Raw genomic sequence first — 56,884 nt, forward strand, 5'->3', positions numbered from 1 at the left:
CGTACAACGAGACCACCGCCTGGCACCACCGCGCACACGTCGCTGCTTGACCAACCAACCCATGGGATGTCTGACCGCTCGGCCGGGCGGAGGCGTACGGTCGCCGTGCGAGGATCGGGGCACGTCGAGCCTGGAGGGCCGTTGCACGAGCGCGTCGCCGACAGCGGCCCCGGTACGGACGACCGCACCGACGCCCTCGACGCGCTCCCGGACAGCGGCCTGCACCGCGCCTGGCTCGTCGCGGGGGTGACGTTCGGCGTCCTCGTGGCGGCCGCCGCGTTCCGGTCCTCGACCGGCGTCCTCATCGAGCCCATCGAGGCGACCTTCGGCTGGTCCCGCGCGCTGACGTCCGGTGCGGTGGCGCTGAACCTCGCGGTGTTCGGGCTGGTCGCGCCGTTCGCCGCGGCCGCCATGGAGCGCTTCGGGCTCCGCCGGGTCGCGGTCGTCGCGCTGCTCGCGATCGCCGCCGGGACGTCCCTCACCCTCGTCATGACCCGGCCCTGGCACCTCGTCGTGCTCTGGGGGCTCGTCGTCGGCGGGGCGACCGGCTCGCTCGCCTCCGTCGTCGGGCCGATCGTCGCGAACCGCTGGTTCGTCCGGAACCGCGGACTCGTCACGGGGATCTTCGCCGCCGGGTCGGCGACGGGCCAGCTCGTGTTCCTCCCGACGATCGCCCGGCTGACGACCTCGCAGGGGTGGCGGTCGGCGAGCCTCGTCGTCGCCGTCCTCGCACTGCTGCTCGTCCCGTTCGTGCTCCTCGTCGTCCGCGACCGCCCCGCCGACATCGGGCTGCTGCCGCTCGGTGCCGAGGGCCCCGACGACCCGCGGATCTCCCGCCCGGCGGCGTCGACGGCAGGTGCCGTCCGGACGGCGCTGCAGAACCTCGCACTGGCCGCCCGGGTCCGCGAGTTCTGGGTGCTCGCCGGCACCTTCTTCGTCTGCGGCTGGTCGACGAACGGCCTCATCGGCACCCACTTCGTCGCGGCCGCGCACGACCACGGGATGCCCGCGACGACCGCCGCCGGGTTGCTGGCGCTCATCGGCGGGTTCGACCTCGTCGGGACCGTCGCGTCCGGCTGGCTCAGCGACCGGGTCGACCCCCGGTACCTGCTCCTGGCCTACTACGGCCTGCGCGGGATAGCCCTGCTCACCGTGCCCGCCGTGCTCGGCCCCGCCGTCGCGCCCCCGCTGCTGTTCTTCGTGGTGTTCTACGGCCTCGACTGGATCGCGACCGTCCCGCCGACGGTGGCCCTGTGCCGCGAGGCCTTCGGGCTCGAGCGCTCCGGCGTCGTCTTCGGCTGGGTGTTCGCGAGCCACATGGTCGGGGCCGCGGTGGCCGCGCAGTTCGCGGGCGTGGTCCGCGAGGTGACCGGCTCGTACTCGACCGCGTGGTGGACGGCCGGGGTGCTCTGCCTCGTCGCTGCCGCCGCCTGCCTCGCCGCCCGGCGCACGCCGGCCGCGGTGCAGCCCGCCGGGGCCGGCTGAGCGCCGTGGTGCGCAGGATCGTCCTCGCGCGGCACGGCGAGAGCGTCGCGAACGTCGAGCACCGCTTCGCCAACCGCGCGCTGGGGCCGCCGCTGACCGCGACCGGGCTCGACCAGGCCGACGCGCTCGCCCGCAGCCTGGCGGACCAGGGGATCGGGCTCGTCGTGACGAGCCCGCTGCTGCGCGCCCGGGGGACCGCCCGGGTCGTCGCGCACGCCCTCGACGTGCCGCTCGAGGTCGCGGAAGCGCTGCGCGAGTACGACGTCGGCGCCTTCGAGGGCACGACGGACGCCGCCCACTGGGCCGCCTACGAACGCACCGAGGCGGCCTGGGACGCCGGCGAGTGGACGGCGCGGACCGGCGACGGAGAGAGCCTCGCGGAGATCGAGGAGCGGCTCACCGGCTGGTTCGCGGAGGTGCGCGCCCGACCCGGGCCCGAGGTCGTGCTCGCCGTGTCCCACGGCGGCGTCCTGCGCCGGCTGCTGCCACGCGTCGTCCGGTCGCAGGACGCCGACCTGGTCCGCGGGCTGACCCTCCCGACGACCGGGTACGTCGTCCTCGCGCTCCCCGACGACCCGTCCTCGGCGGCGGCCGTCGTCCACGTGTGACGGTCAGCCGGCCGGGCCCGCCGCGCCGGGCGCCGCCGTCCGCACGGGGAGCATCTCGGAGACGAGGACCTTCGTGGCGGTCATCGGGTCGAGCGACGTCTCCATCGCCAGCGCCGCGTCGTCCACCCGGAAGACGTGGGACACCATGTCCTGGAACGGGATCGCGGCCCGGTGCCGGGCGAGGAGGGCGAGCGTCCCGGCGTACGCCTGCAGGTCCTCGCCGCCCACGCCCATGACGGTCAGGCTGCGGCCGCAGACGACTGCGGGGTTGAACGCCTCCGGCCCCATGTCGACGAACGCGCCGACCTCGAGGATCGTGCCGGCGTCCCGGACGAGCGTCGCCGACAGCTCGAACGAGCCGCGGAACCCGGTCGCGTCGACGACGACGTCGGCGCCCTCGCCGTCGGTGAGGTCGAGGACCTCGGCGCGCACCGCCGGGTCGGCGCCCTGCACGTCGGGGCCCACGAGGACCGTCGCGGCCCCGACGTGCCGGCGCGCGAGGGCCAGCCGCAGCGGTGACCGGTCGACGGCGACGACCTGCCCGGCACCCATGAGCGCCGCCTTGACGAGGTGCGCCATCCCGAGCGACCCGACCCCGACGACGGCGACCGTGTCGCCGGGGCGGAAGCCGCCCGGGCGGCGCGCGGCCGCGACCCGTTCGAGGGAGTGCGTGACCGCGAAGATCTCGGTGAGGACGGCGACCTCGGACGGCAGCTCCGCAGGGACCTTGAAGACCGCCGTCCCGGGCCGCAGGTAGAGCAGCTCGGCCCAGCCGCCGAACAGGTGCGGCGCGTGCTCGCACGTGAGCGAGTTGCCGTAGTTCTCCAGGTTGCGGCACAGGACGTACGCCCACGCGCGGCGGCAGCTGCGGCACGACCCGCACGCCCGGTTCGGCGCCGGCACGACCCGGTCGCCCACCTCGACGGCGCTGCCGTCGTGGGCGCGTGCGCCGCCCGGGCCGACGGCCTCGACGATCCCGAGGTTCTCGTGGCCCTGGATGATCGGGAACGGCGTGGTGCGCTCCATGGGCGTCCCGGCGTACTGCACGGTCTCGCCGCGGTAGGTGTGCTTGTCCGTGCCGCAGATGCCCGACGCGACCATCCGCAGGAGCACGGCGCCCGGTTCGAGCTCCGCCGGCACGGGGTAGTCCCGGACCTCGATCCGCCCCGGGGCCAGCAGCGTCGACGCACGCACGGTCGCCATGGGGTGCCTCCCTTCGCCGGTGCGCCGCACGGTACACGCGGGCGCCGCACCGGCCGCCGCCCGCTGACAACCCTGGCCGAACCGACTTGTCCTACCGGGACGAATCGCACATCACATCACGGTGTCTACCGTGACCCGATGCAGATTCGTGGTCAGGAGATCCTGCTTCCCACCTCCGCCGTCTCGGCGTTCCCGCGCCCGCACTGGTTGCAGGGCCGCGTCCTCGGCAGCCTCGCCGAGCCCGTCTACCGCAGCCACAACCTGCGGGTCGCCTACGAGGACGCGAGCAAGATCTGCGCCCGGGAGCAGGAGCTCGCCGGGCTCGACGTGCTCTGCGACGGCGCGCAGTACTACGAGTGGGAGGCCCCCGGTTTCCAGCTCGAGCCGATCTTCCACTTCATCCCCGAGAACCTCGGCGGCTTCGCGCCGTACGGCCCGCCCGGGGACGGCGTGAAGTATGCGCCGTTCTACAAGGCGACGGTCACGGGGCCGGTCGAGTGGAAGCGGCCGGTCTTCGAGGCCGTCGTCAACGCGATGAAGGGCGCGACGGACAAGCCCTTCAAGGTCGCGTTCCTCGGCCCGGCGCAGCAGAGCATCATCTGCGACGACCAGCACTACGGCGACGGCGTCGCGTTCGCGAAGGACCTCGCCCGCGCGATGAACGCCGAGCTGAGGTACCTGCAGTCCATGGGCTGCGAGGCGGTCCAGCTCATCGACGTGCTCGCGCCGTACACCCAGGACATGTGGCAGATCGAGTGCCAGGAGATCATGTTCGAGGGCATCGACATGCTGAAGTTCTGGCACGTCTGCTACGGCAGCGTCGACGGTCAGCGCGACGTGTTCGAGGCGAAGACGCGGGAGATGATCCCGCTCTTCGAGGCGTCCCCGGTGGACGTCGTCCACCTGGAGTCGACGAGCGCCGAGTTCGGTGACCTCACGGCGTACAAGGACTTCCCGACGGACAAGGTGCTCGGCCTCGGCGTCGTCGACGCGAAGAACTACATGGTCGACCCGGTCGACGTCATCGCCGACCGGATCCGGCGCCGGCTCGAGGTCGTGCCGCCCGAGCGGCTGCTCGTCGCGCCCGACTGCGGCCTGGGCTACTTCAGCCGCACGACCGCCTACGCGAAGCTGCGGAACATGGGCGAGGCCGTCGAGATCGTGAGGGCCGAGCTGTGATCAGCAGCGGCGACAGCTGAGCGCCGTCAGTCCGTGCGCCCGGACGGCGCCGGCCCGCCCACCGGGCCGGTCGGCGTCGTCCGCAGCGCGGTGAGCGTCTGCCACGCCCGGGTGGCGAGCTGCAGGTTGAAGCACGTCTCGGGGTCGGACAGGTCGTGGCCGGTGATCTGCCGGATCCGCTGGAGCCGGTACTTCAGCGTGTTCCGGTGCACGATGAGCGCTGCCGCCGTCGCCTCGTAGTTGCCGCCGCGGTCGAGGTAGTGGGTCAGGGTCCGCACGAGGTCGGCGCTGCGCTGGGTGTCGTAGGCGAGCAGCGGCCCGATCCACCGCTCGACGAAGCGCTCGACCTCGTCGAGGCTCTCGTTGCCGATGAGCAGCCGGTAGACGCCGAGGTCGTCGAAGCGGACGGCCCGGTCGTCCCACTCCGCGGTCTGCAGCAGGTGCATCGCGAGCCGGGCCTGCCGGTAGGAGCGCGGGAAGTCCGCGACCGCCGAGCACTGCTCGCCGACGGTGATCCGGGCGGTCCCGCCGCCGAGGTCGCGGATCACCGCCTGCCGCAGGCTCTCCCAGTCCGCCTCGTGGTCGGCGAGCAGGACGACCTGGGCACCGCGCGCGACGAGCAGGGTGCCGGCGGGCTCCTCGCGCGCCGCGTGGCGGACGGCCTGGAAGAGCGCGTCGTTGTCCTTCGAGCGGCCGTGGCCCTCGACGACGACGACCCGGTGCGGCCGCTGCAGGTCGTAGCCGAGCGCGGTGGCCCGGGCCAGGGCGCTCTCCTCGTCGGTGCCGGTGAGCAGCTCGTCGACGAGGTCGCGCCGGATCCGCAGCTCGCTCTCGGCGAGGCTGCGCACCCGGGCCAGCTCCATCGCGAGGATCGTCGCCCCGTGCTCGAGCGCCATCACCTCGTGCTCGCCCGCGCTGCCGCCCGGGTCGACGAGGCAGATGACGCCGAGGACGTCGCCCTGCGGGTGGGCCAGGGCGACGAGCGTGCCGCCCTCGCGGATCGGCCGGCCGGCCGCCTGCGCCCGCCGCAGCAGGGCCTCCCGGCGCGGGGCCGGGTCCTTCGGGTAGGGGTCGGGCTGGTTCGGGCCGGCCCAGGCGCGCAGGTTGCCGTAGCGGTCCTCGATGGCCACGGGCAGGCCGGTCAGCTCGTGGACGGCGCGCGCGATGCCGTCGCGGCCCTCGTCGGAGACCGCGACCGCGGTGAGCCGCGCGTGGATCTCCATGCTCCGCTGGAGCGCCTCGACGGTGCCGCGCAGCCGCTCGTTGACCGTGGCGAGCTCGTCCGCCGTCGCGAGCTCCTGGGCGTGGAGCTGCCGGTTGGCGAGCGCCGAGCCGGTCTGCTGGGCGAGCGCCCGCAGCAGGAACTGCTCCTCGGAGTTGGGCTCGGCGTCCGCGGCGACCACGAGGAACCCGTAGTCGCGCAGCGGGCCGCCCAGCGGGTACGCCCAGGCCCAGACGACGTCCTGCAGCGTCACCGCGCCGCCCATCGCGCCGACACCGGTGAGCTGCTCGCCGAGCCCGACGGTCGCGGTCGACCGGGTCGCCCCGCCCGCCTGCTCGATGCCGACGACGCGGCACCGGGCGAGCGAGGGGACGGCGGTCATCGCGAGGTCGAGGATCTGCCGCTCACCCGTGCTCTCGGTCATGAGCTGGCCGAGGACGAGCAGGCTGCGCATCGTCGAGAGCAGCCCCCGCCCGAGCTGGTGGGGGATCTCCAGCTCGGGGGCGCTCATGCGACCGCGAACTCTTCGGGCTCGACGTACCAGGGGTTCTCCAGGAGCTGCCCCGACATGAGCACCTTCGGGTGGGTGCGGAGCAGCTCCATGAGGACCTGGCCGTCGGTGAACCGTTCGAGGTCGTACAGGCAGAGGATCACCTGTGGGTACCTCGGCAGGAACCGGTTGAGCCGCGCCTCGTAGCGCACGAGGTCCTCGACGCCGGGCAGGTCGCGCAGCGCCCACGTCATCTCGCCGACGGCCCGGACGAACGTGTACCCGGAGCGGCGCACCGCGCTGCCGACGCCGGCCTCCCAGAAGTCGAGCATCCGGTCGAGGCAGAACGTGCCGTCCGGGATGTACGCGGCGTCCGAGGTGAGCAGGTCGAGCTGGCCCGAGCTCAGCGACGCCTCGACGTCCGCCTCGAGCGAGAGCGGCTTGGTGACCTGCTCGACGTCCGGGTCGTCCATGACGCAGATGACCTTGTCGCCCGCGAGGATCCCCTCACGCAGGTACGGCAGGAGGACCTCGTCGCGCTGCGCCGGGCCGCGGTAGAACGCGCAGATGTGGTCGCCCGGCGCCATCGCCATGCCCGGCCGACCCATCGTGATCGGGGTCGTCGTCATCGACGGGCCCCCGGTGTCATCGCCCATACCGTTCGAAGTGTCGCGCGAAGAGGGACTCGGCGTCCACGGTCTTGGGCGCGATCACCCGGGACACCCACGTCAGGTTGACGAAGTGCCGGGCGTTGACGTTCTCGGTGGTGATCGTGCCGCCCCACGTCCCGCAGGACAGGCTGAGCGTGAACGGCAGGCCGTTGCGGGGGCTGCCGGCGCCCTCGTTGAGGTTCTGGTTGACGAGGACCCGGGCGGTCTTGGTGCCGAACGCGAGGGCGTCGACGTGGCCGTCGTCCGCCGTGTGGATCCCGCAGGTGTGGCCGAGCCCCTGGTAGCCGGTGATCGCGTTGACCTGCGCGACGGCGTTCTCGATGCCGCCGGAGTAGCGGTAGAGCGCCAGGACGACGGAGAGCTTCTCGCCGCTGAACGGGTGCTCGTGCCCCACGCCGTCCTCGAGGACGACGAGGAAGGACGTCGGCTCGGGGACCTCGATGCCGGCCAGCCCGGCGATGACGCCGGCCGACTTGGCGATGACCGTCGGGCTCGGGATCTCCCCGCCGTCGGGCCACATGACGGCCTGCAGGCGTGCCTTCTCCTCGGCCGTGCAGACGTACCCGCCGAGGCCCTGGAGACGTTCGAGCAGGTCGTCGTAGATGTCGTCGTGGGCGACGACGGAGTTGTCGGCGAGGCAGCTCGTGGCGTAGTCGAACGTCTTGGCGACGGCGATCGCGGACGCGGCGTCCGCGACGTCCGCGGTCTCGTCGACGACGTGGACGGCGTTGCCGACGCCGACGCCGAACGCCGGGGTGCCCGACGAGTACGCGGCCTTGACCATGCCGGCGCCGCCGGTCGCGACGATGAGGTCCGCGGCCTTCATGAGCTCCTGGGTGTGGGCGATCTTCGCCTCGGGGAGCACCTGGACGAGGTCGGCCGGGGCGCCGACCTGCTCGCAGGCCTCCCGCATGTAGCCGACGACGGCGTCGGTGGTCCGCTTGCTCCGCGGGTGGGCCGCGAAGACGATCGCGTTCCGGCCGGCGAGGGCGCACAGCGCCTTGACCGGCGGGGTGGCGTCCGGGCCGGTCGTCGGGACGAGCCCGGCGACGACCCCGACCGGCTTGGCGATCTTGACCAGCCCGCGGGCCGGGTCCTCCTCGACGACGCCGACGGTCTTCGTGGCCCGCAGGTCGGACAGGACGCCGAGCACCCGGCGCTGGATCTTCGTCACCTTGTCGGCGTAATTGCCGAAACCGGCCTCGTCGACCGCGAGCCGGGCGAGCTCCTCGGAGCGGTCCTTGCGGGCCACGGCGTACGCCACGGCGGTCGTGAGCTCCTCGACCTTGTCCGCGTCCCAGTTCTCCACGACCGCCTGGGCTGCTCGCGCCCTGGCCACGACCTCTGCAACGTCCACGTGCCGGCCTCCCGCGTCGTCGTCCTCGTGACGGGCGCCGACGTCGGCACCCCGCATCCCGTCCCGGTGCACCGCGGCACGCCGAGAGGCTCGGCGGGCGTCCGCGGCGGCGATGGCGGGACGTGTCCGTGAGAGTACGTGCGGGCGGCGGGGCCAGCGTCGGCCCCGCAGGACGAACATCCGCGTCAGCCTGGTCCTGGCGAGCCGAGGCGTGATCGGGACGACGTGCTCAGACCGTGATCTTCCAGTCGACGGCGACCGCACCCGCGGCGGACGCGAGCACGGGGTTGAGATCGAGCCCCGCGATGGCCGGCCGGGTGACGAGGAGGTCCCCGGCCCGGACGACGACGGCCGCCAGCGCGTCGAGGTCGACCGCCGCCGTCCCGCGGCCACCGGTGAGCAGCGCGGCGCCGCGCAGCCCGAGGAGCAGGTCGCGGGCCTCGGCGTGGGTGAGCGGCGCCAGGGCGAAGGCCACGTCGTCGAGCACCTCGACCCAGATCCCGCCGAGGCCCACCATGACGACGGGGCCGAACGAGGGGTCGCGCAGCGCGCCGACCGCGACCTCGACGCCGGCCAGCTGCGGGCTCACGAGGACGGCGTCCGTGCCGGTGAGCAGGTCGGCCGCCGCGGCGCGGACGGCCGCGGCGTCGGCGAGCCCGAGCCGGACCCCGCCGGTGTCGCTGCGGTGCGCCGACCGTGCGACCTTGACGACGGCGGGGAAGCGTCCGGCAGCCGCTGCGGCGTCCGCGGCCTCGCCCGCGGTCGTGCACAGGGCGGCCCGGACGACGTCGATGCCGCTGCCGCGGAGCAGGTCCGCGACGGCGACCGGGTCCGTCGGGTCGGGCGGCGCCGGATCGGCGNCCGGGCGGCGACCCGGGTGCGGGCCCGTGCGGCCGCCCGGGCCCTGCCGATCGCCCGGGCGGTCCGGGCCGGCCAGTCGAGCACGGGGACGCCCGCCGCCTGGAGCAGGTCGGCGTGCGGGCGGGCCGAGCGGGGGGCGACCCAGCAGACGTAGACCGGCACGTCCACGCCCTCCGCGCGCAGCCGTTCGACCGCCGCCCGGACTCCCTCGACGCAGCCCGGGTCGGTCGCCGAGCGCTGCAGGAGCACCGGGACGACGGCGTCCACCTCCCCGGACCGGGCGAGCAGGTCGACGAGCGCGGGGTAGACGGTCGCGAAGAGCGACCAGGCCGGCGTGACGTCGACCGGGTTCGCCGGGCTCGCGTACGGCGGGAGCAGGGCCCGGACCTGCTCCTGGAGCGCGGGGCTCAGCTCGGGCACGACGAGCCCCTCGTCGGCGAGCAGGTCCGCGAGCTCGACGCCGGTGCCGCCGCTGTTCGTCACCACCGCGACCCGGTCGCCGCGGGGCAGCGGCTGGCCGTCGACGGCACGGGCCACGTCGAGGAGCTCCTGGCCGCTCGACACCTCGACCACCCCGGCCTGCCGGAACGCGCCGCGCCAGACCGCCTCCCGGGAGGCGAGCGCCGCGGTGTGCGAGGCCGCGGCCCGGGCCCCGGCATCCGACCGGCCGGTCTTGAGGACGACGACGGGCTTGTCCGCGGTGACGGCCCGGGCCCGCTCGACGAAGGCACGGCCGTCGGGCAGCGACTCCAGGAGGAAGCACAGGGTCCGGGTCGCCGGGTCCCCGGCGAGGGCGTCGAGCAGCTCGGTGACGCTCACGTCGCTCGTATTGCCGGGTGCGCAGATCTTCGCGAACCGGACGTGGTCGTCGTGGGCGAGGTCGTAGATCGCCATCCCGTAGGCGCCGGACTGGCTGACGAACGAGATCCCGCCGCCGCCCGCGGGCAGGCCGGACGCGATCGAGGCGTTGAGCGGGAGGTCGCAGTTCTGGACGCCGAAGCAGTTCGGCCCGACGACGCGGACCCGGTGCCCGCCGTCCGTGCCGCCCGCCGCCGCGGCGACGAGCGCGGCCTGGAGCGCGGCGCCGTCCGGCCCGGTCTCGGCGAAGCCGCCCGAGAGCACGACCATCGCCGTGACCCCGGCGGCCGCCGCGTCGGCGGCGACGGCGGGCACCGCAGCCGCCGGGACGGCGACGACCGCGAGGTCGACCGGGCCGTCGAGGTCCCGCAGCGACTGCCCGGAGCGGACGGCGACGACCTCATCGGGGAACGACGCGAGGTTGCGGCCCAGCAGGGCGCCGAGGGTGCCCGGCCGGTCCGAGGCCCCGACGAGGGCGACCCTGCGCGGCGCGAACAGTGCGTCGAGCAGCGGCACACCCGGTGCGGCGTCCGGCACGGTCAGGCCGCCGGCCCGAAGTGCCGCGCCAGGTCCGAGGGCCCGAACTCGAGCCGCCGGACGCCGAGCGGGTCGACGTCCCGGACGGCGGCGAGCTCGGCGGGGGTGGGCTCCGGGACGGTCCCGACGTCGTCCGCGACCGCCAGCGCGAACCCGGTGGCCTTCTCGACCTGGGCGACGGTGACGTCGGGGAAGGTCGCGAGGAGCCGGGCCCGGCCGTCGGCGGTGTAGTCGAGCACGCCGAGCTCGGTGACGAGCCACTGCGGGCCGCCGCCGGTGTGCCCGAGCTCGGCGCGGGTGCCGGCCGGCGTGACGTGCCCGAGGTCGGTGAGGAAGTCGACGGTCTCGACGAGGGTGCGGCCGCTGCCGTGCCGGGTCGTCCACACGGTGAGCGCCCCGATCGTCGCGGAGATGTTCGCGCCGCCGCCCCCGCCGCCGAGCTTGATCTTCGGATGCGGCATGCCGCCGATCGCGGTGACGTTCGTGTTGCCGTAGGCGTCGATCTGGCCGCCGGACAGGAACATCCGGTCGACGGCGCCCCGGCACGCGGCGTCGAAGAACTCCTCGAACCGCATCCGGTAGACCGCGTCGCGGTGCAGGGCGAGGTCGTTGCTCGTCGGCGGCACGAACGCCGGCTCGGGGTTCACCGCGTAGGTCGCGCCCTCGACGAGCAGCGAGCCGGGCGCGTGCGTGCGTCGGGCGACGTGCATGGCGACCTGCGCGCAGGGGCTGGCGAAGCCGTGGAAGACGACCTCGCCGTCCGCGACCGTCCGGGCCAGCGCGACGACGAACCACTCGTCGAGGGTCCAGCCGTCCGTCGACCGGACGGCACCGGCCCGTCCGTCGGTCTGCGCGCTCATCGGAAGAGCTCCTGCCACTGCTCGTCGGACGCCGACCACGCCGTGAGCCGTTCGGCCCCCGTGAGGTCGCGATAGGTCTGCTCCTCGACCCGGACGTACCGGTCGAGGTACGCCTCGAACGCGTCGCCGCCGGCGCTCGCGGCCTTGACGTACTCCGCGAGGTGCGTGCGGTCGTACGCGTAGCCGGGGTAGCAGGACGTCGGGTGCGCGCCGAACGGGGCCTCGACGACCGCCGTGACGACGTGCGCCGGGACGGTGACCCCGGCCGCGGCCACCTCCGCGGTGCTGACGAGCCGGTCGACGCTCGCGACGACGACCCGGGACGCGTGCGCGAACCGCTCGTCGAGGACGTACGGCTGGTCGAGGTGCAGGTTGCCCGCGGCGTCGCCGATCGGCGCGTGGAGCAGGGCGACGTCCGGGGCCAGGGCCGGGACGGCGGCGAGCAGCTGGCCGGTGAAGGGGCACGTGACCGTGCCCCACTCGGGGTGCAGCGTCGGCAGGTCGGTGCCGAGCAGCCCGCGGACCGGCAGGAACGGGACGCCCATCTCGGCCGCCCGCAGCTGGGTCAGCATCGTGACGCACGAGCTCTCGCGGACGACGAGGCTGCCGCTCTCCGCACCGCGCCGGAAGGCAGGGGCCAGCCCGAGGTCCTGCTCGAACCCGACGTAGCTCTCCTCGCAGACGGCCACGGCGCCGGCACCGACGAGCAGGTCGACGTCGATGCTGTGCGCGGAGCCGACGACCCGCAGCCCGGTCGTGCCCTGCCGGACGAGGGCCCGGACGAGGGCCATCGGCAGCCGCGCGGCGAGCCCGCCGCCGAGGGCCAGCGTGGCGCCGTCCCGGACGTGCGCGACGGCCTCCTCGAGCGTCGTCCGCTTGTCGGCGGCGAGGTGGAAGCCCGTCACGGCAGACCCGCCCGGGCGGCCGGCCGGGTCACTGGGCCGTCATCCCGCCGTCGGCCGCGACGACCGAGCCGGTCATGAAGGCGGCCTCGTCGCTCGCGAGGAAGAGCGCGACGTTCGCGATGTCGGTGACGTCGCCGAGCCGGCCGATGGGGTACTTGACGAGCGTGCGCTGGAGGCCGAGCTCCATGTCGCCGTCGCCGCGCGCTGTGAGCATCGGCTCCATGAGGGGGGTGTAGACGGTGCCGGGGCAGATGACGTTGACCCGCACGCCGCGGGACGCGAGGTCGACGGCCATCGAGCGGGTGAGCGCGACGACGGCGCCCTTCGCCGCGCAGTACGCGGCGAAGTTCATGACGCCGACGAGGGCCGCGACCGAGCCCTGGTTGATGATCGAGGAGCCCTTCCCCATGTGCCGCAGCGCGGCCTTCGAGACGAGGAAGGTGCCCTTGGCGTTGACGTTGAAGGACCGGTCCCAGTCGTCCTCCTCGGCGACGGCGACGGAGCCGCGCGAGTCCACGCCGGCGTTGTTGTAGACCACGTGCAGGCCGCCGAAGTGCGCGACGACGGCGTCGACGGCGGCGTCGACCTCGGCGGCCTTCGCGACGTCCGCGGTGACCGCGAGGGCGCGCCCGCCCTCGGCCTCGACGAGCTTGACGGTGCCGGTCGCGGCCTCGCCGTCACGGTCGAGGACGCCGACGGCGGCGCCCTCGGCGGCGAAGCGCAGGGCCGAGGCCCGGCCGATGCCGGAGCCGCCGCCGGTGATGATGGCGACCTTGCCGGCGAGCCGGCCGGTCGGCGTGCTGCCGGTCGTGGGGGAGTCGTTGGTGGTCACAGCGCTGTGTACCCTCCGTCGATGACCAGCGCGGAGCCGGTCATGTAGCCGATGCGGTCAGATGCGAGCAGGGACACCAGGTCGGCGACGTCGTCGGCGTCGGCGACCCGGCCGAGCGGGATCCGCGACTCGACGGCGTCCCGGAGCTCCGGGACGTCGAGCCGCCACTTGGTCATCCCCGTCAGCGCCATCCCCGGGCAGACCGCGTTGCTGCGGATCCCGTGGGCGGCGTAGTCGACGGCGATGGACCTCGCGAGCATGAGCGCCGCGCCCTTGGAGGTCGTGTAGGCGCTGCGGCCGGGGAAGGCGACCTGCCCGGCGACGGAGGCGATCGTGATGACGTGCCCACCGCCCTGCTCGACCATGACCGGCAGCACGCTGCGGGCGAACAGGTACGGGCCGCGGACGTTCGTCGCGATCACCCGGTCCCACTCCGCCACCGGCGTCGCGTGCAGCACGGTGGCGGTCTGGTCACCGGCGATCCCCGCGTTGTTGACGAGGACGTCGACCCGGCCGTACGCGGCCACGACCTCGGCGACGAAGGCCTCGACGGCGGGGGCGTCGGCGACGTCCACGGCGCGGGCGAGGCCACCGGGCCCGGCGACCGCGGCCGCGCCGTCCGCCGTGAGGTCGCACACCGCGAGGGTGAACCCGTCGGCGAGCAGTCGTGCGCACGTCGCGCGACCGATGCCCGACGCCCCGCCGGTGACGATCGCGACCCGTTGCGGTGCAACGGCTTCCGGGACGTCGGGGGTGCCGGTGCTCATACCGCCTCCAGGGTGCGCTCGGCGGCCTGCGCCGCGACGAGCAGCGGGTCGTAGACGGGGGAGAAGGGCGGGGCGTAGGACAGGTCGAGCCGGGCCAGGTCCTGGACCGTGAAGCCCGCGTGGAGCGCGGTCGCGACGACGTCGACCCGCTTGGCCGCACCCTCGCGGCCGACGAGCTGGGCCCCGAGGAGCCGGCCGCCGTCGCCGTGGACGAGGCGCACGTGGAGCTCCTCGGAGCCGGGGTAGTACTTGGCCCTCGACCGGTGGACGACGTCGGTGGCGTGCGCGGTGAACCCGGCCGCCAGGGCCTCGTCGAGGGTGAGCCCGGTGCGGGCCACCTCGAGGTCGAACACCTTGACGACGGCGGTGCCGACGATGCCGCCGAACGTCGCGTCACCGCCGGCCGCGACCGTGCCGGCGACCCGCCCGGTCTTGTTCGCGGTCGTCCCGAGCGGCACGAACGCGGGCCGCCCGGTGACGAGGTGCAGCGGGGCGACGCAGTCCCCGGCGGCCCACACACCGTCCAGGCTCGTCCGCATCCGGTCGTCGACGAGCAGGGCGCCGGCCGGCCCGGTGCGGGCGCCCGCCGCGGAGAGCACCGTCGTCGCGGGCCGGACGCCCACCGACAGCACGGCGAGGTCCGGCACGGGGTCGCAGGCGTCGGCGGCGTCGGTGCCCAGGCGCAGGTCGACGTGCTCGCGGACGTGCGCCTCGACGTGCGCGGCCATCTCGGCGTCGAGGTTGGGCAGCACCCGGTCGAGCCGCTCGACGACGGTCACCGGGCAGCCGCGCTCGGCGAGGGCCTCGGCCATCTCGAGCCCGATGTACCCGGCGCCGACGACGAGCGCGCGACCGATCCGGCCGGCGTCGAGCAGGCTGCGCAGGGCGATGGCGTCCTCGAGGGTGCGGATGGTGAACACCCGCCCCGCCTCGACCCCCGGCAGCGTCACCGCGGCCGGCGCGGCGCCGGCCGTGACGACGAGCGCGGAGAAGGAGATCCGGTGCGTGCGCCCCTCGTGCCGGTAGGTCACCCAGCCGCCGGGGGCGTCGACCTCGACGGCCCGGGAGTGGAACCTGACGTCGATGCCGCGCGCCGTCGCGAAGTGGTTCGCGGGGTAGGCGAGGAGGTCGTCGGCCTTCGGCACGATGCCCGCGAGGTAGTAGGGGATGCCGCACAGCCCGTACGCGACGTGACCGGTCGCCTCGAGGACGACGACGTCGAGCGTGGGGTCCGTGCGCCGGGCGGCGGAGGCCGCCGACATGCCTGCGGCCCCGCCACCGATGACCACCAGGCGCCTGGACATGACCGCCACGCTAGGTGCGTCGTCCGGGGCGGGCCATGTCCTCCACCACCTAAGGTCCCTGCCGTCTTTGGCGTTCGGGGACAGGGCTTTCCGGCGCGCAAAGTGACTGCGGCGGGCGTCCCGGGGGACGCCCGCCGCAGCGGGTGGGGCCTTCGGTGGTGCGGTGCCGGTCAGCCGCAGCCGCACCCGCATCCCGACCCGCCGGGGCGGGTCGTGAACGGGTCGGTCGCCTCGACCGACGCCGGGCCCGCCCGGCGGCTCCCGCACGCCGAGCAGACCCAGACCGCCGGGACCCGGGCCCCCGCCATGACGAGGGACCGGAACGTGTGCCCGCAGTCCGGGCAGACGAGCTCCCAGACGGGCACGACGGTCAGCCGCGCAGCTTCTTGCGCGCCATCTCGGTGCCCGCCGCGAGGGCGTGCAGCTTGTCGACGGCGATGTACCGCTGGAGCAGGATGAGGCCGCAGTCGGTGGTCACGCCGAGCTTGTCCGGGTCGATGTACTCGGCCAGGCGCATGATGCGGTCGCAGACCTCCTCGGCGGTCTCGGTGATCGTCGACTTCACGTCGATGACCCCGGCCCAGAAGTTCACGTTGTCCGGCAGCGGGTGGTTCTTGATGACGTCGAGCCCGGAGAGGTCGTCGGAGCGGCGACCGCAGTTCTCCAGGTTGAGGACGTCGAACTTCGCCTCGTAGGACTTCGGGATGACGGACGCCGTCGCGGACGGCGCCTCGCCCTTGCGGGCGGTGAGGTCGAAGACCTCGCCGGCCTGGGCCGTCTCGTCGGGGTAGTAGGCCGGCGTGCCGCCCCAGTTGCCCCAGCAGATGTGGACGATGATCTGTGCGTTCTGCACGCCCTGGACGGCGCGGTTGAACGCCTCGATCGCCCAGTCCTCGTAGAAGTACGGCCACGTGAACTCGTCGAGCTGGATGAAGTCCACGCCGAGGGCGTCGACCTCGAGGATGTCCTCGTTCATGGCCGCGGCGAGGTCCATCGCGCGGTCGCGCGGGTTGTCGTAGTAGAGGTCGTTGGTGCACTGGGCGAGCACCTGGACACCCGTGTACTGGACCTTCGTCGCCTTGCCGGTCGCCTTCTTCAGCGCCTTGGCCTGCTCGACCATGATGGCGCCGCGACGCTTGAGCTCGCCGTGCAGCGTGCCGGCGTGGAGGCGGCTGTAGATCGGGAAGCCGAGGTGGCCGCCCTTGAGGTCGTAGCCGAGCCGCTTGAAGTAGTAGTAGACGGCCTGGTCGGCGTAGTTGTCGCCGTGGAGGCGGCCGTCCGTGATGATGTCGAGGCCCGCCGACTCCTGGTCGTGGACGATCGCCTGCATCGCGTCCTGGAACGCCTCACGGATGAACGCGTCCGGCGGCTCCTGGTCGCCGGCCCAGTCCCGCACCGGCCCGGCGTCCCACCACCGGGGGTTCGGGTAGTTCCCGACCATGGAGGTCGGGATGAGGATCTCCTTGTCTCCGACACGCATGTGCTTCTCCTCGGTCTCGGCGACGCTGCCGGCCGTTGGTCTGCGCCCGCCGCACGCTGATGTGCGCCAGGTCACAGCTGATCGTCGGCAGGACCGTAGCCCCGCCGCCGCCGCGGAATCCGCGTGCGTGCAGGACAGAGTCCGCGGAGGAATTCGTCCTGCGGGGCCACATCGTCGCCGCGGGCCGCGGCGCGATACTCCGCAGACCCGCTGCCCGTCGTCGTGCCGAGGAGGCCTCCGTGTCGCAGATCGGTCCGGGCTTCCTCAGCCTCCCGCCCCGTTCGGTGAAGCCGCGCGCGGAAGGGCTCACCCACGTGCTCGACAAGGGTCTGTCCTACGTCGCGCTCGAGTCGCTCCTCCAGACGGCGGGCGACCACATCGACTTCGTCAAGCTCGGCTGGGGGACGGCGTACGTCACCGACGGCGTCAAGGCGAAAGTGGCGCTGTGCAAGGCGAACGGGATCCGGATGTGCCCCGGTGGCACCCTGCTGGAGATCTGCGACCACCAGGGCCGCATCGAGGACTACGTGCGCTGGCTGCAGCGGCTCGGCCTCACCCACGTCGAGGTCTCGAACGGCGCCTTCGGGATGGAGACGACCCGCAAGCGCGAGCTGATCCGCCGGCTCTCGCAGGACTTCACGGTGCTCTCCGAGTGCGGCTCCAAGAACCCGCGCGTCGACGTCGTCGCGGACGACTGGGTCGAGGAGATGACCGGGGACCTCGAGGCCGGCGCCTCGATCCTCATCGCCGAGGCCCGTGAGAGCGGCACGGTCGGGCTCTACACGCCGACCGGCGAGGTCCGCACCGAGCTCGTCGAGGCGATCGTCGGCAACCTCCCGGCGGCGAAGGTCATCTTCGAGGCCCCCCGCAAGGACCAGCAGGCCTGGTTCGTCCGCCGGCTCGGCGCCGTCGCGAACCTCGGCAACATCCCCGCCGACGAGGTCGTCGCGCTGGAGACGCTGCGCCTCGGCCTGCGCTCGGACACCCTCGACCTGCTGCCCGAGGACGGGCCGCACGCCTGCCTGCCCGAGCCGGCCGCAGCACCGACACCGGTGCCGCTCGGGCACCTCGGGACGGCGCACGCGCATCCCTGACCGGCGGCTCAGCCGTCGAGGACCGGTCGCAGGCCGAAGAGCTCGAAGACCGCGCCGTCCTGGAAGACGACGTTGCGGGCGATCCCGTCCGGCCGGACCGTGAGCACCTGGAGCGTGTGCAGCCGCAGCACCCCGTCGGCGTCCGGGCAGTAGGCGACGAGCGCCGGCTGCCCGTTCGCGGTCGCCGGCACCGCGCGCCAGCCCGTCCCGCGGACCCGGAACACGCGCTGCATGAAACGGCCGTAGTCCTCCCGGCCCGCGAACCACAGCGGGACCGGGGGCATCTCCAGCACGACGTCGTCCGTCAGCAGGGCCACGATCGCCGCCACGTCGGCCGCCTCGAACGCCGCGACGAACCGCTCGACGGTCGCTGCGACCGCCGGGTCGTCCGGGGCGCGCATCCCGGCCTCGGCGGGCAGGGCCGCGGCCAGCGTGGCGCGGGCGCGCTGCAGGGCACTGTTCACTCCCGCGACGGTGGTCCCCAGCTGCCCGGCGACCTCGGCGGAGCCGAACTCCAGGACGTCGCGCAGCAGGAGCACGGCGCGCTGGCGTGCCGGGAGCAGCTGCAGGGCGGCCACGAGCGCGAGCCGGACGCTGTCCCGCTGCGCCGCCCGGGCCTGCGGGTCGCTGCCCAGCTCCAGCAGACGGCCAGGGATCGGCTGGAGCCACGGCACCTCGACGTCGGGCGTGAGTGCCACGTCGGGGTCCGTGCCCGCAGGCCCCAGGCCCGACGGCAGCGGTCGGCGTGGCCTGCTCTCCAGCGCGGTGAGGCAGGCGTTCGTCGCGATCCGGTAGAGCCAGGTCCGCACCGACGCCCGTGTCGCGTCGTACCGGCCGCGCGCCGCCCAGGCCCGCATCAGCGTCTCCTGGGCGAGGTCCTCCGCGTCGTGCACGGAGCCGAGCATCCGGTAGCAGTGCACGACGAGCTCGCGGCGGTGCCTGTCCAGCGCCGGTCCGAGGTCCGTCCCGCCGGGAGCATCGACGCCGTCCACCCGCACCCCTCGCTGCCGCGTCCGCGCCGGCCGCGTGACGTCGTCCGACGGTACCGCCGCCCGAGACCGTCTCACGGCCGACCGATGAGTCCGCAGGGCCCCGCCGGTAGGTACGTGCACCAGCATGCGAGCCGGCCGGGCGACCGGTCGGGAGGAGGCACCGTGCACCGCGTCATCGCCATCCACTACGCCACGCTCGACGGCTTCGTCGAGGACCCCGACGGCTCGGCCGGCACACCCGGCGGCGGGTGGCTCTACCGGTACGGGCCCGAGACGCTCGCCGGGGACAAGTTCCGGCTCGGCGGGACCCTCGACACCTGCGCCCTCCTCTTCGGCCGCGTGACCTGGGAGGTGTTCTCGCGCCGCTGGCCGGCCCGGACCGACGACTTCTCCGCGCGGATGAACGCAGCCCGCAAGGTCGTCGTCACCCGGACCCTCACCGACGTGAGCGGATGGCACAACTCGACGGTCCTGGACGGCGACCTCGTCGACGGGGTGCAGCGGCTGCGTGCGGAACGCGACGTCGTCGTCATCGGCAGCGTCGGGATCGTCCACGAGCTCACGGCCCGGGACCTCGTGGACGAGTTCCGCGTCGTCGTCCTGCCGACGGTCCTGGGGACCGGGCGGCGGCTGTTCACCGGACCGGCCGGCGCCGACGACCTCGAGCTGGAGTCGGTCGAGCGCTCCGGGCAGGGCGCGCTCCTGCGCTACCGGCGGCCGGGGCGCTGACCCGGCCGCACCCCGGGGAGGGCCAGGATGTCGCCATGCCCGCACGCGCCCACCTCATCCTCTACGTCGCCGACCAGAGCGCTGCCGTCGCCTTCTGGCAGCGGGTGCTCGGAACCGCTCCGGTGCTCGACGTGCCGGGGATGGCCGAGTTCGCGCTCACCGACCGGACGGTCCTGGGACTCATGCCGGAGGCGGGGATCCGGTCGCTGCTCGGGCCGGGGCTGCCGGACCCGGCGCAGGCACGCGGCGTGCCGCGCGCGGAGGTCTACCTCGTCGTCGACGACGCGCCCGCGCACCACCGGCGGGCCCTCGCGGCCGGGGCGACCGAGCTGTCCCCGGTGTCGCCACGGTCCTGGGGGGCGCACGTCGGCTACAGCCTCTGCCCCGACGGGCACGTCGTCGCGTTCGCCGGGGCGTGAGCGCAGCCGCCCGGCGTCCGGGTCAGGCGGTGAAGAGGGTCGGCGCGCCGCCGGTGACGAGGAAGACCACCGGCCCGGCGACGGCGACGTCGGTCTCGCCGCGCAGCGAGGCGAGCAGCCCGGCCATCGCCTTCGCCGCGAACACCGGGTCGAGGAAGACGCCCTCCGTCCTCGCGACGAGGGACGCCGCCTCGTCGCCGGCGGGCGAGCGGCGACCCTTGGCCGTGCCGAGGAAGCCGTCGAGCACCGTCGGCGGGCCGGGCTGCGCGGGGGTCCCGAGGATCGCCGCCGCGTCGTCGGCGATGCGCCGGACCCGTTCCCGGCACTCCTCGGCGGGCCGGCTCACCGTGACACCGACGACGTCGTAGCCGGGGCGCAGCCAGGCGTGCGCGGCGGCGAGGCCGGCGTGGGTGCCGCAGGAGCCGGTGGCCAGCCACAGCGAACGCGGCCGGGACCCGTTCTCCTGCAGCTGTTCCGCGAGCTCCAGCCCGGCGGCGACGTAGCCGAGGGCGCCGACGCCGGTCGCTCCGCCGCGGTGGACGCCGTACGGCCGGCGGCCCTGCGCGCGCAGGTCGGCGCACACGGCGTCGACGCCCCGGTCGACCGAGGACCGGTCGTCGTCGCCGGTGAAGTGCAGGGTCGCCCCGGCGAGGACGGCGAGGGCGTGGTTGCCGACCGGGCCCTGCGGGGGCGGGGACCCGAAGGTCACGAGGGTCGTGTCGAGGCCGCGGGTGCGGGCGGCCAGCGCCGCGAGCATCGCCCAGTTCGACTGCGGGCCGCCGCCCGTGACGAGGCAGTCCGCGCCCTGCGCGAGGGCGTCGGCGAGCAGGTACTCCAGGCCGCGGACCTTGTTGCCGCCCAGGCCGAGCCCGGTGAGGTCGTCGCGCTTGAGCCAGATCTCGACGCCGAGGGCGTCGGAGAGCCGCGGCGCCGGCTGCAGGGGAGTGGGCAGGGTGCCGAGGCGCACCCGCGGGACGTCGAGCAGGCCCCCGCTCACGCCGTCCCCGCCGGTCCGCCGCCGGCCAGCACGCGGTCGACGAACGCCGTCGCGGCGCCGAGCGCGTTGACCGGGTCGAGGGCGGCGTCGAGCTCGTCGGCGCTGAGGCCGCCGGGCCCGACGATGCCGGCGTCGGTGAGCGCCGTCCGCAGGTCGACGCCGCGCTCGACGCCCTTCATCGTCGCGGCGTAGACCGTCTCGTGGGCGACGTGCTTGCCGACCCGGTCCGCGAGCCGGCGCATGACCGGTTCCGACATCGGGTAGCCGCGCTGGGCATCGAGGTTGGCGCGCATCCTGGCCCCGTCGACCTGGAGCCCTTCGAGGAGCTTCGCGGCGAAGCCGAGCGCGGCGCCGGTGAGCAGGCTGCTCTCCGGCAGCACGAGCCACTCGGCCTTCCAGCCGCGGCCGTCCCGCTCGTGGAGCGCGACCATGCCCTCGAGCGCGGTGCCCGCGTTGGCCCGGACGACCCGGCCGAGCGTGTCGAGGTGCTCGGCGAGCTCGGGGTTGCGCTTGTGGGGCATGGTGATGCTGCCGACCTGGCCGGGCGTGAACGGCTCCGCGACCTCGCCGAGCTCGGGCCGCTGGAGCTCGAAGATCTCGTTGCCGATCTTCGAGAGCGTGCCGGTGACCAGCGCGAGCAGGGTCGCGAACTCGGCGACCCGGTCCCGCGCCGTGATCCACGGCAGCTCGGGGACGCCGAGCCCCAGCCGGGCGGCGAACGCGTCGAGGAGCGGCAGCGCGTCGTCCCCCCAGAACTCCAGGGTCCCGAGCGCGCCGCCGAGCTGCACGACCTCGAGCCGGGGGCGGGCCTGCGCGACGCGCTCGAGGTGCCGCCCCAGCTCGGCGGCCCACACGGCCGCCTTGTACCCGAACGTCACCGGCAGGCCGGGCTGGCCGTGGGTGCGTCCGCTCATCACGGTGCCGCGGTGCCGGCGTGCGAGGTCGAGAGCGGCTGCGCGGCAACGGGTCACGTCCCGCTCGACGACGTCGAGGACGTCGCGCATGACGAGCGCGAACCAGGTGTCGGTGACGTCCTGCACCGTCGCGCCGTAGTAGACCCACTCGGCGGCCTCCGCCGGCAGCAGCTCGCGCAGGCACCGGATGAGACCGAGCGTCGAGTGCCCGGTGGCCCGGGTGCCCGCGGCGACCTGCTCGAGGTCGAGCAGCCCGACGTCCGCGTGCGCCCGGATCGCGGCCGCCGCCTCCGCCGGCACGACGCCGAGCCCGGCCTGCGCCTCGGCGAGCGCCGCGAGGACGTCGAGCCAGCGCTGGGTGCGGCCCTCGTCGTCGAAGAGCGCCCGCAGCTCGGGCGTCGACCACAGGTGCCGGTAGACGACCGAGTCGGGCGGCAGCGCCGTCACCCGGGGGCCTCGATCCGCGCGACCGACGGCGACAGTCCCTGCACCGCCTCGGGGGCGAGCGGGAGGAGCATCGCCCGCAGGCCGTCGCGGATCTCGTCGAGCGTCGTGCCCCACGGGACGACGGCCATGTCGCCGTCGACCTCGAGTCCGCGCTCGATGAGGCAGCACTTCGTGAGCGTCACGCCGTGCTCGGCGGACGGCGTCCGCGCACCGTTGCCGTTCCCGTTGCCGATGCCGTCCGCTCGCCCCGCCTCGACGCGCTTGCGCGGGCACAGGTCCACGCGCGGCGGCTCGTCGCCGTAGAAGTGCCGGTGGAACTGCACCGACCGCTCGCAGCCGATGAGCGTCCAGTCGTGCCGCTCCGGGGGCCGGGTGTCGAGGAACTCCACGGGCGCACCGAGGTCGGTGCCCGAGCCGCGGCACGGCAGCAGGTAGCCCGCTGCCGGGTTCGCCGCCGCCAGGTCGTGGACGTCGACCGCGTCGAGGACCAGCTCGACGGGCGGCAGGTCCTCGTCGTACGCGATGACCTGCTGCGCCTGGAGGAACAGCTTCGGCGGGTGCGGCGGCACGACCTCGGTGACGCGCACCCGGATCGGCGCGGGCTCCCAGAGGAAGTTCACGTGCTGGAACCGGCCGAGGACGACCGTGACCCGCGCCCCCGGGACGGCGGCCGCCGCGAGCGACGTCGCGTTGCCGACGTCCGTCTCCGGTGACTCGACCCACGCCGTCTCGTCGACGCCCGCGAGCACGCGGGCCTCGACGACGGGGGAGAAGAGCGGCTCGACGCTCTCCTTGCGCACGGCGACGAGCACCGTCGCACCGCCGTTGCGCAGCGCGAGGAAGTCCGTGCGGCGGTAGACCTCGCGGCCCTGCAGGTACGCGAGGACCGACCGCTCGTCGAGCGGGACGTCGACCTCCTGCACGGACAGCCCGCGGTACGGGTGCGCCCGGGTGTTCGGGACGGGCAGCGGGATCACGGCGGCCGCCTACAGGTTCCGGAGCTCCGCGCTGCCGGCGCGCAGCCGGGACAGCTGGACGAAGTGCTCCGGGTTGAGGAACAGCTCGTTCATCCAGCCGAGCGCGTCGACGGTGAGGCCCTCGGGCCGGTGGATGAGGTGGTCGAGGTACTGGAAGGCGTCCTTCGCGCCGTACCCGACGTGGTGCGCCCCGACGACCTTGCGGCTGGCACCGTCGACGACGAGCTTCTGGAAGCCCGACAGCTCGGGCTTGCTGAACGCGTAGAGCATCGTGCCCTCGGCGCAGGGCAGCGGCAGGTTCGGGGTGTCGAGGCCCTTGACGGTGGGAGGCATCTGGATGATGACGACGTCGTCGAACCGCTCACGCGCCTCGGCCTCGGTGAGCCCGACCCACGTCACCTCGTAGGTGGTGTGGAGGAAGTCGGGGTACTCGCTGTAGTCGAACTCGAGGTCCTCGCCCATGATGTTCCGGGCCGCGGTGACGCCGCTCTTGCGGGCCTTGAACATCTCCATCGGGCCGTCGATCATGTCGCCGATGGCGTACACCCCGGGCACCCCGGTCTGCATCCGCTTGTTGACGACGACCCGCCCGGTGTCGGAGACCTCGACGCCGAGGATCTCGTCGGCGCCGTTGAGGCTGGGCCGCTCGCCGGTGCCCATGTAGACCATGTCGCACGGCAGGTCGGTCTCGGTGCCGTCGGCGAGCCGCACCGTCACGCTCGTCGCACGGCCGTCGGTGCCGTTGACCCGCACCGGGTGCGCGCCCTCGAGGATCTCCATGCCCCGCTTGCGCATGCCCTCGACGACGTACTGGCGCAGGTCCTCGTCGACGTGGTGCAGGCTCTTGGTCCGCATGAGCTGCGACCGGGAGACGATCGTCGTCTCGCAGCCCGTCGCCTGGAAGAACGAGCCGTACTCCATGGCCACCTTGCTGCCGCCGATGATGACGCAGCGGGTCGGCTCGTAGTCGAGGTCCTCGACGAGCGAGACGAAGTCGTAGACGCCCGCGAGGTCGAGGCCGGGGATGTCCGGCCAGACCGGCCGGGCGCCCATGCCGAGGACGAGGTTCTTCGCCCGGAACGTTCGGCCGGCGGCCGTCACCGTGTTCTTGTCCACGATCGTCGCCCGCGCGTTGAGCACGTACTCGACCTCGAGCTGCTCCTTGGTCTGCCAGTTCATGAACGCGTGGGCGCTGCCACGGCCGGCGAGGAAGAGCTTGACCAGACCGAGGATGCTCGCCCGGGAGGCGTCGAACTTCGGGAAGAACAGCTCGTCGGAGAACCAGCGCATCCGGTCGAGCTCCTCGGCCGCCTCCGAGAAGAGATGGTGCGGCACACAGGCCTGGTGCGGGCACGAACCGCCGAGGAACGGCCACGCGTCGATGATGAGCGGCCGCCCGCCCATGGCCTTCATGTACGCCGCGCCGAACCGGCCACCGGCGCCGCCGCCGATGAACACCGCGTCGTACAGGGGTTCGCTGCCGTCGGGACTGTCGCGCTCGAGGTTGAGGATCGGCTCCGAGTCCGGGTCGCTCAGGCAGGACTCGATGAGGTGGTTCCACTCGGCGAGGTTCGGGTGCTCGTCGCGGATGTCCATGGTGGTCAACCCTTCTCGGGAACTGCGGGGGCGGGGGCGGGCAGGTCGGCCGCTGCGGCGCGGGCGAGGTCGAGCAGGGCGGTCTCGGCGGCGGCGAAGGCCGCCCGGCGGTCGTCGACGGCGGCGACGACGGCGTCCGCGTCGGCCCGGCAGCGGCCGGCCATGGCGCGGACGACGTCCGGGGCGGCACCACCGGGGCCGGTCCGGGTGGCGACCACCGCGGCCGCGTCGAGGACGCCGCCGAGGTCGGTGCCGGCGAGCCCGAGCGGGGCCCCGGTCACGGTCACCGCGGCCGCGTCGAGCATGTCGCCGGTGAGGTCGCGACCCGCGAGGCCCGCAGCAGCCGCGGTGCGGACGGCGGCCCCGACGACCTCGTACGCCGTCCGGTAGTCGAGCCCGCAGGTCGTCATGACGTGCTCGGCGAGGTCGGTCGCCTGGGTGAACGACGCGTCGAGGGCCCGGCGCATCGCCGGGGCGTCGACCTCGACGCCGGCGACGACGCCGGCCATGAGCCGGGTCGCCCGGACGGCGAGCGACAGGGCCCGCGGCACCTCGCCGTACGCGAAGATCATCCCGTCGCTGCGGGCGGACGGCGTCCGGCAGACCGTGAGCAGCCCGGTGAGCCGGCCGATGAGGATGCCGGCCTCGCCGCGGACCATCGACAGGGCGTACGGGTTGCGCTTCTGCGGCATCATGACGCTGCTGCGCGAGTGGCCGTCGGCGAGCTGGAGCCAGCCGTACTCGTTGCTCGCCCAGATCTCCAGGTCCTCCGCGAGCTTGCTCAGCGTCGTCACGAGGCTCGTCGCGGAGGCGAGCGCGGAGACCATCCCGTCGGTCGCCCACATCGCGTCCCGGGTGTGCTCGAGGATCCCGTCGAACCCGAGCAGGTCGCTGACCCGCTGCCGGTCGTACGGCAGCCGGCCGCCGTTGACGCTGCCGACGCCGCCCGCGCTGCGGTTCAGCGCCGCGAGGTCCGCCTGAAGCCGCTCGACGTCCCGCAGAACGGGGTAGGCGAAGGCGAGCAGGTAGTGCCCGAACGTCGACGGCTGGGCGTGCTGGAGGTACGTCTGGTCGGCGAGGTAGGTCTCGGCGTGGGCGTCCGCCTGGTCGGCGACGGCCCGGACGAACCCGGCGGCGGCCGCGACGAGGTCGAGCAGGTCGGTGCGCAGCCGCAGCCGCAGCGCCACCCGGACCGCCTCGCGCCGGGTGCGGGCCACGTGCAGCCAGCCCGCGTCGTCCCCGATCCGGGCCGCGAACACCCGCTCCCGGCAGTTGTACGTCTCGCCGTGCACCGGGTCGTACCCGAACGTCTCGACCGGCGTCGCGTGCGCCTCGAGGAGGACGGCGAACAGCCGGGCCGCGGCGTCCTGCGGGACGAGGTGCTGCTCTGTGAGGACGACGAGGTGCGCGAGGTCGGCGAGGTCGATGCCCTCGTGGAGCAGCGGCGCGTCGGCGACCTCGATGGCGAACCCGCCCTCGACGAGCTCCGGGGCGTACTTCCCGAGCCGGCCCGTCACAGGCCCTCCCGGGCCAGCCCGGCGAGGAACGCGGTCGTGCGCGCCGCGGTGCCGTCGTCCGGTGCACCGGCCGCGCCGAGCCCGAACGGGGTCGCCCAGAGCTCGGTCGTGCCGGCGTCGGCGTACGCCCGCAGCTGCCGGGCGACGTCCTCCTCGGTGCCGACGACCGCGACGTCCGCGACGTGCTCGACGCCCTGGCGCGCCATGAGGCGCTGGTAGTTCTCCAGGCCGGCGTACCGGGCGAAGACCGTGCCGGCGGCCTCGCGGGCGGCGGCCCTCGACGCGTCGTCGCCGCCGCAGACCGCGACCGGGATCGCGGCGACGAGCCGGGGCGCCGGGCGGCCGGCGCCGTCGGCCGCGGCGCGCAGCCGCGGGCCGATGTCGGACGCGAGGCCGTGCGGGGTCGCGAGCCACGTCACCGTGCCGTCCGCGAGCTCACCGGCCGCGGCGACCATGAGCGGGCCGAGCCCGCCGACGACGACGCTCACCGGGCTCGTGCCGGGGACGCCGAACCCGCCGTCGACGCTGAAGTGCTCGCCGCGGTAGGTCACCGTGCCGTCGCGCAGCAGCGGCACGAGCACCGACAGGTACTCGCGCATGTGCGCAGCGGGGGAGGTGTACGGCAGGCCGAAGAGACCCTCGATCACCGGCCTGTGCGAGACCCCGACGCCGAGGGTGAGCCGGCCGCCGCAGAGCGACTGGACGGTGGCCGCGGCCTGGGCGAGCGCGTGCGGGTGACGCGGGTAGGTCGGGACGACGCCGACGCCGAGGTCGATCGTCGAGGTGCGGCTGCCGGCGACGGCGAGGACGCTGAGCGCGTCGATGCCGCGGGACAGGTGCACCGTCCACGCCGAGCCGAAGCCCGCCGCTTCGGCGTCGCACGCCTGCTGGGCGACCTCCGCGGGGAGCAGTGGCCGTCCGACGAGCTCGGCGCCGATGCCGATCGCGATCCTCACCGGGTCAGCATCCGGTCCGGTGCGGCGGTTCGGGCATGTCCCCTCCGGACGAAGATGCGCCCGGGTCTTGTTCGCCCGGGCCCGGGACGGCGGGCGTCACGGCACCGGCGCGACCCGGCGGTGGTCGAGGGCGCGGTGGACCGCGGCGACGACCTTGGCGGCGCTCGGGGAGACCTCCGCCTCGAGCTCCTTGGCGACCGGCAACGGGACGTTGCCGCCGCTGACCCGCAGCACCGGCGCCCGCAGGTCCCCGAAGGCCTCCTCGGCGACGAGGGCGGCCACCGCGGCGCCCCAGCCGAGCTGCCCGGGGTTCTCCTCGACGACGACGAGCCGACCGGTCCGCCCGACCGAGGCGAGCACCGTCGCGGCGTCGAGCGGGACGAGGCAGCGCAGGTCGATGACCTCCGCCTCGACACCGGCCGCGGCGAGGTCGGCGGCCGCGGCGAGGCACATCGGCACGGTCGAGGCGAGCCCGACGAGCGTCACGTCGGCGCCCGAGCGGCGGACCGCGGCCCGGCCGAGCGGGACGACGTGGTCGCCGTCCGGGACCTCACCGCGGACGCCGTAGAGCGCCTTGTGCTCGAAGACGAGGACCGGGTCGTCGCTGCGGACCGCGGCCGCGAGGAGGCCGACGGCGTCGCCGGGCGTCGACGGGCACGCGATCTTCAGACCGGGTACGCACATCGCCCAGTTCTCGGTGGCCTGGCTGTGCTGGGCGCCGAAGCCGATGCCGCCGCCGTTCGCCGAGCGGATGACGAGCGGCAGGGTCAGCCGGCCCGCGCTCATGTAGCGGGCCTTGGCGATCTCGTTGACGACGCCGTCCCAGCACGTCGCGTAGAAGTCGCTGAACATGATCTCGGCGACCGGCCGCAGGCCGCCCATCGCGGCGCCCATCGCGGCCCCGACGATCGCCTGCTCGGAGATCGGGGTGTCCCGGACGCGCACGGGCCCGAACCGCTCGAAGAGCCCCTTCGTCGTCTTGAAGACCCCGCCCGCGCGCAGGTCCTCCCCGATGAGGACGACGGTCGGGTCCTGGTCCATCTCCCGGGCCAGGCCGGCCGCGACCGCCTCCCGGTACGTCAGCTCCGCCACGTGCTGCTCCCGTCGCTCCAGACGTCGGTCCAGGCGTCCGCGGCGTCGGGCACCGGCGCCTCCTGCGCCCGGCGGGCGATCGCCGCCACCTGCTCGCGGACCTGCGGCAGGACCGCCTCGTACGCCGCCGGGTCGCCGCCGCGCGCGAGGGCGGCGTCCCGGTGCACGGCGAGCGGGTCGCGCTCCTTCCACGCCTCGACCTCGCCGACGGGCCGGTACGCGGCCGGGTCGGCGACCGAGTGGCCGCTGTGCCGGTAGGTGCGGGCCTCGACGAGCACCGGGCCCTCGCCGCGGCGCGCGGTCGCGACGGCCGCGACGGCGACCTCCCGGACGGCGCTCACGTCGTTGCCGTCGACGGTGATCGCCGGGAGCCCGTAGGCGGCCGCCCGGTCCGCCGCGGGGTAGGTCACCGGGACGACGGTCTCGATCGGGGTGTACTCCATGTACCCGTTGTTCTCGCAGACGAAGACGACGGGCAGGTGCCAGACGGCCGCGAGGTTGAGCGCCTCGTGGAAGGCCCCGATGTTCGTCGCCCCGTCGCCGAAGAAGCAGGCGGTGACCCGGCCGTCGCCGAGCACCTGGCTCGCCCAGCCGAGCCCGGCCGCGACCGGCAGGTGGGCGCCGATGATGGCGTGCGACCCGAGGTAGCCGTGCTCGACGCTGAGGACGTGCATGGAGCCGCCCTTGCCGCCGCAGACACCACCGGCCCGGCCGAGCAGCTCGAGCATCATGCCGTCGGGAGGGGTGCCGCGGACCAGCGCGTGGTGGTGGCCGCGGTAGGTGCCGATCGACCGGTCCTGGGGGCCGAGCGCCGCGCCGACGCCGACCGCGACGGCCTCGTGCCCGAGCGCGAGGTGGGCCGGGCCGCGGACCTGGCCCTGCTTGTAGAGGGTCTCGACGCGCTCCTCGAAGGCCCGGACGAACGCCATCGCGCGGTACAGGCGCAGGTCCTGGTCCGCCGGTGACAGGTCGCGCAGGTCGGCCGAGGTGAGGCCCTCGTTCCGGTCCGGCGTCGGGTGCGCGTCACCCGCGGCGCCGGAGGCGGCGGCCCGCCCGGCTGATGTGTCGGTGGACATCGGCAACCCCTCTGCGTCGTCGCCAGAGAGGAACGGTAGGCAGCGGTGCGGGCCGCCCGACTCGTCCCGGGTGGCCAGTTTTCGGCCACCGGGTTGCCCGCGGGGGACGAGCGCCGCTCAGCCTGCCAGCACCGCGGAGGCGAGCTTCCGGGCCCGCTCGCAGCCGGCCGTCTCGTCGAGCAGGTCGGTGGCGGTGCCGTCAGGAGTGCCCCCGACGCTGGCGTAGACCAGGTCCTCGCCGGAACGGACCAGGATGCCGACGGTTCCCGTGAGGCCCAGCGAGGTGCAGAACGCCTCGTCGCCGATCCCCTCGACCGCCGTGCCGTAGTACGGCGTCGTCTCGACCGTCGTGCTCGTCCCCTCGCCGTCGTCGGTGCTCGACACGACGACCCCCTTGGCCTGCTTCACCTCGGCCTGGAACCGGGCCGCGGCGTCGCCGCCGCGGACGACCGCGACGCGCACGAGCAGGCCGCCGGAGTCCTCGCCGGCGGCCGACCCCCAGCAGGACGGCGCGTCCGCGAGCACCCTGGCGTCGATGATCCCCGACACGAGACCGCCCAGCCCGGTGCCCTTCTCCAGCGTGATCGGCGTCCCGAGCGCCTCGCTGACGACGGCGTCGGACGTGATCTCGCAGCTGCCGGGCTCGACGAACTCCGTGGCCTTGTTCCCGAGCCACCGGACGCCGATGACGACGGCGACCACGACCACGACGCCGAGGACGAGCAGGACGCCCCCCGCGACGAGCGCGACCTTGCCGCACCCGCTCATGCCGGACGACGGCACGGGTCCGGCACCGGGGGCGGGCGGCTGGTACTGGGACGGCGGGGAGACCGGCGCGAACTGGGCCTGCGGTGCCTGCGGTGCCTGAGGCGCCTGCGCGGGCGGGTAGTAGCGGCCGTCGGATGCCAGCCACCAGCCCGGGCCCTGCGGTTGCTCGCTCATCGGTCCCCTCCGTCGGGCCGCCCCTCGGCCGCCGCAGCGGCGGCCGAGGATACACGAGCCGACCGGTCGCGAGAGCGGGCTCCCGCTCAGCCGTCGGCGGCCTCGGGGACGACCGACGGCAGGTCGATGGTGTGCGCCGTGTGGCGGACCTTCGCGGTGAGGTAGCCCGCGTTCGCCGCGGACAGGTGCACCCGGGTCGGGACCCGCTCGGTGACCTCGACCCCGTACGCCTCGAGCTGCACCGCCTTGTCGGGGTTGTTGCTGAGGAGGGCGACCCGGTGGGCCCCGAGCGTGCGGAGCATCTGGGCGGCCGCGGCGTAGTCGCGCTCGTCGTCCGCGTGCCCGAGGCTGCGGTTCGCCGCGTACGTGTCGAGGCCGTCGTCCTGGAGGGCGTAGGCGTCGAGCTTGGCGTAGAGCCCGATGCCGCGGCCCTCCTGGCGCAGGTAGAGCACGAACCCGCCGACCTCGGTGACGCGCTCGAGCGCCTCGCGCAGCTGCGGGCCGCAGTCGCAGCGCAGCGAGCCGAGGACGTCGCCGGTGAGGCACTCCGAGTGCGCCCGCACGAGGGTGCCCCGGCCCACGGCCGCGGCCCGGCGCAGCGAGCGCTGCCAGTCGCCCAGGCCGAGGGCGAGATGCTCCTTGCCGTCGACGAGACCGTCGAACGTGAACACGTCCGCCCGCGTTTCATAGCCGTCGGGTGCACGCAGCGGCACGGTCACCCGCCGCCGGACGGCGGCCTCGGGAGGGGTCCGCCCGTGGGTGGCGGTCCGGGTCTCGGGGGTGCCCGGCAGGGGCAGCGGGTCGGCCATCGGCGTCCTGTCCTCGGATCGGGAAGTGGTCACGGCAGCAGGGAGCGGCCGGGGCCGGCGCGGGGCGAGCAGCCCCGCCGCTGCGGCGGGAGCCGGGCGGCGGGCGGGAGGACAGGACAGTGGGAGAGCGACCGTACGTCGTGCTCAGCTGCAGCACGTCCATCGACGGCTGCCTCGACGACGCCTCGTCGCAGCGGCTCATGCTGTCGAACGACGCGGACTTCGACCGCGTCGACGCGACCCGGGCCGGCTGCGACGCGATCATGGTCGGGGCCCGGACGGTGCGCCGGGACAACCCCCGCCTGCTCGTGCGCTGCCCGGAGCGCCGGGCGCAGCGGCTGGCGCGGGGCGTCCCCGAGACGCCCGCGAAGGTCGTGCTCACCGGCCGCGGCTGCCTCGACCCGGACGCCGCGTTCTTCACGTGCGGGGACGCCGAGCGCCTCGTCTACGCCGCGACCCCCGGGTACGGCACGGCCCGCGAGCGGCTCGGGGCGCGCGCCACGGTGCTCGACGCCGGCGACCCGGTCGACCTCGGGCTCGTCCTCGCGGACCTCTACGAGCGCGGCGTCGAGCGGCTCATGGTCGAGGGCGGGCAGACGATGCACACGCAGCTCATCGGGGAGGGGCTCGCCGACGAGCTCCACCTCTCCGTGGCGCCGCTGTTCGTCGGCGAGGCGCAGGCGCCGCGGCTGCTCGGCGCGGGCCGCTTCCCGCAGGACCGGGGTCGCCGCGCCCTCCTCGCGGAGGTGCGCCAGATCGGGGACGTCGTCCTGCTGCGGTACGGGCTCTCGGAGCGGTTCGACCGCGAGGCCCTCGCGGGCTGACCGGGCCGTCATCGGGCGACCAGGTCGGCGACGGCGGGCGGCTCGTCCGGCGCGCCGGTCGATGCAGCGGTCGGCGCAGCGGGCCGCACCCGCCGGACGACGAGGACGACCGCGCCCGGCAGGCTCGAGACGAGGACGCAGACCCCGAAGGCGACCGAGGCGCTGACGCCCTGGGCGGCCCCGAGCCCGGCCGCGCCGAACGCCCACGCGGCGGCGCCCTCGCGCGGTCCCCAGCCGCCGACGTTGAGCGGCAGCGACATCGCGACGAACGCGACGAGGGCGAGCGGGACGACGCGGCCGACCGGCGCGTCCACCCCGGCCGCGCGCGCCGACGCCGACGACGGCGGCGACGACGAGCCCGGCCGCGACCCACGACCGGGGCACGGGCAGCAGGGCCGGGCCGGAGGCCACGAGGGCGACCGCGGTCGCGGCCACGAGGACGACAAGGCCGGCGGCGCGCTCGACGGCGACGGCCGCGGCGGCCCGGCGCAGGTCGCGGGCGTCCCGGCCGTGCCGGACGGCCCGGTCGACGTCGCCGAGGACGCCGCCCGGCAGCACGGCGTTGAGGAAGACCGCGCGGTAGTAGTCGGCGGTCGCCGTCCGCAGGTCCAGCGCGAGACCGGCGCCGCGGGCGACCGCGGTCCAGCGCCAGGCGCAGGCGGTCGTCGTCACGGCGCCCAGCCCGAGCGCGGCGAGCAGGGTGGGGGCGTCGACGGCCGCGACCCCGTCGAGGAACGGGCGGCCGCCGAGCCGCAGCAGCAGCGCGCCGAGGACGGCGAGCCCGGCGAGGGTCCCGAGGTGCGGGCGCACGGCGCGCAGGGCCGTCGTCGTGACGCGCATGCCCGCCTCCCTCGCCCCGTCGTGGCCCGTCCGGTCCGTCGCGGGCCCCGGCCCGCGGACCCTCACCCGTCGATACGTGCGGGCGGTCGCCCCCGTTCACCCCGTGGCCGGGCCAGCAGGTCCGCGTGGTGGACGGTGACGTGCAGGGTGCCCGCCCGGGCGGCCGCGGCCCGCCGGTCGAGGTACTCCGCGGGGGCGACGCCGGGGGTGTGCTCGGCCGCCGCACCGGCCCAGCCGTCGAACCAGGCGGCGGCGAGGCCGCCGTCCGGGCCGCCGAGCCGCCAGGGGCTCGGCCGGACCTCGACGTCGTAGCCGTGACGGTCGAACGCCGCCGCGGCGACCTCGACGGCTGCCGGCCCGAGGAGGGCGCGCCCGGCGACGGGACGCCGCTGGTGGGCGTTGAACGCCGCCTCGACGACGACGTCGAGCGGGTCCGGCGGCACCAGCTCGACGCGGCCGAGCACGGACAGCGTGACGAGGGCCGGGCAGCCGGCACCGGCGACCGCGGCGACGACGGCCTCGACCTCGGTCGCGGTGAGGACGTCGAGCAGCGCCGAGGCGGTCACGAGGTCGGCTCCTGCGAGGTCGGCGGGGGTCAGTGCGCCGAGCACGCCGCGACGGGGCTCGACCGTGACCCGCGCGCCCCCGGGTGCCGTCCCCGGTCGGGACGCCGCGAGCGCGAGCAGCGCGGGGTCGCGGTCGTGGAGCACCCAGTGCTGCGGACCGGGCAGCCGCGGGGCGAGCCATCGGCCCATCGAGCCGCTGCCGCAGCCGAGGTCGTGGACGACGACCGGGGCGCCGGCCGGGCGGCGTCCGGCCCGGACCGCCTCGACGAGCGCGGCCGCGACGGCATCGGCGAGGTCGCCTGCCCGGGCCGCCGCGTCGGCGGGCTCGCGCAGGGCGAGCCAGTCGGGGGAGTAGGTCGACGGGTCGGCGCCCGTGCCGTCGGTGCCGGTGACGCTCACGGGGTCCTCCGGTCGACGAGCGCGGCGGCGAGCCGACGGGCGGTGCCGTCCCAGCCGGGCAGTCCGGCCCCGCGGACGGCCGCCCTGGCCCGCAGCGCCGTCCGCAGGGCGGGGTCCTCGAGCCAGCGGCGCAGGCCGGCGGCGAGCGCCGGGACGTCGCCGGGCGGGACGAGCAGGCCGGGCCGCCCGCCGTCCGGGGTCGTCCCGACCGCCTCCGGGACGCCGTCCACGTCGCTCGCGACGACCGGGACACCGCGCGCGAGGGCCTCGGTGACGACCATCCCGTACGGCTCCGCGTGCGAGGGGAGCACGAGCAGGTCGGCGGCGGCGTACGCGGCGTCGAGGGCGGGGCCGGTGAGCGGGCCGACGAGGCGGACCCGCTGCTCCCAGCCGCGCACGGCGAGCGTGCGCCGCAGCCCGGCGACGTGGTCGGCGCTCCCGGTCGGTCCGACGCAGTCGAGCGTCCACGGCAGCGCCGGGTCGAGCGTCCCGAGGGCCGCCAGGAGCACGTCCTGGCCCTTGCGCGGGGTCAGCGACGCGACGCAGAGCAACCGGCCGCCGTGCGCCGAGGGTTCCGCGGCCGGCCCGCGGTCGACCCCCGGCGGGGCGACCGCCACCGTGCCGGCGGGCAGGTCGTGGAGCGCCTCGACCCGGGCCGCCGTCGCCGTGCTCGTCGCGACGACGACAGCCGCGGCGTGCACGGCCCGGCGCTCCCGGGCGGCGAGGGTCGCGGCCCGCTCCGGCGGCCGCCCGGTCTCGTCCCCGAGCGGCAGGTGGACGACCACGGCGAGCCGCAGGCGCGCCGCCGCAGCGGCCAGCGGGTCGGGCGCGCCGCAGCCGACGAGGCCGTCGACGAGCACGGTGCCGCCGTCCGGCAGCGTGCCGAGCAGCGCCGTCAGCCGCTGCTCGTCGTCCGCGGACGGCCGGGGCCAGCCGCCGGCGACGTCGTGCCGGCGGACCGGCACGCCGAGCCGCTCGAGCGCCTCGACCACCCGCAGGTCGTACGTGTTGCCGCCGCTCGGGGTCCGCGGGTCGTCGACGCCCGACGGCACGACGACGTCGAGGCCGCCGGCGGCCGCGAGCCGGCCGAGGGCCGCGGTGCCCGTCGCGGCGTCCGTCGCGGTGCCCGTCACAGCGACCGTTCGTAGCTGGCCCAGGCGATGTGCGACTCGTGGAGCGTGACGACGAGGCCGGTGACCGCCCGGGCGCCCTCGCCGAGGACACCCGCGGCGATCCGCTCGGCGAGGGTGTCGGCGACGTGCCGGGCGAGCACCTCGGTCGTCGTGTTGCGGCCGGCGAACACCGGCTCGTCGTCGAGGTTGCGGTACGAGAGCGAGCCGACGACCTCGTGCAGGGCCTGCGCGGCGAGGCCGATGTCGACGACGATCCCGTCGGCGTCGAGGTCCGGACGGCGGAACGTGGCGTCGACGACGAAGGTGGCGCCGTGCAGCTTCTGGGCCGGGCCGAAGACAGCGCCGGAGAAGCTGTGGGCGACCATCATGTGGTCGCGGACGGTGACGGAGAACATCGGGCTCCTCGGGGGCAGGCGTTCGACGGGTCGTGCGGCGGTCAGGGGTCGTACCGGACGCGGTGGCACAGCGCGGGCAGCTCGCCGGACGCCAGCCGGGGCAGCACCTGCGGCAGGTCCTCGAACGCCGACTCGCCGGTGACGAGGACGTCGAGGGCCGGGTCGGCGAGCAGCCGCAGCGCCAGCGCCATCCGGTCCGCGTACGTGCGGCTGCCCCGGCGGGCGGGGGAGATGCTGCCGACCTGGCTGCTGCGCAGCACGAGCCGGCGCGGGTGGAAGAACTCGCCGAGCGGCACATGGACCGGCCGGTCGCCGTACCAGCTCACCTCGAGGACGGTGGCCTCCGGGGCGGCGAGCTCGAGGGCCCGGGTCAGCCCCGCGGACGTCGCGCTCACGTGGACGACGAGGTCCCGGTCGCCCGCCGCGTCGTCCGGTCGGGCGAACCGCGCCCCGAGCGCCTCGGCGACCGCGGCCCGGGCCGGGTCGACGTCGACGACCTCCACGTCGACGCCCGGCATCCGGGCCAGGAGCGCGGCGACGCAGCCGCCGACCATGCCGGCGCCGACGACGGTGACCCGGTCGCCGACGAGCGGGGCGGCGTCCCACAGCGCGTTGACCGCCGTCTCCATCGCGCCGGCGAGCACGGCCCGGCCGGCCGGGACGTCGTCCGGCACCGGGGTCACCGCGTCCGCCGGCACGACGAACCGGCTCTGGTGCGGGTACAGGCCGAACACCGTGCGGCCGAGCAGCGCCGCCCCCCGGGGCGTCGCCGGCGCCTGCTCGACGACACCCACCGCCAGGTAGCCGTACTTCACCGGGAACGGGAAGTCGCCCTCCTGGAACGGGGCCCGCATCGCCGCGTGCTGGCTCGCCGGGACGCCCCCGCGCAGGACGACGCTCTCGGTGCCCCGGCTGACGCCGGAGAACAGGGTGCGGACGACGACGTCCTCGGCGCCCGCCGGCGCGAGGTCGACGTCCCGGACCTCGGCGCGGCCCGGCCCGACCACCCAGAGCGCCCGCGCCCGCGTGCTCACGAGCGCCTCCGGCCGGGGCGGCCGGCGGACTCGCCGGCGCCGGACAGAACCGGACCGGCGCCGCGTACGTATACCCGGTCGAGCCCGTACCGCGCCGGAGGAGTCCACATGACCGGAATCTCGCACCTCGCCGCCGACCTCACCGGCGCGGGGGCCGGGCTGTCCGTCGCCGTCGGGGCCGGGGCGCTGCTCGGCAACGGTCTGCGGGCGTCCGGTGCGACCCGGTTCGGGGCCGCGAACGCGGTGACCGCGGTGCGGACGGTGCTCGTCGCCGTCGTCACCGGGCTCGTCGCGCGGGCGCTGCTCAGCGGCGAGCCGGCGTCGCGGCTGCTCGTCGCCGTCACGGTCGTGGCGCTGGCCCTCGACGCGGTCGACGGCTTCGTCGCGCGCCGGACCGGGAGCGCCACCGCGCTCGGTGCCCGGTTCGACGGCGAGGTCGACGCGTTCCTCATGCTCGTGCTCAGTGCGCTGCTCGTGCCCGTCGTCGGGGCGTGGGTGCTCGCGATCGGGCTCATGCGGTACGCGTTCCTCGTCGCGACCTTCGTGCTGCCGTGGACGGCGCAGGCGCTGCCGCCCCGGTACTCGCGCAAGGTCGTCGCCGCCGTCCAGGGGGTCGTGCTCGTCGTGGCGGCCGCCGGGGTGCTCCCCGGGGCGGCGACCGTCGCGGTGCTCGCCGCGGCGCTGGCCCTGCTCACCTGGTCGTTCTGGGTGGACGTCGCGTGGCTGGCCCGGCGCCGGACGGTGCCCGCCCCGGCCCGCGAAGCCGTGCTCACCCGCTGAACGGACGCCTCCGGCCCGCTGCCGGCGCTGCCGGCGACGGGGCTGCCGGGGCCGTCCGGTCCGAGGGAGGTCACGTCAGGGGAAGACGGATGACGGGTCGCCGGGGTTCGGTCCTGGCCGGCCGTCCGGTGCCGACCCGTCCACAGGGCCGCGACACGCCGTCCGGGACGTCGGGTCTGTGGACGGCGCGCACGGGCGTCCGGGCGGGCGGCTAGCGTCGTCCGGGTGCCGCCCCTGCCGGGCGGCGGCGGTCCGGGTCCGGGCCGGCGGGTGCGAGCGCAGGGGAGGGTCGGCGTGCTGCACGTGCACCGGTCCGAGCGCGCGGACTCCCTCGTCGGGCCGCTCGCCGAGGTCCTCGCGGCCCCGCCGGACGACCCGTTCGCCCCCGAGCTCGTCGCGGTGCCCACGAAGGGGGTCGAGCGCTGGCTCGCCCAGCGGCTGGCGCACCGGCTCGGCGCCGCCCCGGGCACCGAGGCCGGGGTCTGCGCGAACATCGCGTTCTCGTCGCCGGGCCGGCTCGTCGGCTCGGTGCTGGCGGGGGTCCTCGGCGGGGGCACGGACGACGACCCGTGGCGTGTCGAGCCGCTCACCTGGGCGGTGCTCGCCACGCTCGACGAGTCGCTCGACGAGCCGTGGTGCGCGGCCCTCGCGCGGCACCTCGGGCACCCCGGCCCGGCCGGCGGCGCCGAGCAGCACGACCCCGACCGGCACGACCCTGACCGGCACGACCCTGACCGGCACGACCCCGACGAGCTCCGCCGCGGCCGCCGGCTCGCCGTCGCCCGGCACGTCGCGGGTCTGCTCAGCGCGTACGGCGCGCAGCGCCCCGACCTCGTCACGGCGTGGGCGGCCGGGCGCGACGAGGACGGTGCCGGGGCGCCGGTGCCGGCCGACCTGCGCTGGCAGCCCGAGTTGTGGCGCCGGGTCCGGGCCAGGCTCGGCGTCCCCGGCCCGGCCGAGCGGCTCGACGCCGCGCTCGCCGCCCTCGCGACCGCCGCCCCGGCCGACGTCCCCGCGCGGCTGTCGGTCTTCGGCCCGACCCGGCTCCCCGAGGACCAGCTCCGCGTCCTGCACGCCCTCGGCCGGCACCGGGACGTCCACCTGTGGCTCGTGCACCCCTCGCCGGCGCTCTGGGCCGCGGTGGCCGCGCGCGGTGTGCCGGTGTCACGGCGGCGGGCTGCGGCCGGGTCGGTCGCGCGGCTCCCGGTGCTCGCCTCGATGGCCCGTGACGTCGTCGAGCTGCAGACCCGGCTCCTGGGCCTCGACGGCGGGGCGGGCGGCACCAGCGTCGTGGACGTGCCGCATCCGGCCCCCGCACCGCCGTCGACGCTGCTCGGTGCCCTCCAGGCCGCGCTGCGCGCCGACGCCGAGCCGGCGGTGCCGCACCGGCTCGACGCCGGGGACCGCAGCGTCCGGGTGCACGCGTGCCACGGCCGGGCCCGGCAGGTCGAGGTGCTCCGGGAGGTGCTCGTGGGCCTGTTCGCCGAGGACCCGACGCTCGAGCCGCGCGACGTCCTCGTCATGTGCCCGGACGTCGAGGCGGTGGCGCCGCTCGTCGCCGCGACGTTCGGGCTGGCCCCGGACGGCGAGGCCCCCACGGGTGCGCACCCGGGGCAGACGCTGCGGGTCAGGGTCGCGGACCGGTCGCTGCGCCAGACGAACCCGCACCTCGGCCTGCTCGCCGCCCTGCTCGACCTCGCCGACGGCCGGGTCACCGCGTCCGAGGTGCTCGACCTCGCCGCGAGCCCGCCCGTCCGGTACCGGTTCGGGTTCGACGAGGACGACCTCGACCAGGTCCGCGAGTGGTCGGCCGCCGCCGGTGCGCACTGGGGCGAGGACGCCGCCCGCCGGGCCCGGTTCGGCCTCGGGCTCGTCCGGCAGGGCACCTGGGACGCGGCGCTCGACCGGATCCTGCTCGGCGCCGCGATGGCCGAGGAGGACCACCGCTTCGTCGGCCCGGCGCTGCCGCTCGACGACGTCGACAGCACCGGGGTGGCGCTCGCCGGGCGGTTCGCCGAGCTGCTCGAGCGGCTCGGGTCCGTGCTGGCCCGGCTCGACGGGAGGCGGCCGGTCGCCGACTGGCTCGACACCCTCGACGACGCCCTCGACCTGCTCGCCGGCGCGCCGCCGACGGAGGCCTGGCAGGGCGTCCAGGCACGGCAGGTGCTCGCCGAGGTCCGGCAGACCGCCGCCGGGCGTGACGGCACCGTCCTGCGGCTGCCCGACGTCCGCGCGCTGCTCGCGGACCGGCTCGCCGGGCGGCCCACCCGGGCCGGCTTCCGGACGGGTGCGCTGACGGTCTGCTCGCTGGAGCCCATGCGGGCCGTCCCGCACCGGGTCGTCGCGCTGCTGGGCCTCGACGACGGGGTGTTCCCGCGGAGCAGCCGCGGCGACGGCGACGACCTGCTCCTGCGCGACCCCTGCCTCGGCGAGCGCGACCGGCGCAGCGAGGACCGCCAGCTGTTCCTCGACGCGGTCGCCGCGGCCGGCGAGCGGCTCGTCGTCCTCTACACGGGCGCGGACGAGCGGACCGGGGCGGCCCGGCCGCCGGCCGTCCCCGTCGCCGAGCTCCTCGACGCGCTCGACCGGACGGCCGCGTCCCCGGACGGTGCACCGGTGCGGTCGCAGGTCGTCGTCCGGCACCCGCTGCAGCCGGTCGACGAACGCAACTTCGCCGCCGGTGCGCTCGGCACCCCGGGCCCGTTCAGCCACGACCGGGCCGCGCACCGCGCGGCCGTCGTCGCCCGGGGCGAGCGCCGCGACCGGGTGCCGTTCCTGCCGGCCGCGCTGCCGGCGCCCCCGCGACCGGACACCGTCGACGTCGGCGACCTCGCCGACCTCCTCGAGCACCCGGTGCGCTGGTTCCTGCGCAACCGGCTCGGGGTCGCGCTGCCCGCCGACGAGGAGGACGTCGTCGACCGGCTGCCGCTGGCCCTGGACGGGCTCGGCACCTGGGCGATCGGGGACCGGCTCCTCGCCGCGCGGCTCGCGGGTGTCGACCGCGACCGGGCGCGGAACGCGGAGTGGCGGCGCGGCGAGGTGCCGCCGCGGCAGCTCGGCCGGGCGGCGCTCGACCGGGTGCTGGGCCAGGTGGTGCCGGTCGCGGCGGCCGTCCAGCCGTTCGTCACGGGCGACCCCGCGGTCGTCGACGTCACCGCCGACCTGCCCGTCGGGATCGCCGTCACGGGGTCCGTCGACGGGGTCCACGGCGACACCGTCGCGCGTGCCGTGTTCTCCCGGCTCGGGGCGAAGCACCGGCTGCGCGCGTGGGTCCAGCTGCTCGCCCTCGTCGCGGCGGACCCGGACCGGCCGTGGCAGGCCGTGACGGTCGGCCGGACCGGCGGGCGGCGGGGCGGGGCGCAGCGCGCGACGCTGACCGCCCCGTCGCACGCGACCGCGCAGACGGTCCTGGAGAACCTCGTCCGGCTGCGGGAGCGCGCGCTGCGCGCCCCGTTGCCGCTGCCCGCCGCGGCCGGGGCCGCCTACGCCCGCAGCCGGCTCGCCGGGGACTCCGCCGAGCAGGCCCTCGGCGAGGCCGCCTCGGCGTGGAAGCAGCTCTTCGAGATCGAGGACCGCTACCACGTGTTCGTCTGGGGCCCGGCCGCTCCGATCGGGCTCGTCGCGGGCGTCCCGGAGCGGGACGAGGCCGCCTGGTCGGCCGACGGCACCGACACCACCCGCCTCGGTGTCCTCGCCCTGCGGGTGTGGAAGCCCCTGCTCGCCCACGAGGAGGTGCGGACGGTATGACGACGACGGACCACCCGGCCGCCCCGCCGCTCGCGGGCGTCTTCGACGTCTGCGGCCCGCTGCCGACCGGCACCACGGTGCTCGAGGCGAGCGCCGGCACCGGCAAGACGTTCACCATCGCCGCCCTCGCGACCCGCTACGTCGCCGAGGGGGTCGCGGACCTGTCCCGGCTGCTCCTCGTGACGTTCGGCCGGGCGGCGACCTCCGAGCTGCGCGACCGGGTGCGGGAGCGGCTCGTCAGCGCGGAGCGGGCCCTGCTCGCGGACGACGCGCGCACCGCGCGGGACCCGCTGGTCCGGCACCTCGCGGACGTCGACGACGTCGAGCTCGCGGCCCGCCGGCGCCGCCTGCGCGCCGCGCTCGCGCAGTTCGACGCCGCGACGATCGCGACGACCCACGGCTTCTGCCAGCAGATGCTCGCCTCGCTCGGGCTCGCCGCGGACGTCGACGCCGACGCGGTGCTCGTGCCGGACCTGGCCGACCTCGTCGACGAGGTCGTCGACGACCTCTACGTGCTGCGCTACGCCGACACCCCGGTGCCGCCCCTGAGCGTCGATGAGGCCCGGCAGGTGTCGCGGGCCGCCGTCGGCTCCCCGCAGGCCCGGCTCGAACCGGCCGCCGCCGCACCGGACTCGCCGGCCGGTCACCGGTACGCGTTCGCCCGCGCGGTCGCCGCCGAGGTCACCCGCCGCAAGCGGGCCCGTCGCGTCCTCGACTACGACGACCTGCTCGTCGAGCTGAGGGATGCCCTCGTCGACCCGGCGCACGGCGACGGCGCGGTGGCCCGGGTCCGGTCGCGGTACGACGTCGTCCTCGTCGACGAGTTCCAGGACACCGACCCGGTGCAGTGGGAGATCCTCGCGACCGCCTTCCACGGGCGGCGGACGCTCGTCCTCATCGGCGACCCCAAGCAGGCGATCTACGCGTTCCGCGGCGGCGACGTCGTCGCCTACCTCGCCGCCCGCGGGGTCGCCGACCACTCCGCGACGCTCGGCCGGAGCTGGCGCAGCGACGCCCCGCTCCTCACGGGTCTGGAGCACCTCCTCGGCGGCGCGGCGCTCGGCGACCCACGGATCGTCGTCCGGCCGGTCGAGGCGGCCCACCCCGAGCGCCGGTTCACCGGGGGAGCCCCGGTGCGGCTGCGCCACCTCACCCGGCCCGTGTTCGGCGTCCCCGCCCGGTCCTCGACCAAGCCGCTCGTCCAGACGGTCCGGGAGGCGATCGCCACGGACGTCGCGGCGGACGTCGTCCGCCAGCTCGGGTCCTCGCAGCTGCGGGACGACGCCGGGTGGCGGCCCCTCGTGCCGGCCGACGTCGCGGTCCTCGCCCGGCGCAACGTCGACGCGACGACGGTCCGGGACGCGCTCGTCGCGGCCGGGGTGCCCGCCGTCGTCTCCGGCCTCAGCAGCGTCTTCGACTCCCCGGCCGCGCGCGCCTGGCTCACGCTGCTCGTCGCGCTGGAGCAGCCCGGCAACCCGGGCCGGACGGCGGCCGCGGCGCTCACGCCGTTCGTCGGCTGGGACGCGACACGGCTCGGCACCGCCACCGACGCGGACCGCGACGCGCTGTCGGACCGGGTCCGGTCCTGGGCCCAGCTGCTCGGGGCCCGCGGCGTCGCGGCGCTCTTCGAGGCCGCCTCGGCGGACGGGCTCGCCGAACGGCTGCTCGGCACGGCGACGGGCGAGCGGACGCTCACCGACCTGCGGCACGTCGCGCAGTCGCTGCACCTCAGCGCGACGGCGGACGGCCTCGGGGTGGCCGCGCTCACGGACTGGCTGCGACGGCGGATCGCCGAGGCGGCCCTCGACTACGCCGAGGAGCGCAGCCGCCGGCTGGAGACCGACGCGGCGGCGGTCCAGGTCGTCACGGTCCACGCGAGCAAGGGCCTGGAGTTCCCCGTCGTCTACGTGCCCTTCGCGTGGGACCGCTTCGAGAGCAGCACCCCGCCGATCCTGCGCCACCACGACGGCGAGGCCCGGGTGCTCGACGTCGGCGGCCCGGGGACCCCCGGCTACGACACCGCCCGCACCCTCCACATGGCCGAGGAGCGCGGCGAGGACCTGCGGCTGCTCTACGTCGCCCTGACCCGGGCCTGCTCCCAGGTCGTCGTCCACTGGGCGCCCTCGAGCAACTCCGCGGCCGGCCCGCTGTCCCGGGTGCTGCTCGGGCGGTCCGGACCGGGCCAGGAGCCACCGCCCACCGTCCCCGTGGGCCGGGACGACGAGGCGGCCCAGGCGTTCGACGCCCTCGCGGCGTCGTCCGGCGGCACGGTCGTCGTCGAGCACGTCGACACGCTCCCGCCGCCGGTCCGGTGGGCCCCCGCCGGCGCCGGGCGCCCCGACCTCGCGGTCGCGCCCTTCGGCCGCAGGCTCGACACGACGTGGCGACGCACCTCGTACACCGCCCTCACCGCCGCCGCGCACGAGGAGCGGTACGCCGCGGAGGCCGCCCTCGGCGGCGCACCCGCCGGCGTTGCCGAGGCCCCGCCGGGGGACCCGGGCGGCCCGGGCGGCGCCGGGGTCTCCAGCGAGCCCGAGACCCGCGGCGTCGAGGACGAGCCGCCGCCGCCCGCACCCGGGCTGCCCTCGTCCGCCCCCGCCGCACCCGACAGGTCGGCTGACACGTCGGCCGGTCCGTCGGGCCCGGCGTCCGAGGAGGTCCCGCTGCCCCTCGCGGACCTGCCCGCAGGGGCCGCCTTCGGCGTGCTCGTCCACGAGGTGCTCGAGTACGTCGACACCTCCGCCGCCGACCTCGACGCCGAGCTGCTGCGACGCTGCCGCGACGCGGGTGCCGCGCGGTTCGGCGGCGTCGACCCGGCCGCTCTGGCGACCGCGCTCGGCGCCGTCCTCGCGACCCCGCTCGGGCCGGTGGCGCCCGGGCTCACGTTGCGGGACGTCAGCCCCGTCGACCGGCTCGCCGAGCTCGAGTTCGAGCTGCCGCTCGCGGGCGGCGACGCCCCGACCGGCCAGGGGGCGACGGTCGCCGCGATCGGCGACCTGCTCCGGCGTCACCTCCCGGCGGACGACCCGTTCCGGCCGTACGCCGACCACCTCGTCCACGCGCCGTTCGCCGCGACCCGGCTGCGCGGCTACCTCACCGGGAGCCTCGACGCCGTGCTGCGCGTCCGTGGCCCGGCCGCCGGTGACGGCGCGGCCGCCGGCGGTGAACCGCGCTACCTGGTCGTGGACTACAAGACGAACCGGCTCGCCCCCACCGGCGAGCCGCTCACGGCCGCGCACTACCGGCACGAGGCGCTCGTCGAGGCGATGTCGGAGGCGGACTACCCGCTCCAGCTGCTGCTGTACCTCGTGGCGCTGCACCGTTTCCTCACGTGGCGCCAGCCCGGCTACGACCCCGAGGTCCACCTCGGCGGGGGGCTCTACCTCTTCGTCCGCGGGATGGCCGGCCCGTCGACCCCGACCGTCGGCGGGACGCCCGCCGGCGTCATGGCCTGGCGGCCGCCGGGGGCGCTCGTCGCCGGGCTCTCGGCGCTGCTCGACACGGGGGAGGCACCGTGACCGTCACCGACCGGCGGGCCGCGCCCGTCCCGGCCCGGGTCGCGCTCACGGCCGGGCCGCTGCTGCGCACGTTCAACGACGCCGGGATCCTGGCCTCCGCCGACGTCCAGGTCGCGCGCCGGCTCGGCCGGCTCACCGGCGAGGACGACGAGCGGGTGCTCCTGGCGGTCGGGCTCGCCGTCCGGGCCCTGCGGTCCGGCTCGGTGTGCGTCGCGCTCGACGACCTCGACGCGCTCGCCGTCCCCGAGGCCGAGGACGGGGTCCTCGTCACCGACGCCGCGCCCGCGGGGCTGCCCTGGCCGGACCTGGCCGCCTGGCAGGCCGCCATCCTCGGCAGCCCGCTCGTGGCCCCCGGTCCCGGTCCGGTCGCGCCGCAGGCCTCGGGCGGACGCCCCCGGGTGCCGGACCCGCCGGTCCGCTGGGTCGACGGCCGGCTCTACCTCGACCGGTACTGGCGCGACGAGCAGGTCGTCCGCGCCGAGGTCGACGGCCGGCTCGCGCGCGGCGTGCTCGGCGTCGAACCCGTGGTCGTCGCCCGGGCCGTGGCCCGGCTGTTCCCCGTCGAGACCGACGGCCGGCAGCGCCTCGCCGCCGCGACCGCGGCGCTGAGCCGGGTCACCGTGGTGACGGGCGGCCCGGGCACCGGCAAGACGACGACCGTGGCGCGGCTGCTCGCCGTCCTCCAGTCGGTCGGTGGTGCCCCGCTGCGGGTCGCGCTCGCCGCCCCCACCGGCAAGGCGGCCGCCCGGCTGCAGGAGGCCGTCCGGGCCGAGGCGGCCCGCTTCGGCGCCGAGGACCGGCGCCGCGTCGGCGAGCCCGAGGCCACCACCGTGCACCGGCTCCTCGGCTGGAAGCCCGGCAGCAGCACCCGGTTCGCGCACGACAGGGACCACCGCCTCCCGCACGACGTCGTCGTCGTCGACGAGACGTCCATGGTGTCGCTGACCCTCATGGCCCGGCTCGTCGACGCCCTGCGGCCCGACGCCCGGCTCGTGCTCGTCGGCGACCCCGACCAGCTCGCGTCCGTCGAGGCGGGTGCGGTGCTCGGCGACCTCGTCGCCCGGCCGCCCGTCGCCGACGACCTCCCCGGCGCCCTCGCCCGGGCGCTCCCCGCGGACGCGGACGTCGGGCCCGCGGACGCGCCGGCGCTGCGCAACGGCGTCGTCCGGCTCACCCGGACGCACCGCTTCGACGGGGCGATCGGCGAGCTCGCGACGGCGATCCGCGCCGGGGACGCCGACGCCGTCCTCGCCGTCCTGCGCCGCGGGGACGCCGCGGTGACGTTCGTCGACACCGGCGGCGCCCTGCCCGACGAGGACAGCGCCGCGGGCGTGCGGGCCGAGGTCGCGGCATCCGGCCGGGCCGTCCTCCACGCGGCCCGCACCGGCGACGTCGGCACCGCACTCGCCGCCCTCGAGACGCACCGGCTGCTGCTCGCCCACCGCCGCGGTCCGTTCGGCGTGGCCCGGTGGGCCGCTCTCGCCGAGTCGTGGGCGCTCGCGGCGGCAGGGCCGGAAGGGCCGGAGGACGGTCCGGTCCACCACGGCCGGTGGTACCCGGGCCGCCCGCTCATCGTCACCGCGAACGACCGCGACACCGGCCTCTACAACGGGGACACGGGCGTCCTCGTCGCGGACGGCACCGGGCTCGTCGCGGCGTTCGGCGACCCGCGGTCCCCGCTCCTCGTCCGCCCGCACCGGCTCCCCGCGGTCGAGACCGTCTACGCGACGACCGTGCACCGGGGGCAGGGCAGCCAGTTCCGGTCCGTCTCCGTCGTCCTGCCGCCGCAGGAGTCGCCGCTGCTCACCCGCGAGCTGCTCTACACCGCGGTGACCCGGGCCCGGGAGCAGGTCCGCGTCCTCGGCGGAGAGGCCGCGGTCCGCGCCGCCGTCGAACGGCCGGTGCGCCGGGCGAGCGGCCTGCGCTTCCCGCTCACCGTCGCGGCAGGGTGACCCCGGCGCCGTTACCGGATGGACACGGCCGCGTCATCGGGCGCGGTCGTCACGCTGCCTATCGTCCGACAGGTGACGTCCTCGCCGGTCGCGGTCACGACCCCGGAGGCCCTGCTGGGCCCGGTCCGGCGGTCGCTCTACCTCGACGCCGAGGGCCGCCGCGACGAGACGACCCAGGTGGTGTGGTTGCAGGGCCCCGGCCTCTACGTCGACCTCCGCCGCCCCGCAGGCCTGCACCCGCCGCGCCCCGACCTGTCCGACCTCACCGGCCCGGACGGGCTGGCGGCCGCACCGGTACCCGTCCTGCGCTGGCTCGGCGCCCACGAGGGGTTCGCCGGGTCGTTCACCGTGACCGGCGACCTCGCCCGCTGGGAACGCCTCGTCGACCTCCAGCCGCCGACCGGGGTCCCCGACGAGGGCCGGCTGCACTGGGACGGCACGACCCTCGTCGAGGTCGGCGTCCACGCCGCGTACGTCGAGCACTGGCATCCCGAGCCCGGACCCGTCGACGCCGCCGCGGCCGTCCTCCTGCGCGAGCGGGGGAGCGGCCGGCCGGGCGTCCTCGTCCGGGTCGGGGCCCGGTTCGGGCTCGCGCGCGGCCGGACGACGCCACTGCCGCCCGGCGCCCGGCTCACCGCGCTGCTCCTGCGCGCCGATGCGCGGGACCGCGCCGCGCTCCTCGACTGCGAGGTCGCCCTGGGCCGGATCGACCCCGACGGCCGCTGGGTCGTCGAGATGTCGACGCTCCCGTACCGCGAGGGCGACGACCTCGCCCCCCACGACGCGGGCGACCGGCTCACGACGTGCGACGTCGGGGTCCACGGTCCGCTCGTGCGGACCTGGGACGTCGTCCGCCGCGAGGGCACGACCCTGCTGCCGGCGCATGATCCGGCCCACCAGACGGCACCACCCGACGAGAAGGCTGGAGAACCCGATGCCCCCCAGTGACTTCACCTCCGTCCCGGTCGTCGACATCGCACCGCTGCTCGGCGACGACCCCGCGGCGCACCGCGCGGTCGCCGACGCTCTCGGCCGTGCCGCGAGCGAGGTCGGCTTCGTCTACGTCACGGGCTGCATGCCGCCGGACGGCGTCTTCGAACGGCTCCTCGACGTCACCCGGGCGTTCTTCGCCCTGCCGACCGAGGCGAAGATGGGCACCTACATCGGCGACTCCACGAACCACCGTGGCTACGTCCCGGAGGGCGAAGAGGTCTTCGCCGGCGGCACCCCCGACAAGAAGGAGGCGTTCGACTTCGTCCCCGAGGTCGCGCTGCCCCCGGGCATGGCGCCGCACCCGTTCTCCGGCCCGAACCGGTGGCCCGACGTCCCGGGCTTCGAGGCGGCGCTCTCGGCGTACTACGCGCACGTGTGGTCCGTCGCGAGGGCACTGTTCCGGGGTTTCGCCCTGGCCCTCGGCGAGGCCCCCGACGCGTTCGACCGGTACCTCACCGCACCGCCGAGCCAGCTGCGTCTCCTGCACTACCCGGCCGACGCCGGCGCCGAGGACCGTCCCGGCATCGGGGCCCACACCGACTACGAGTGCTTCACCCTGCTGCGCTCGACGACCCCCGGCCTCGAGGTGCTCAACGGCGCCGGGCAGTGGGTGGACGCGCCGCCGGTCGAGGGCGCCTTCGTCGTCAACATCGGCGACATGCTCGAGACCTGGACGAACGGCCGCTTCGTCGCGACGACGCACCGGGTCCGGAAGGTCACGAGCGAGCGCTACTCGTTCCCGCTGTTCTGCAGCCTCGACTACTGGACGGGCGTCGAGCCGCTCCCGCAGTTCGTCGCGGCGGGGGACGTCGTCCGCCCGCCGGTCGTCGCGGGGGAGCACATCTGGGCCCAGACGATCCAGACGTTCACCTACCTGCGGGACCGGCTCGCCGCCGGCGACCTCGCCCTGCCCGGCGGGTCCCACGCCCTGGGCACGTTCGGGCGGGTCGAGGCCGAGGTCGCCGCCGGCTGACCGGTGCGGCCGTCAGAACCCGGGGCCGTCGGGGTCGCAGTACGAGGTGATCGCGTCGCCGTAGGCGTGCTGGGCGGCGTCCGCGGCCATGAGCTGCACCCCGGCGTTCGTCGAGTCCACGAGGGTCTCGGTCGTCTGCTGCGTGACGTCGGTCCGGTCGGCGTCGGCGTCACCGTCGAGGTCGACGCCCCCGCCGCCGTCCTCGTCGTCCCCGTCACCGATCACGTGCCCGACCGCCGCCGCGGCCAGCCCGACGACGCCGAAGGCGGCCGCCCCCGGGGTCGTCCACTCCGCCCAGGCGTCCACGGTGCCGTCCGTCCCGCTCACGGTGCCTCCCCGACCCGCGTGCCGATCATGGTCCTGGCGTGACCCTACCCGCCGACGTCGGCGGCCGTCGCCCGTCGGGAACCCGGACCGCGGTCAGGTATCTTGATGTCAAGACAGTTCGGTGGCCGACCGCACGGCGAGCACCAGGAGGCCCACGTGCCCGTGAACTTCCACGACGCCGCGCAGGCGCGGACGTACTCCGACCGGGACGCCGACCCGTCCTGGTCCGAGGCCCTGCTGCGCCTCGTCGACCCACGCGGCCTGCGCGCCGTCGACCTCGGCTGCGGGGGCGGGACCTACGCCCGGGAGCTGCTCCGGCTGGGCGCCGCGCACGTCGTCGGGGTCGACTCGAGCGCGCCGATCCTCGACGCGGCGCGGGCCGACGCCCCCGCGGGGCTCGACCTGGTCCGCGCCGACGTCGCCGCGACCGGCCTGCCCGACGGCGCCGCAGACCTCGTCCTGTCCCGCGCGGTCGTGCACCATCTCGCGGACCTCGACGGCTTCGCCCGCGAGGCGTACCGGCTGCTCGCCCCCGGCGGCCGTCTCGTCGTCCAGGACCGGACGCCGGCCGACGTCGACGAACCGGGCGGGCCGGACCACCTCAGGGGATACCTCCTCGAGGCCTTCCCACGCCTGCGGGCCGTCGAGGCCGGACGGCGTCCGAGCGCCGCCGCACTCACGGAGGTGCTGCGCCGCAACGGGTTCGACCCGGTCACGACGAGCTCGCTGCACGAGGTGCGCCGGGTGCACACGGGCGTCGAGGCCTACGCCACCGAGCTGCGCGCACGGACCGGGCGCTCGATCCTCCACGAGCTCGACGACGCCGAGCTCGACGGGTTCTGCGCCACGCTGCGCGCGACGCTGCCGCCCGGGCCGGTCGTCGAGCGCGACCGCTGGACGCTCTGGCACGCCGTCCGTCCGGCAGATCCGCAGCGGACGTCCGCCGTGCCACGATGACGCGGTGACCGCCCGCCCGCAGGACCACCCGCCGCAGGAGCACCTGCGGCAGGGCCGCCCCCCGGCGCCCCGGGGCCCGGGCGGGCGCGGCGCGGCGGCCGTCCTCGCGNCCTCGCGGTTCCCGGCCCAGCGGTAGAGCGTGGCGCGACCGACGCCGAGCTCCGCGGCGCGCGCGGCGTACCTGCGCGGCGACAGCCTCGACATGTCCGCGCTCGCCGCGGAGCTCGGCGTCGGTCGCGCCACGCTCTACCGCTGGGCCGGGAACCGCGAGGACCTGCTCGGCGCCGTGCTCTCGGACGCCACCGAGTGGACGTTCCGGGCCGCGGTCCGCGACGTCGACGCCCGCCGTCCCGGCCCGACCGGGGGCGCCCGGGTGCTCGCCGTTCTCGACGCCTTCATGCACCGCGTCGTCGACGCCGAGCCGTTGCGGGCGCTCACGGCCCGCGAGCCGCGGCTCTTCGTCCGGCTCGCGACGAGCCCGGGGCTCATCGAGAGCCGCTCCGCCGCCCTGCTGCGGGCGCTGCTCGACGAGGAGGTCAGGGCCGGCCGGATGGCCCCGCTGCTGCCGGTCCCGGTGCTCGCCCAGGCGATCGTCCGGATCGGCGACGGGCCGCTCTACGCGCACCTGCTCGGCGGCGGGGAGCCGCGGATCGACGAGGCGCTCGCCGTCGCGGCGGTGCTGCTGGGCCTGCCGCCGGGTGACCTCGGCCCCATTGACACCCCCGGGGCACGCTGAGACGCTGCGGCGATGTGTCTCAGGCGTTCGCGCCGGGGACGCCGAAGCCCTGCAGACGACGACGTCGAAGAGGTGTCAGCCATGTCCACGGTGGAGACCGTCCGCGGCCAGGTCGCGCTCAGCGACCTCGGCCCGACCCTCATGCACGAGCACGTCTTCGTGCTCGCGACCGAGCACGTCGAGAACTACGGCGACACCTGGTGGGACGAGGAGGCGAGGGTCGCCGACGCGATCGAGAAGCTCCGCGCGCTGCACGCCAAGGGGATCACGACCATCGTCGACCCGACCGTGTGGGGGCTCGGCCGCAACATCCCGCGGATGCAGCGGATCGCCGCGCAGACCCCGGTGAACATCGTCGTCGCGACCGGCCTGTACGCCTTCGGGGACCTCCCGCAGCAGTACGCCTACCGCGGCCCCGGACTGCTCCTCGACATGCCCGAGCCGCTCGTCACCGACTTCACCCGCGACATCGTCGAGGGCATCGCGGGCACCGGTGTCAAGGCCGCCTTCCTCAAGTGCTGCGTCGAGACCGCGGTCCCGACACCGGGCGTCGAACGGATCACCCGCGCGGTGGGCCGCACGAGCGCCGAGACCGGGGCACCGATCACCGTGCACACGAGCGCCCACGAGCAGAGCGGCCGGACGGCGCTCGACCTGTTCGAGGCGGCCGGTGCCGACCTCACGAAGGTCGTCGTCGGCCACGCCGGCGACAGCAACGACCTCGACTTCCTCATGAGCCTCGCCGACCGGGGCGCGACCCTCGGGATGGACCGCTTCGGGCTCGACATCTTCAACCCCGGCGCGCAGCGGGTCGCGACGATCGCCGCCCTGGCCGCCCGCGGCTACGCGGACCGGATGGTCCTGGGCCACGACGCGAACTGCTTCATCGACTACTTCGGGGCCGCGCACGACGCCGCGAAGGCCGCCGCCGCACCGAACTGGCACTACGAGCACATCAGCGACGACGTGCTGCCCGCGCTCCTCGCGGCCGGGGTCACCCAGGCCCAGCTGGACCAGATGCTCGTCGCGAACCCCGCCAGGTACTTCACCCGCTGAGGACGTCACCCGCTGAGAGGCAGCCATGGACTTCGCCCCGAGCGCCCGCTCCGCCGAGCTCCAGGACGCCGTCCGCCGCTTCCTCGACGAGGCGGTGCACCCGGCGGAACCGCTGTACCACCACCAGGTCGCCCGGCTCCGGGAGGACGGCACCCCCTACCGGACGCCGGCCGTCATCGAGCACCTCAAGACGCAGGCCCGGGAGCGCGGGCTGTGGAACCTGTTCCTCCCGGACCCCGAGCACGGCGCCGGCCTGTCGGTGCTCGACTACGCGCCGATCGCCGAGCTCTCCGGGCGGTCGTACGCGCTCGCCCCCGAGGCGATGAACTGCGCGGCGCCGGACACCGGGAACATGGAGGTGCTCGCCATGTTCGGCACCCCCGAGCAGAAGGAGCGCTGGCTCGCTCCGCTGCTCGAGGGCCGGATCCGCTCGTGCTTCTCGATGACCGAGCCGGACGTCGCCTCGTCCGACGCGACGAACATCGCCGCCCGGATCACCCGGGACGGCGACGAGTACGTCGTCAACGGCCGCAAGTGGTGGTCGTCGGGGGCGCTGCGGCCCGAGTGCGAGATCGCGATCGTCATGGGCGTCAGCGAGCCGGACGCCGAGCGGCACGCCCGGCACTCGATGATCCTCGTCCCGCTCGACACCCCCGGCGTCACCGTGCACCGCTCGACATCCGTCTTCGGCTACGACGACGGTGCGCACGGCGGGCATGGGGAGGTCAGCTTCCACGACGTCCGGGTGCCGGCGTCGAACCTCGTCGGCACACCCGGCTCCGGCTTCGCGATCGCCCAGGCCCGGCTCGGCCCGGGCCGGATCCACCACTGCATGCGGGCGCTCGGGATGGGGGAGCGGGCGCTCGAGCTCATGACCTCGCGCGCCATCGAGCGGACGGCGTTCGGGCAGCCGCTCGCGAACCAGGGCGTCGTCCGGGAGTGGGTCGCGGAGTCGCGGCTCGCCCTCGAGCAGGCCCGGCTCCTCGTGCTCAAGACGGCGTGGCTCATCGACCGGGTCGGCGCGAAGGGCGCCGCCAGCGAGATCGCGGCGATCAAGGTCGCGGCCCCGCGGGCGGCGCTCTACGTGCTCGACAAGGCGATCCAGACCCACGGCGCCGCCGGGGTCAGCGAGGACACCCCGCTCGCGCAGATGTGGGCGATGGTCCGCACGCTGCGCCTCGCCGACGGCCCCGACGAGGTGCACCTGCGCTCGATGGCGCGGGTCGAGCTGAACCTCGCGCGGGCCCGGGTCCGTCAGTCGTAGAGCTTCGCGGTCCCGAGCCGGTCGAGGCAGACCTCGGCGCTCCACGGCAGCATCGTCGAGCCGAGCCGGCTGTCGCGGTACATCCGCTCCAGCGGCAGGTGCTTGAGCATCGACTGGCCGCCGCACACCCGGACGGCGAGCGCGGCGACCTCGTTCGCGGTCTCCATCGTCGTGAAGACCGCGGCCCAGGCGCGGGCGAGCAGCTCGGCGTCCGGGTCGATGACCATGTGGTCGAGGACGTCGTAGAGCAGCGCCCGGCTGCGCTCGTAGGAGATCTGGAGCTGGGCCCAGCCGGCCTGCTTCTGCGGCAGGTCCCGGCGCGGCGGGCCGGACGGCGACCCGGCGATCTCGCCGCGCAGGTAGCCGCGGACGAAGTCGAGGACGCCCTGGGTGAGGCCGAGGTAGGACGGCGCGAGCGACATGAAGAGGAACGGGTAGCGCTGGGCCGCCTGGTCGTACGCCCCCGGTGGCATGACCTCGTTCTCCGCCGGCACGAACACGTCCGTGAAGAGCAGCGTCTTCGACACCGTGCCGCGCATCCCGAGCGGGTCCCACGGGCCGACGATCTCGACGCCCTCGGCGTCGGTCGGCACCGAGAGCAGCCGGATGAACGGCTCCCCGGGGACCTGGCAGGTGATGTTGTAGCGGTTCGCCGCCCCGGAGAGGGAGGCGAAGATCTTGCGGCCGGTGACCCGGAACCCGCCCTCGCAGGGCTCCGCCTTCGTCGTGACGCCGGACAGCGCCCCGGCCGAGACGCCCTCGCTGAACGGCTGGCTGTGGATCGTGCCGTCCTCGACGACACCGCGGAACAGCTCCGTGCGGTGGCGCTCGTGGAGCGCTCGCGCCTCGTCGTCGAGGTCGAGGAGGTCCGCGACCTCGCCGGCCCAGAGCATCGTCGCGTTGTGCATGTTGAACGTCAGCGCCGTCGAGCCGCAGTACCGGCCGATCTCCGCCGAGACGCGCGCGTAGTCGGCGAAGCTCGCACCGAGACCGCCGTAGCGCTGCGGGACGCACAGCGCGAGGAAGCCGATCTCACGCAGGTCGGCGAAGTTCTCGAACGGGAAGGACGCCTCGAGGTCGTACCTCACGGCGCGTTCGGCGAGGACCGGGCCGAGCTCACGGATCTTCGCGACGAGCGCGTCCCGGTCGACGGCGGCGGCGGACGGGGCGAGAGTCATGCGCAGGAGTGTTCCGCGCCTCCCGGGCCCGGGTCAACACTGTTGACTTTGCGTCTGGGCAGGCCCGCCGACCGGTCGGTACTGTGACACCCGTGCCGCCGACCCCGCAGGACCACGACGCTCCGCCCGTCGGCCGGCGCACCGCGGGGACCGGCCCGGTCGCACTCTTCCTCCACGGCCTGGGCGGCTCCCGGACGGCCTGGGAGCCGCAGCTGACCGGTCTCGCCGACGTCCGGACCTGTGTCGCGTGGGACATGCCCGGGTACGGCGTCTCGCCGGGCAGCCCGGACTCCTTCGCCTCCGTCGCGGCCGCGGCCGCGGGCCTTGCCCGCGAGCTCTCCGCGGAGCCGGTCGACGTCGTCGGCCTGTCGCTCGGCGGGATGGTCGCGCAGCACCTCGCGCTCGACCACCCGGACGTCGTCCGCTCGCTCGTCCTGCTCGACACGAGCCCGGCGTTCGGCCTCGACGGGACGACGACCGCGCAGTCCTGGCTCGACGCCCGGCTCGGCCCGCTCGCCGCCGGTGCGACCCCCGCCGACATGGCCCCGGCGGTCATCGGCGCGATCGTCGGACCGGCGGCCACCGACGCCCAGCGCGCCGAGGCGGTCGCGGCGATGTCCCGGATCCCGGCCGCGGCGCTGCGGGCGGCGTGCGGCATGCTCGTCACGCACGACACCCGGTCGCGGCTGCCCGGCATCGGCTGCCCGACCCTCGTCGTCGTCGGGGAGCACGACGAGGAGACACCCCCGGGGTACGCGCGGGTCATCGCCGACCTCGTGCCCGGGGCGCGCCTCGAGGTCGTGCCGGGGGCCGGCCACCTGGCCAACCTCGAGCAGCCCGACGCGGTCAACGAGATCGTCCGCACCTTCTGGAAGGGCCTCGACGCATGACGACCGAGTGGCGCTGGCTGGAACGGTTCCGGCTGCAGCTGGAGCTCTGCGGGCTCGGCCCGACGGAGACGTGCGTCGTCCTCTCGGAGTCGGCGAGCCGGGCCTCGATCGTCGAGACGGCGCTGCTCGCGGCCCAGTCGCTCGGCGCCGCGACGCTGCAGGTCGTCATGCCGACGCCCGCGAACACCGGCCCCGTGGCGCTGCGCTCGACCGGCACCTCGCTCGCGCTGCGCGGCAACCCGGCGGCGCTGGCCGCCCTCAAGGAGGCCGACTTCGTCGTCGACTGCACCGCGGAGGGGCTGCTGCACTCCCGCGAGCTCGGCGCGATCCTCGGCGCCGGAACCCGGGTGCTCATGATCAGCAACGAGCACCCGGAGAACTTCGAGCGGCTCCCGCACGACCCGGAGATGGCCGCCCGGGTCTCCCGCGGCCACGAGATGATCTCCGCCGCCGACACCATGCGGGTGACGTCGGAGGCCGGCACCGACCTCACCGTCCGGCTCGCCGGCTCGTTCACCGCGGGCTCCACGGGCGTCACGAGCGGGCCCGGCAGCATCGCGCACTGGCCCGGCGGGCTCGTGCTCGCCTTCCCCGCCCCGGGGACGGTGAGCGGCACGGTCGTCCTCGCGCCGGGCGACATCAACCTCACGTTCAAGAAGTACGTGTCCTCGCCGATCCGGATGACCGTCGTCGACGACTTCGTCACCGACATCAGCGGCGACGGCTACGAGGCGGACCAGCTCGCCGACTACATGGCGGCGTTCGGCGGCAAGGACGCGTACGCGTCGTCCCACATCGGCTGGGGGATGAACCCGGCGGCCCGCTGGGACTACCTCGACCTCTACGACCGCAGCCAGATCAACGGCACCGAGGCCCGGGCCTTCGAGGGCAACTTCATGTACTCGACGGGTGCCAACGAGACGGCGCAGCGCTTCTCGCCGTGCCACTTCGACCTGCCCATGCGGCGGTGCACCGTCGAGCTGGACGGCGTGGCCGTCGTCCGCGAGGGCCGGCTGGAGGGCGAGCTCGCCCGCCGCCCGGCGGAGGACGCGTGACGAACGCCGACGAGCGGCGGCCGCTGCCCGAGGACGCGCTGTACGACGACACCCACGCCCCCGAGGACGGTGTCGCCGAGCGCTTCGTCGAGGCGATGAGCTCGCTCGCGGCCGCCGTGAGCGTCATCGCCGTGACGAGCCCGCGCTCGGGCCGGGCCGGGCTCACCGCCACGGCCGTGACGTCGCTGTCGGCCGAGCCGCCCATGCTCGTCGCGTGCCTCAACCGCTCGTCGAGCCTGGCGAAGGCGCTCCCGACGACCGGCTGGTTCTCGGTGAACGTCCTGGCCGCCGACCAGCAGGACGTCGCGGAGGTCTTCGCCGGGCGCACGGGCCTGTCGGGGGAGGACCGCTTCTCGGCGGGCACGTGGCGGGTCCACCCGCACGGCGTCCCGGTCCTGGAGGGCGCGGCCGCCACGTTCGTCTGCCACGTGGGCAACTCGATGCACCAGTCCACGCACACCGTCGTCATCGGTAGCGTGCACGACGTCGTCCTCCCGGCGGGGGACGCACCCACCCCGCTCATGTACCACCGGCGCCGGTTCGTCACCCTCGGCGCCACCCCGCCCGCCGCACCGCGCTGACCGCCCCGCCCGTCCTGAGGACCCGTCCACCCAGGGAGCTCCGCATGACCCCCGTGAGCAGCTACCGCCGCGTGCGGATGCTGTGGCCCGACCACCTGGGCCTGGCCCGCGGCAAGTACCTGCCGACCCGCCGTGCCGAGCACGGCAGCGGGTTCTGCGTGACGACCTTCGGTCTCACGTACGACCGCGACATCATCCCCGCGCCCGGCGCGCACATGCTCGACGGCCTGCGCGACGTGCACGGCACCGTCGACCCGGACTCGCTGCACCCGTCGTGGGACGACGACCGGACGGCCGTCGCCGTCGCCGACCTCGAGATCGACGGTGCCCCGTACCCGGTCTCGGCCCGGACGGCGCTGAAGAACGCCGTCGCCGCCTGGGGCGACCTCGGGCACCGGGCGAAGGTCGGCATCGAGCTCGAGGGCTACCTGCTCGCCCCTGACGGCGAGGGCGGCTGGACCCGCTACGCCAACCCTCGGTCGATGGTCTACGGCACCGGCCGTCTCGGGG

The 56,884-nt window shown here is 75.6% G+C and carries 51 protein-coding genes and 2 pseudogenes (1 of these 53 cut by a window edge); 21 read left to right on the forward strand and 32 right to left on the reverse strand.

Annotated features, from left to right (window positions below):
- The first annotated feature begins 141 nt into the window (after positions 1–141).
- Both ECOMGDLI_RS21720 and ECOMGDLI_RS21725 read left to right on the forward strand, forming a co-directional pair.
- Positions 142–1,485, forward strand: a complete 1,344-nt coding sequence (locus ECOMGDLI_RS21720; RefSeq protein WP_198955083.1) for an MFS transporter — start codon at positions 142–144, stop codon at positions 1,483–1,485.
- 5 nt (positions 1,486–1,490) lie between these two features.
- Positions 1,491–2,093: a histidine phosphatase family protein gene (locus ECOMGDLI_RS21725; protein WP_158221101.1), complete on the forward strand. Its 603-nt coding sequence runs from the start codon at positions 1,491–1,493 to the stop codon at positions 2,091–2,093.
- Between the two features lie 3 nt (positions 2,094–2,096).
- Here the strand turns inward: ECOMGDLI_RS21725 and ECOMGDLI_RS21730 are convergent, their stop codons facing one another.
- Complete coding sequence (locus ECOMGDLI_RS21730) at positions 2,097–3,296, reverse strand: zinc-binding dehydrogenase (protein ID WP_088318954.1); 1,200 nt, start codon at positions 3,294–3,296, stop codon at positions 2,097–2,099.
- Positions 3,297–3,434: 138 nt separating this feature from the next.
- Here ECOMGDLI_RS21730 and ECOMGDLI_RS21735 point away from each other — a divergent pair, with 138 nt between their 5' ends.
- Positions 3,435–4,475 carry a hypothetical protein gene (locus tag ECOMGDLI_RS21735; RefSeq protein WP_088318955.1) on the forward strand — a complete coding sequence of 347 codons (1,041 nt, stop codon included), beginning with the start codon at positions 3,435–3,437 and terminating at the stop codon, positions 4,473–4,475.
- Positions 4,476–4,501: 26 nt separating this feature from the next.
- Here ECOMGDLI_RS21735 and ECOMGDLI_RS21740 read toward each other — a convergent pair whose 3' ends face one another.
- The 12 genes and pseudogenes from ECOMGDLI_RS21740 to ECOMGDLI_RS21795 all read right to left on the reverse strand — a co-directional run bounded on the left by ECOMGDLI_RS21740 (position 4,502) and on the right by ECOMGDLI_RS21795 (position 16,619).
- Positions 4,502–6,208 carry a CdaR family transcriptional regulator gene (locus tag ECOMGDLI_RS21740; protein WP_088318956.1) on the reverse strand — a complete coding sequence of 569 codons (1,707 nt, stop codon included), beginning with the start codon at positions 6,206–6,208 and terminating at the stop codon, positions 4,502–4,504.
- Positions 6,205–6,816 (reverse strand): MEDS domain-containing protein, encoded by a 612-nt coding sequence (locus ECOMGDLI_RS21745; protein WP_088289193.1) that lies wholly within the window; start codon positions 6,814–6,816, stop codon positions 6,205–6,207. Before ECOMGDLI_RS21745 ends, ECOMGDLI_RS21740 begins: the two co-directional genes overlap by 4 nt.
- A 16-nt stretch (positions 6,817–6,832) precedes the next feature.
- Positions 6,833–8,272: an aldehyde dehydrogenase family protein gene (locus tag ECOMGDLI_RS21750; RefSeq protein WP_088319102.1), complete on the reverse strand. Its 1,440-nt coding sequence runs from the start codon at positions 8,270–8,272 to the stop codon at positions 6,833–6,835.
- A 172-nt stretch (positions 8,273–8,444) separates the two neighbouring features.
- Positions 8,445–9,026, reverse strand: a complete 582-nt coding sequence (locus ECOMGDLI_RS36940; RefSeq protein WP_369812782.1) for an acetate--CoA ligase family protein — start codon at positions 9,024–9,026, stop codon at positions 8,445–8,447.
- A 50-nt stretch (positions 9,027–9,076) separates the two neighbouring features.
- Positions 9,077–10,471: pseudogene (locus ECOMGDLI_RS36945) on the reverse strand (CoA-binding protein); the annotation flags it as partial.
- A 2-nt stretch (positions 10,472–10,473) separates the two neighbouring features.
- Complete coding sequence (locus ECOMGDLI_RS21765; protein ID WP_088318958.1) at positions 10,474–11,331, reverse strand: CoA-transferase subunit beta; 858 nt, start codon at positions 11,329–11,331, stop codon at positions 10,474–10,476.
- Positions 11,328–12,236 (reverse strand): CoA transferase subunit A, encoded by a 909-nt coding sequence (locus ECOMGDLI_RS21770; protein ID WP_088318959.1) that lies wholly within the window; start codon positions 12,234–12,236, stop codon positions 11,328–11,330. Before ECOMGDLI_RS21770 ends, ECOMGDLI_RS21765 begins: the two co-directional genes overlap by 4 nt.
- A gap of 28 nt (positions 12,237–12,264) precedes the next feature.
- Positions 12,265–13,068 carry an SDR family NAD(P)-dependent oxidoreductase gene (locus ECOMGDLI_RS21775; RefSeq protein WP_088318960.1) on the reverse strand — a complete coding sequence of 268 codons (804 nt, stop codon included), beginning with the start codon at positions 13,066–13,068 and terminating at the stop codon, positions 12,265–12,267.
- Positions 13,065–13,835, reverse strand: coding sequence for an SDR family NAD(P)-dependent oxidoreductase (locus tag ECOMGDLI_RS21780; RefSeq protein ID WP_088318961.1), 771 nt, complete (start codon positions 13,833–13,835; stop codon positions 13,065–13,067). The genes ECOMGDLI_RS21775 and ECOMGDLI_RS21780 overlap by 4 nt, the downstream gene beginning before the upstream one ends.
- Complete coding sequence (locus tag ECOMGDLI_RS21785) at positions 13,832–15,139, reverse strand: FAD-dependent oxidoreductase (protein ID WP_088319104.1); 1,308 nt, start codon at positions 15,137–15,139, stop codon at positions 13,832–13,834. Before ECOMGDLI_RS21785 ends, ECOMGDLI_RS21780 begins: the two co-directional genes overlap by 4 nt.
- A 170-nt stretch (positions 15,140–15,309) precedes the next feature.
- Positions 15,310–15,504 (reverse strand): zinc ribbon domain-containing protein, encoded by a 195-nt coding sequence (locus ECOMGDLI_RS21790; protein ID WP_088318962.1) that lies wholly within the window; start codon positions 15,502–15,504, stop codon positions 15,310–15,312.
- Positions 15,505–15,509: 5 nt separating this feature from the next.
- A complete protein-coding gene (locus ECOMGDLI_RS21795) occupies positions 15,510–16,619 on the reverse strand; it encodes a cobalamin-independent methionine synthase II family protein (RefSeq protein ID WP_088282708.1) in 1,110 nt (369 codons plus the stop codon).
- Between the two features lie 239 nt (positions 16,620–16,858).
- Between ECOMGDLI_RS21795 and ECOMGDLI_RS21800 the strand changes: the two genes are divergently transcribed.
- A complete protein-coding gene (locus ECOMGDLI_RS21800; RefSeq protein ID WP_198955086.1) occupies positions 16,859–17,713 on the forward strand; it encodes a phosphosulfolactate synthase in 855 nt (284 codons plus the stop codon).
- A gap of 8 nt (positions 17,714–17,721) precedes the next feature.
- Here ECOMGDLI_RS21800 and ECOMGDLI_RS21805 read toward each other — a convergent pair whose 3' ends face one another.
- Complete coding sequence (locus ECOMGDLI_RS21805) at positions 17,722–18,705, reverse strand: RNA polymerase subunit sigma-70 (RefSeq protein ID WP_233153582.1); 984 nt, start codon at positions 18,703–18,705, stop codon at positions 17,722–17,724.
- Between the two features lie 162 nt (positions 18,706–18,867).
- Here ECOMGDLI_RS21805 and ECOMGDLI_RS21810 point away from each other — a divergent pair, with 162 nt between their 5' ends.
- The gene (locus ECOMGDLI_RS21810) at positions 18,868–19,434 is read left to right on the forward strand and encodes a dihydrofolate reductase family protein (RefSeq protein WP_198955087.1); all 567 of its coding nucleotides are present in this window, start codon (positions 18,868–18,870) and stop codon (positions 19,432–19,434) included.
- A 35-nt stretch (positions 19,435–19,469) separates the two neighbouring features.
- Positions 19,470–19,853, forward strand: coding sequence for a VOC family protein (locus ECOMGDLI_RS21815; RefSeq protein WP_088318966.1), 384 nt, complete (start codon positions 19,470–19,472; stop codon positions 19,851–19,853).
- A 22-nt stretch (positions 19,854–19,875) separates the two neighbouring features.
- Here the strand turns inward: ECOMGDLI_RS21815 and ECOMGDLI_RS21820 are convergent, their stop codons facing one another.
- From ECOMGDLI_RS21820 to ribA, 10 genes are all read right to left on the reverse strand, one after another.
- Positions 19,876–20,850, reverse strand: a complete 975-nt coding sequence (locus tag ECOMGDLI_RS21820; RefSeq protein ID WP_198955088.1) for a 1-aminocyclopropane-1-carboxylate deaminase/D-cysteine desulfhydrase — start codon at positions 20,848–20,850, stop codon at positions 19,876–19,878.
- Entirely contained in the window at positions 20,847–22,211 is a 1,365-nt protein-coding gene (locus ECOMGDLI_RS21825; RefSeq protein WP_088318967.1) for an adenylosuccinate lyase family protein, read from the reverse strand. Before ECOMGDLI_RS21825 ends, ECOMGDLI_RS21820 begins: the two co-directional genes overlap by 4 nt.
- A complete protein-coding gene (locus tag ECOMGDLI_RS21830; protein WP_198955089.1) occupies positions 22,208–23,188 on the reverse strand; it encodes a hypothetical protein in 981 nt (326 codons plus the stop codon). Before ECOMGDLI_RS21830 ends, ECOMGDLI_RS21825 begins: the two co-directional genes overlap by 4 nt.
- Positions 23,189–23,197: 9 nt before the next feature.
- Positions 23,198–24,784: an NAD(P)/FAD-dependent oxidoreductase gene (locus ECOMGDLI_RS21835; RefSeq protein ID WP_088318968.1), complete on the reverse strand. Its 1,587-nt coding sequence runs from the start codon at positions 24,782–24,784 to the stop codon at positions 23,198–23,200.
- A 5-nt stretch (positions 24,785–24,789) separates the two neighbouring features.
- On the reverse strand, positions 24,790–26,301 hold the full coding sequence (locus ECOMGDLI_RS21840) for an argininosuccinate lyase (protein WP_088318969.1): 1,512 nt from the start codon (positions 26,299–26,301) through the stop codon (positions 24,790–24,792).
- Entirely contained in the window at positions 26,298–27,257 is a 960-nt protein-coding gene (locus tag ECOMGDLI_RS21845; protein ID WP_088318970.1) for a TIGR03564 family F420-dependent LLM class oxidoreductase, read from the reverse strand. Before ECOMGDLI_RS21845 ends, ECOMGDLI_RS21840 begins: the two co-directional genes overlap by 4 nt.
- 96 nt (positions 27,258–27,353) lie before the next feature.
- The gene (locus ECOMGDLI_RS21850; protein WP_369812783.1) at positions 27,354–28,298 is read right to left on the reverse strand and encodes an alpha-ketoacid dehydrogenase subunit beta; all 945 of its coding nucleotides are present in this window, start codon (positions 28,296–28,298) and stop codon (positions 27,354–27,356) included.
- 38 nt (positions 28,299–28,336) lie between these two features.
- Entirely contained in the window at positions 28,337–29,425 is a 1,089-nt protein-coding gene (locus ECOMGDLI_RS21855; protein ID WP_088318972.1) for a thiamine pyrophosphate-dependent dehydrogenase E1 component subunit alpha, read from the reverse strand.
- A gap of 117 nt (positions 29,426–29,542) precedes the next feature.
- Positions 29,543–30,367 (reverse strand): hypothetical protein, encoded by an 825-nt coding sequence (locus ECOMGDLI_RS21860; protein WP_088318973.1) that lies wholly within the window; start codon positions 30,365–30,367, stop codon positions 29,543–29,545.
- Positions 30,368–30,453: 86 nt separating this feature from the next.
- Positions 30,454–31,209 carry a GTP cyclohydrolase II gene (ribA, locus tag ECOMGDLI_RS21865; protein WP_233153583.1) on the reverse strand — a complete coding sequence of 252 codons (756 nt, stop codon included), beginning with the start codon at positions 31,207–31,209 and terminating at the stop codon, positions 30,454–30,456.
- Between the two features lie 86 nt (positions 31,210–31,295).
- On the opposite strand from ribA, the gene ECOMGDLI_RS21870 reads away from it, so the two are divergent.
- Positions 31,296–32,000 (forward strand): dihydrofolate reductase family protein, encoded by a 705-nt coding sequence (locus ECOMGDLI_RS21870; RefSeq protein WP_088318975.1) that lies wholly within the window; start codon positions 31,296–31,298, stop codon positions 31,998–32,000.
- Between the two features lie 8 nt (positions 32,001–32,008).
- Here the strand turns inward: ECOMGDLI_RS21870 and ECOMGDLI_RS33960 are convergent, their stop codons facing one another.
- The 6 genes and pseudogenes from ECOMGDLI_RS33960 to ECOMGDLI_RS21895 form a co-directional block, all read right to left on the reverse strand.
- Positions 32,009–32,314, reverse strand: coding sequence for a hypothetical protein (locus ECOMGDLI_RS33960; RefSeq protein WP_143447840.1), 306 nt, complete (start codon positions 32,312–32,314; stop codon positions 32,009–32,011).
- Positions 32,289–32,840, reverse strand: a pseudogene (locus ECOMGDLI_RS36950) (lysylphosphatidylglycerol synthase domain-containing protein); the annotation flags it as partial. The gene ECOMGDLI_RS33960 and the pseudogene ECOMGDLI_RS36950, both read right to left, overlap by 26 nt.
- A 62-nt stretch (positions 32,841–32,902) precedes the next feature.
- Entirely contained in the window at positions 32,903–33,805 is a 903-nt protein-coding gene (locus ECOMGDLI_RS21880) for a class I SAM-dependent methyltransferase (RefSeq protein WP_088318976.1), read from the reverse strand.
- A complete protein-coding gene (locus ECOMGDLI_RS21885) occupies positions 33,802–34,938 on the reverse strand; it encodes a glycosyltransferase family 4 protein (protein WP_088318977.1) in 1,137 nt (378 codons plus the stop codon). Before ECOMGDLI_RS21885 ends, ECOMGDLI_RS21880 begins: the two co-directional genes overlap by 4 nt.
- Positions 34,935–35,333: a 6-carboxytetrahydropterin synthase gene (locus ECOMGDLI_RS21890; protein ID WP_088318978.1), complete on the reverse strand. Its 399-nt coding sequence runs from the start codon at positions 35,331–35,333 to the stop codon at positions 34,935–34,937. Before ECOMGDLI_RS21890 ends, ECOMGDLI_RS21885 begins: the two co-directional genes overlap by 4 nt.
- Before the next feature lie 41 nt (positions 35,334–35,374).
- Entirely contained in the window at positions 35,375–36,367 is a 993-nt protein-coding gene (locus ECOMGDLI_RS21895; protein ID WP_088318979.1) for a zinc-binding alcohol dehydrogenase, read from the reverse strand.
- 108 nt (positions 36,368–36,475) lie between these two features.
- On the opposite strand from ECOMGDLI_RS21895, the gene ECOMGDLI_RS21900 reads away from it, so the two are divergent.
- From ECOMGDLI_RS21900 to ECOMGDLI_RS21925, 6 genes are all read left to right on the forward strand, one after another.
- Complete coding sequence (locus tag ECOMGDLI_RS21900; protein WP_088318980.1) at positions 36,476–37,147, forward strand: CDP-alcohol phosphatidyltransferase family protein; 672 nt, start codon at positions 36,476–36,478, stop codon at positions 37,145–37,147.
- A gap of 294 nt (positions 37,148–37,441) precedes the next feature.
- The gene (recC, locus tag ECOMGDLI_RS21905) at positions 37,442–40,894 is read left to right on the forward strand and encodes an exodeoxyribonuclease V subunit gamma (protein WP_088318981.1); all 3,453 of its coding nucleotides are present in this window, start codon (positions 37,442–37,444) and stop codon (positions 40,892–40,894) included.
- On the forward strand, positions 40,891–44,412 hold the full coding sequence (locus ECOMGDLI_RS21910; protein ID WP_088318982.1) for a UvrD-helicase domain-containing protein: 3,522 nt from the start codon (positions 40,891–40,893) through the stop codon (positions 44,410–44,412). Before recC ends, ECOMGDLI_RS21910 begins: the two co-directional genes overlap by 4 nt.
- Positions 44,409–46,364: an exodeoxyribonuclease V subunit alpha gene (gene recD / locus ECOMGDLI_RS21915; RefSeq protein WP_233153584.1), complete on the forward strand. Its 1,956-nt coding sequence runs from the start codon at positions 44,409–44,411 to the stop codon at positions 46,362–46,364. Before ECOMGDLI_RS21910 ends, recD begins: the two co-directional genes overlap by 4 nt.
- Before the next feature lie 72 nt (positions 46,365–46,436).
- On the forward strand, positions 46,437–47,312 hold the full coding sequence (locus ECOMGDLI_RS21920; RefSeq protein WP_143447841.1) for a hypothetical protein: 876 nt from the start codon (positions 46,437–46,439) through the stop codon (positions 47,310–47,312).
- Positions 47,299–48,330, forward strand: coding sequence for an isopenicillin N synthase family oxygenase (locus tag ECOMGDLI_RS21925; RefSeq protein WP_088318985.1), 1,032 nt, complete (start codon positions 47,299–47,301; stop codon positions 48,328–48,330). The genes ECOMGDLI_RS21920 and ECOMGDLI_RS21925 overlap by 14 nt, the downstream gene beginning before the upstream one ends.
- Positions 48,331–48,342: 12 nt before the next feature.
- Here ECOMGDLI_RS21925 and ECOMGDLI_RS21930 read toward each other — a convergent pair whose 3' ends face one another.
- Positions 48,343–48,657, reverse strand: coding sequence for a hypothetical protein (locus ECOMGDLI_RS21930; protein WP_088318986.1), 315 nt, complete (start codon positions 48,655–48,657; stop codon positions 48,343–48,345).
- Between the two features lie 156 nt (positions 48,658–48,813).
- On the opposite strand from ECOMGDLI_RS21930, the gene ECOMGDLI_RS21935 reads away from it, so the two are divergent.
- The 4 genes from ECOMGDLI_RS21935 (at position 48,814) to ECOMGDLI_RS21950 (ending at position 52,670) form a co-directional block, all read left to right on the forward strand.
- Entirely contained in the window at positions 48,814–49,614 is an 801-nt protein-coding gene (locus ECOMGDLI_RS21935; protein ID WP_088318987.1) for a bifunctional 2-polyprenyl-6-hydroxyphenol methylase/3-demethylubiquinol 3-O-methyltransferase UbiG, read from the forward strand.
- Positions 49,615–49,816: 202 nt separating this feature from the next.
- Positions 49,817–50,350 carry a QsdR family transcriptional regulator gene (locus ECOMGDLI_RS21940; RefSeq protein WP_143447852.1) on the forward strand — a complete coding sequence of 178 codons (534 nt, stop codon included), beginning with the start codon at positions 49,817–49,819 and terminating at the stop codon, positions 50,348–50,350.
- Between the two features lie 81 nt (positions 50,351–50,431).
- The gene (locus ECOMGDLI_RS21945) at positions 50,432–51,406 is read left to right on the forward strand and encodes a phosphotriesterase (RefSeq protein ID WP_088318989.1); all 975 of its coding nucleotides are present in this window, start codon (positions 50,432–50,434) and stop codon (positions 51,404–51,406) included.
- Positions 51,407–51,431: 25 nt separating this feature from the next.
- A complete protein-coding gene (locus ECOMGDLI_RS21950) occupies positions 51,432–52,670 on the forward strand; it encodes an acyl-CoA dehydrogenase family protein (RefSeq protein ID WP_088318990.1) in 1,239 nt (412 codons plus the stop codon).
- Here ECOMGDLI_RS21950 and ECOMGDLI_RS21955 read toward each other — a convergent pair.
- Entirely contained in the window at positions 52,661–53,848 is a 1,188-nt protein-coding gene (locus ECOMGDLI_RS21955; protein ID WP_088318991.1) for an acyl-CoA dehydrogenase family protein, read from the reverse strand. The two genes, ECOMGDLI_RS21950 and ECOMGDLI_RS21955, sit on opposite strands and share 10 nt — an antisense overlap.
- A 92-nt stretch (positions 53,849–53,940) precedes the next feature.
- On the opposite strand from ECOMGDLI_RS21955, the gene ECOMGDLI_RS21960 reads away from it, so the two are divergent.
- The 4 genes in view from ECOMGDLI_RS21960 to ECOMGDLI_RS21975 are tightly spaced (at most 44 nt apart) and all read left to right on the forward strand, a layout consistent with a single transcriptional unit that may run on beyond the window.
- On the forward strand, positions 53,941–54,738 hold the full coding sequence (locus ECOMGDLI_RS21960; protein ID WP_158221102.1) for an alpha/beta fold hydrolase: 798 nt from the start codon (positions 53,941–53,943) through the stop codon (positions 54,736–54,738).
- Positions 54,735–55,793 (forward strand): peptidase M29, encoded by a 1,059-nt coding sequence (locus ECOMGDLI_RS21965; RefSeq protein ID WP_088318993.1) that lies wholly within the window; start codon positions 54,735–54,737, stop codon positions 55,791–55,793. The genes ECOMGDLI_RS21960 and ECOMGDLI_RS21965 overlap by 4 nt, the downstream gene beginning before the upstream one ends.
- Positions 55,790–56,374 (forward strand): flavin reductase family protein, encoded by a 585-nt coding sequence (locus ECOMGDLI_RS21970; protein WP_088318994.1) that lies wholly within the window; start codon positions 55,790–55,792, stop codon positions 56,372–56,374. Before ECOMGDLI_RS21965 ends, ECOMGDLI_RS21970 begins: the two co-directional genes overlap by 4 nt.
- Before the next feature lie 44 nt (positions 56,375–56,418).
- Positions 56,419–56,884, forward strand: partial view of a glutamine synthetase family protein gene (locus ECOMGDLI_RS21975; protein WP_088318995.1) — the 5' end (the start) only. Its footprint extends 854 nt past the window's final position; 466 of the gene's 1,320 nt are visible here — the first part of the coding sequence; its start codon is at positions 56,419–56,421; its stop codon lies off the right edge, out of view.

Source organism: Kineosporia sp. R_H_3, from assembly GCF_002198675.1.
Classification (GTDB): Bacteria; Actinomycetota; Actinomycetes; order Actinomycetales; family Kineosporiaceae; genus R-H-3.

Bases quoted from the DNA above. Each gene is read 5' to 3' on its own strand.
- ECOMGDLI_RS21730 (WP_088318954.1), bottom strand. From the start codon at position 3,296: ATGGCGACCGTGCGTGCGTCGACGCTGCTGGCCCCGGGGCGGATCGAG.
- ECOMGDLI_RS21735 (WP_088318955.1), top strand. From the start codon at position 3,435: ATGCAGATTCGTGGTCAGGAGATCCTGCTTCCCACCTCCGCCGTCTCG.
- ECOMGDLI_RS21740 (WP_088318956.1), bottom strand. From the start codon at position 6,208: ATGAGCGCCCCCGAGCTGGAGATCCCCCACCAGCTCGGGCGGGGGCTG.
- ECOMGDLI_RS21745 (WP_088289193.1), bottom strand. From the start codon at position 6,816: ATGACGACGACCCCGATCACGATGGGTCGGCCGGGCATGGCGATGGCG.
- ECOMGDLI_RS21750 (WP_088319102.1), bottom strand. From the start codon at position 8,272: ATGCGGGGTGCCGACGTCGGCGCCCGTCACGAGGACGACGACGCGGGA.
- ECOMGDLI_RS21765 (WP_088318958.1), bottom strand. From the start codon at position 11,331: ATGAGCGCGCAGACCGACGGACGGGCCGGTGCCGTCCGGTCGACGGAC.
- ECOMGDLI_RS21780 (WP_088318961.1), bottom strand. From the start codon at position 13,835: ATGAGCACCGGCACCCCCGACGTCCCGGAAGCCGTTGCACCGCAACGG.
- ECOMGDLI_RS21785 (WP_088319104.1), bottom strand. From the start codon at position 15,139: ATGTCCAGGCGCCTGGTGGTCATCGGTGGCGGGGCCGCAGGCATGTCG.
- ECOMGDLI_RS21795 (WP_088282708.1), bottom strand. From the start codon at position 16,619: ATGCGTGTCGGAGACAAGGAGATCCTCATCCCGACCTCCATGGTCGGG.
- ECOMGDLI_RS21815 (WP_088318966.1), top strand. From the start codon at position 19,470: ATGCCCGCACGCGCCCACCTCATCCTCTACGTCGCCGACCAGAGCGCT.
- ECOMGDLI_RS21835 (WP_088318968.1), bottom strand. From the start codon at position 24,784: ATGGACATCCGCGACGAGCACCCGAACCTCGCCGAGTGGAACCACCTC.
- ECOMGDLI_RS21850 (WP_369812783.1), bottom strand. From the start codon at position 28,298: ATGGACCAGGACCCGACCGTCGTCCTCATCGGGGAGGACCTGCGCGCG.
- ECOMGDLI_RS21855 (WP_088318972.1), bottom strand. From the start codon at position 29,425: ATGTCCACCGACACATCAGCCGGGCGGGCCGCCGCCTCCGGCGCCGCG.
- ECOMGDLI_RS21860 (WP_088318973.1), bottom strand. From the start codon at position 30,367: ATGAGCGAGCAACCGCAGGGCCCGGGCTGGTGGCTGGCATCCGACGGC.
- ECOMGDLI_RS21890 (WP_088318978.1), bottom strand. From the start codon at position 35,333: ATGTTCTCCGTCACCGTCCGCGACCACATGATGGTCGCCCACAGCTTC.
- ECOMGDLI_RS21900 (WP_088318980.1), top strand. From the start codon at position 36,476: ATGACCGGAATCTCGCACCTCGCCGCCGACCTCACCGGCGCGGGGGCC.
- ECOMGDLI_RS21910 (WP_088318982.1), top strand. From the start codon at position 40,891: ATGACGACGACGGACCACCCGGCCGCCCCGCCGCTCGCGGGCGTCTTC.
- ECOMGDLI_RS21925 (WP_088318985.1), top strand. From the start codon at position 47,299: ATGCCCCCCAGTGACTTCACCTCCGTCCCGGTCGTCGACATCGCACCG.
- ECOMGDLI_RS21940 (WP_143447852.1), top strand. From the start codon at position 49,817: ATGTCCGCGCTCGCCGCGGAGCTCGGCGTCGGTCGCGCCACGCTCTAC.
- ECOMGDLI_RS21945 (WP_088318989.1), top strand. From the start codon at position 50,432: ATGTCCACGGTGGAGACCGTCCGCGGCCAGGTCGCGCTCAGCGACCTC.
- ECOMGDLI_RS21950 (WP_088318990.1), top strand. From the start codon at position 51,432: ATGGACTTCGCCCCGAGCGCCCGCTCCGCCGAGCTCCAGGACGCCGTC.
- ECOMGDLI_RS21955 (WP_088318991.1), bottom strand. From the start codon at position 53,848: ATGACTCTCGCCCCGTCCGCCGCCGCCGTCGACCGGGACGCGCTCGTC.
- ECOMGDLI_RS21965 (WP_088318993.1), top strand. From the start codon at position 54,735: ATGACGACCGAGTGGCGCTGGCTGGAACGGTTCCGGCTGCAGCTGGAG.